Here is a 57310-nt window from a genome sequence, read left to right as displayed (position 1 = left end):
CGGGCCGCCGCCCGGCTCGTACGCTCCACCACCATCGCCGAGGACATGCCCACCGGACGGGTGCTCACCGACGAACAGCTCGGCGGGGTGCGCTGCCCGGTGCTGCTGGTCAACGGGCAGGAGGGGCTGGTGGCGGCCGAGTCCGCCCGGCTGCGGTCGCTGCTGCCGCACTGCCGGGTCGCGGTGGTGCCGGGGCAGAAGCACTCGGTCCTGGTCGAGGCCTCCGACGCGGTCGGGCGGCTCGCCCTGGACTGGGTCCGCGAGCACGCCGGAGCCGCGCCCGAGCCCAGTGGACCGGGGCCGGTCCGGTGAGCCGCTTCCTGTTCGTGGTGCCGCCGCTGACCGGGCACATCAACCCGGCGGCCGCCGTCGCCGCCGAGCTGACCGCGCGCGGCCACGAGGTGGCGTGGGCGGGGCGGCCCGCGATCGTCGAACGGCTGGTGGGGGAGCGGCCCCGGGTGTACGGGTGCGCCGGGCCCGACCACCTCGCGGGACGGCCGCCGCAGCTGCGCGGAGTGGCGGCTCTGAAGTTCCTGTGGGCCGACTTCCTCGGCCCGCTCGCCGAGGCGATGGCGCCCGGGGCGGCGGCGGCGATCACCGACTTCCGGCCGGACGTGGTGGTGGCCGACCAGCAGACCGTGGCGGGCGCCCTGGTCGCGGAGCGGCTCGGCGTGCCCTTCGCGACCTCGTCGACCACCTCGGCCGAGCTCACCGACAGCATGGCCGGAATGCCGGGCGTGCACAGCTGGCTCAACGGGCTGCTCCGGGAGCTGAGACAGCGCATCGGAGACCCGGCCGCCACGCATGACCCGCGCTTCTCCCCGCTGCTCACCCTCGCCTTCACCACCCCCGAGCTGACCGGCCCGTACACCACTCCGGAGACGGACCTGCGCTTCGTCGGACCGGCGCTGGCCGCCCGGCGTTCCGCGTCCGGGGACTTCCCCTGGCAGTGGCTGGACCTGGCGCCGGGGACGGCGGCGGTCCTGATCACGCTGGGCACGGCCAACACCGACGCGGGCGGCCGCTTCCTCGCCGAGAGCGTCGCGGCGGTCCGCGCCCGCACCGGGCGGCTGCGGGCCGTGGTCTGCGACCCCGGCGGGCTGCTCGGGGAGGTGCCGCCCGGGCCCGACGTGCTGGTCAGGGCCGAGCTGCCACAAGTCGCCCTCCTGGAGCGGATGTCGGCGGTCGTCTGCCACGCGGGGCACAACACCGTCACCGAGGCGCTGTGGCACGGGGTGCCGCTGGTGGTCGCCCCGATCCGGGACGACCAGCCGGTCGTGGCGTCCCAAGTGGTCGGCGCCGGGGCCGGGGTGAGGGTGAAGTTCGCGCGGGCGGGGCGCGAGCAGATCGGCGCGGCACTGGACGCGGTGGTGACCGGGCCGGGCTACCGGGAGGCGGCCCGCCGAGTCCGGGACGCCTTCCGCGCCGCCGGCGGCGAGTCGGCCGCCGCCACGCACCTGGAAAAGCTCGCCGCCGCCGTCGCGGGACCACCCCGACAGAGCCCCCACAGCCCAACCGACCGAGCCCCCACAGAGAGGGACGCACATGCCCGACAGTGAACGGATCGCCCAGCTCCGCCTGTCGTACCAGGACGAACTGGCCCGTGGCACGGGCCGCTTCTTCCTGCCGGCACGCACCGACTGCCCCTGGTGCCTGGGCTCGGACCTGCGCCGCGCGTTCCGCACCACGGACCTCATCCAGGGCAAGCCGGGCGAGTTCGTCCTCGACCAGTGCCGGGGCTGCGGCCACATCTTCCAGAACCCGCGGCTGAGCCAGGAGGGCCTGGACTTCTACTACCGGGACTTCTACGACGGCCTCGGCGCGGAGACGACCGCCAAGATGTTCGAGGGCAACGGCAGCAAGAAGCGCTTCCGGCGCAGCGCCCGGGCCCTGCGCCGGGTCGCCCACCCCGGCCGGTGGCTGGACGTCGGCACCTCGCTGGGCCACTTCTGCGCCACGGCCAAGGAGGTGCTGCCGGATACCGCCTTCGACGGCCTCGACATGGGCGAGGGCGTCGAGCTCGCGGCGAAGGAGGGCCGGGTCCAGGAGGCGTACCGGGGGCTGTTCGTGGACCTCGCCGACGAGATGGCGGGCCGCTACGACGCCGTCAGCATGTTCCACTACCTGGAGCACACCCCCGACCCGCACCGCGAACTCGCCGCCGCCCACAAGGCGCTGGCGCCCGGCGGCCATCTGCTGATCGAGGTCCCCGACCCCGAGTCGCTGTCGGGGCGGCTGCTCGGCCGGCTCTGGCTGCCCTGGTTCCAGCCCCAGCACCTGAACATGGTCCCGATGGGCAACCTGTGCCGACGGCTGCGCGAGCTCGGCTTCACCATCGAGGTGGCCGAGCGGCGCGACGCCCACATTCCCGCCGACCTGGTGTGCGCCACCTGGTTCCTGTTCGACCGGCTGCTGCCGCGCGACGACGCGCCCTGGCTGGCGCGCCGCCCGGGCCGCGCCGCACGGGCCCTCCGGTCCGCGCTGGTGTGGACGTTCCTGCCGGTGCTGATCGCGGTGTACGGGCTCGACCAGCTGCTCAACCCGCTGGCGCGGCGGACCCGGTTCTCCAACGCGTACCGGGTGATCGCCCGCCGCGACGGGTGAGGACGCCGGTCACCCGCCCGACAGCACCTGTGCCAGGTCGTAGCGGACCGGTTCCTCCAGCTGGGTGTACGTACAGCTGTCGGGGGACCGGTCCGGGCGCCAGCGGCGGAACTGGGCGGTGTGCCGGAAGCGGTCGCCCTCCATGTGGTCGTAGGCCACCTCGCACACCCGCTCCGGCCGCAGCGCCACCCACGACAGGTCCTTCTTGCCGGTCCAGCGGCTCTGTGCGCCCGGCAGCCGGGCGCTCTCGTGGGCGGCCTCGTCCAGCCAGGCGGCCCAGGGGTGCCCGCCGCCCACCGGGTTCTCCATCAGGAGCGGCGCCAGCTCCTCGACGAGCTCGGCCCGCCGTTTCATCGGGAAGGCCGCGCAGACGCCGACGTGCTGAAGGCCGCCGGAGCCGTCGTACAGGCCGAGCAGCAGCGATCCGACGACCGGGCCGCTCTTGTGGAAGCGGTAGCCCGCCACCACCACGTCGGCCGTGCGCTCGTGCTTGATCTTGTACATCAGCCGGGCGTCCGGGCGGTAGCGCAGGTCGAGCGGCTTGGCCACCACCCCGTCGAGACCGGCGCCCTCGTACCGCTCGAACCACTCCTGAGCCTCTTCGACGTCCGTGGTGGCGGGGGCCAGGTGGACCGGCGCCGTGACCCCCTCCAGGGCTCCGGCCAGGGCCGCGCGGCGTTCGCTCAGCGGGGTCTCCAGCAGCGAGGCGTCGTCGAGCGCCAGCAGATCGAAGACGATGAAGCTGGCCGGGGTCTGCTCGGCCAGCATGTTCACCCGGGAGGCGGCCGGGTGGATGCGCTCGGTGAGCCGGTCGAAGTCGAGGCGGTCCCCGTGGACGATGACGATCTCGCCGTCCACCACGCAGCGCCGTGGCAGCCGCTCCTTGAGGGCCTGAGCGAGCTCGGGGAAGTAGCGGGTCAGCGGCTTGCCGTTGCGGCTGCCGATGACGATCTCGTCGCCGTCGCGGTGCACGATCGCACGGAAGCCGTCCCACTTCGCCTCGTACTGCATTCCGGGCGGAATCCTGGCGACCGACTTGGCGAGCATCGGCTTCATGGGCGGCATCACCGGCAGATCCATGCCATTGATTCTCGTCGGACTGTGCCGATATGCGCCATTTGCGGCTCACGCCTACCGTGGCCGCATGGGCACGAGCAAGGGCGAGGCCGTCGAGCTGGACGTGGCCGGACGGGCCGTCCGGCTCTCCAACCCGAACAAGGTGTACTTCCCGGAGCGCGGCTACACCAAGCTGGACGTGGCCACGTACTACCTGGCCGTCGCCGACGGGATCACCCGCGCCCTGCGCGACCGCCCGACCACTCTGGAGCGCTACCCCGACGGCGTCGACGGCGAGTCCTTCTTCCAGAAGCGGGCCCCCAAGAACCTGCCCGACTGGATCCCGACCGCCCGTATCTCCTTCCCCAGCGGCCGCCACGCCGACGAGATCTGCCCCACCGAGCCCGCCGCCGTCCTGTGGGCCGCCAACCTGGGGTGCCTCACCTTCCACCCCTGGCCGGTCCGGCGGGAGGCCACCGACCACCCCGACGAACTCCGCATCGACCTGGACCCCCAGCCCGGCACCGGCTTCGACGACGCGGTCCCGGTCGCCCACGAACTGCGCGCCCTGCTCGACGAGTCGGGCATCCGGGGCTGGCCCAAGACATCCGGCGGCCGGGGCATCCACGTCTTCGTCCCGATCGAGCCCCGCTGGACCTTCACCGAGGTGCGCCGCTGCGCCATCGCCATCGGGCGCGAGCTGGAGCGGCGCATGGCGGGGAAGGTCACCACCGCGTGGTGGAAGGAGGAGCGCGGCGAGCGGATCTTCGTCGACTACAACCAGACGGCCCGCGACCGCACCATCGCCTCCGCCTACTCGGTCCGCCCCAAGCCGCGCGCCACGGTCTCCGCGCCCCTGCGCTGGGACGAGCTCGACGACGTCCACCCCGAGGACTTCGACCTCAAGACCATGCCCACGCGGTACGCCGAGCTGGGCGACGTCCACGCGGACATGCAGGACCACGCCTTCGGCCTGGAGCCGCTCCTCGAACTGGCCGCCCGCGACGAGCACGACCACGAGCTGGGCGACATGCCGTACCCGCCGGACTACCCCAAGATGCCGGGGGAGCCGAAGCGGGTACAGCCGAGCCGCGCGAAGAAGGAGGCGCCCTAGGGCCTGTCCGACGGGGCGTCACGAAGCGGGCGGGCGGCGTTCGGTCGGGGGCAGCAGCAGTACCTCAAGGGCCTGGGCGCACGCGCGCGCCTGTGCCAGGAACCAGGCGCCGCGCTCGTCCGTCATCACCGCGGGCGCGGCCCGCAGCGAGAGGGCGAAGCGGGCGTGGCCGGTGCGGTCGAGGACCGGCACGGCGAGGGTGCGCGTCCCGTACGCGGCGCCGTACGCGCCCGTGGAGGCCGTCTCGCTGTCCTCGCGCGCGAAGCCTTTGGCCCGTACGTCCGCCAACTCCTCGTCCAGAGCCGTCGGTTCGTCCGGCCGGGGCCAGGCGAGCAGCACCCGGCCCGGCGCGGTCGAGCGCAGCGGCCGGCGCAGCCCCGCCATCGGGGGCACCGGGCCGCCCGCGACGATCACCGCGTACGGGCCGCTGCGCAGCGCGAGATCGGCGGCGGCGCCGGTCCGCGTGGCCAGGTCGGCCAGCTCCGGGGCGGCCAGGTGCAGCCCGCGCTGGTGGTACGAGAGGCGGCCGAGCTCGGTCATGGCGGGGCCGAGCCGGTAGCGCGCGGTCCGTACGTCCTGCTCCAGGAAGCCCGCCCCGACGAGCGTGCGGGCCAGCCGGTGCGCGGTGGAGACGGGTAACCCCAGGCGCCGGGAGAGATCGGACGCGCTGAGGTCGGGGCCGTTGTCGTGGAAGGAGTGCAGCACCTCCAGGGCGCGCTGCACGGCCTGCGCGCCGGTCGGGGTGCGCACCGTGGTGGCCTCGGTCATATCGGCTCCCTACGGGTCGTGATCGACGAAGGGCTCCACACTACGGCCGGGTGTTCTGGTAGCTCAGGGCAACGGCGAAGGCGGCCGGAACCGGTCCCGGCACGGGTCTCCGGTGGCGGATCCCCGCCCCGGACCGGGCTTTTCGGCGCCCCGGCAGCCGTAACCAGCCAAAGACCGCGCCGCGCGAGGAGACCGGTTGACGCAAGCGGCGGGGGGCGTTCAACGATCATTGACCGGACGTTGATCCGGCATGGCCAGCATGGATGTCATGTCGATCAACACCACCACCGCCGGGCAGGAACTCGCCTGGCAGGAGACCGCGTTGTGCGCCCAGGCGGGGCCCGAGTTCTTCTTCCCCGCGCCCGGGAGCTCGACGCGGGAGGCCAAGCAGCTCTGCGGCAGCTGTGAGGGGCGCCAGGCCTGCCTGGAGTACGCGCTCGCGAACGACGAGCGGTTCGGCGTCTGGGGCGGCCTCTCCGAGCAGGAGAGACTCCAGCTCCAGCGCAGCCGCGCGCTCCGACGCGGCCGGGGCTGACCGACCGAACCACGAACCCGGCTGCCTCAGGAACGGCCGGGTTCCGCCGGCGGACGCGCGTGCCCGTTTCGGGGGCGGGCCGCGCGTCCGCACTCCGGCACGTCCGGCCCCGGCGGGCCATGCTGGGCGGGCTGGACGCGGGGCAGGGGGCCCGGTGGGTTCGGAGAGTCCGGCGGGTGGCGGCCCAAGGGCCGTGGACGCGCCGTACGGTGAACGCCGGGCCCGCGGGGCCGTGCGCCCCGGGCCGGGCCCCGGCCGTCAGGCCATGCCCCGACCCGGGCTCCCGACCCGCCCCCGGAGCCGTCAGGCCTTGCCGCGGGCCACCATCCGGGCCTTGCGGGCGGCGAGCTTCTCGTCGAACTTGCTCGCCTCGGAGTCCAGCCCGCCCATGTACAGGCCGAGCTCCTCCTGGGCCTTGAGGCCCTCCGGGCCGAGCCCGTCGATCTCCAGGACCCGGAGGTAGCGCAGCACGGGCTGGAGCACGTCGTCGTGGTGGATGCGCAGGTTGTAGATCTCGCCGATCGCCATCTGCGCGGCGGCCCGCTCGAAGCCGGGCATGCCGTGGCCGGGCATCCGGAAGCCGACGACCACGTCGCGTACCGCCTGCATGGTCAGGTCGGGGGCGAGCTCGAAGGCCGCGCCGAGCAGGTTGCGGTAGAAGACCATGTGCAGGTTCTCGTCGGTCGCGATCCGCGCCAGCATGCGGTCGCAGACCGGGTCGCCCGACTGGTGGCCGGTGTTGCGGTGGGAGATGCGGGTGGCGAGCTCCTGGAAGGCCACGTACGCCACCGAGTGCAGCATCGAGTGGCGGTTGTCGGACTCGAAGCCCTCCGCCATGTGCGCCATACGGAACCGCTCCAGCTGGTCCGGGTCCACGGCGCGCGAGGCGAGCAGGTAGTCGCGCATCACGATGCCGTGACGGCCCTCCTCGGCGGTCCAGCGGTGCACCCAGGTGCCCCAGGCGCCGTCGCGCCCGAAGAGGCTCGCGATCTCGTGGTGGTAGCTCGGCAGGTTGTCCTCGGTGAGGAGGTTCACCACGAGCGCGATCTTGCCTATGTCCGTGACCTTGGACTGCTGCGGCTCCCACGCCTCGCCGTCCTCGAAGAGGCCGGGGAAGTTGCGCGCGTCCGACCACGGCACGTAGTCGTGCGGCATCCAGTCCTTGGCCACCTTCAGGTGGCGGTTGAGCTCCTTCTCGACGACCTCTTCCAACGCGTACAGCAGCCGGGCGTCGGTCCACACGTCCGAACTGCCGAGGTGGGGAGAGGTGATCGTCACGAGGGTGCTCCAGGGGGACGGGGAAGGGGGACGGGTACCTACGCCTACGTAGGTTACGAGACCGTAGGTTAAGCGCGCAGTAAGCCCCGAGCCAAGCCCCGTCCTCCTCCTGATCGACTACCCTCCGTTATTAGTCCAAGTCATAGCGGGTCACGAAGCGACAAGTCAGACATCCTCACCGGCTGTCCTGCCGCACCTCCTCGGCCGTGGTGTCGCGCAGCTCACCGTCGAGCAGCAGCCAGCGGGTGACCCCGATCGACTCCAGGAACGGCACGTCGTGGCTGGCCACGATCAGCGCCCCCTCGAACGCGGCCAGCGCGTCGGTCAGCCGCCGCACGCTCGCCATGTCCAGGTTGTTCGTCGGCTCGTCCAGCATCAGCAGCCGCGGCGCGGGCTCCGCGAGCAGCAGCGCCGCCAGCGAGGCGCGGAAGCGCTCGCCGCCCGAGAGGGTCCCGGCCGGGCGGTCGGCCCGGCTCCCCTTGAACAGGAAGCGGGCGAGCCGCGCCCGGATCGCGTTGCCGGTGGCGCCGGGCGCGTACAGCGCCACGTTCTCCACCACGCTCAGCTCGTCGTCGAGGACGTCGAGGCGCTGCGGCAGGAACCGCAGCGGCACGTGCGCCACCGCCTCGCCCTCCGCCGGTGCGAGCTGCCCGGCCAGCGCCCGCAGCAGGGTCGTCTTGCCGGCCCCATTGCGGCCGACGAGCGCGATCCGCTCCGGCCCGTGGATCTCCAGATTGCCCAACGCCCGCTCCGCGTAGGGGAGTCGGAGGTCACGCAGGGTCAGTACGGTCTGGCCCGGGTGGACCTTGGTGTGCGGGAGCTCGACGCGGATCTCGTCGTCGTCCCGCACCGCGTCGACGGCCTCGTTGAGCCGGTCCCGGGCCTGGGCGAGTCGCTCGGTGTGGAGGATGCGGTGCTTGCCCGCCGACACCTGCGCCTCGCTCCTGCGGCCATTGGCGACGATCTTCGGCACCCGCTTGTTCTCATAGCTCTTCTGGGCGAACCGCTGCCGCCGGGCCAACTTGACGTGAGCGTCGGCGAGTTCACGCTTCTGCCGCTGGACATCGGCCTCGGCGGTCCGCACCATCCGCTCGGCCGCCTCCTGCTCCACGGCCAGCGCTTCCTCGTACGCCGAGAAGTTGCCCCCGTACCAGGAGACCTCGCCGTCGCGCAGATCCGCGATCTGGTCGACCAGGTCGAGGAGTTCACGGTCGTGGCTGACCACGACCATCACGCCGGGCCAGGCCGTGACCGCGTCGTAGAGGCGCCGACGGGCGTGCAGATCCAGGTTGTTGGTCGGCTCGTCGAGCAGCAGGACATCGGGGCGGGCCAGCAGCAGCGCGGCCAGCCGCAGCAGCACCGACTCGCCGCCGGAGAGCTCCCCGATGGTCCGGTCGAGACCGACGGCGTCGAGGCCGAGCTGACCGAGCGCGGCCCGGGCCCGCTCCTCCACGTCCCAGTCGTCGCCGACCGCCGTGAAGTGCTCCTCGCGGGCGTCGCCCGCCTCGATGGCGTGCAGCGCGGCCCGCACCCGGTCGATGCCGAGGGCCTCGTCGACCCGCATGCCGGTGGCCAGGGTCAGGTTCTGCGGCAGATAGCCGATCTCGCCCGCCGTGGCGATCCGGCCGCCGGACGGGGTGAGTTCACCGGCGAGCAGGCGCAACAGCGTTGACTTTCCCGAGCCGTTGAGCCCGATCAGCCCGGTGCGTCCGGGCCCGACGGCCAGGTGGAATCCGTCGAACACCGAGGTGCCGTCGGGCCAGGCGAAGGAGAGGTCGGAGCAGCTGATGTGCGTCGAGGACGCGGAGTAAGTAGACATACGGGTCTCCCGGTTGCGGGGAAGGGCAGGGGCAACGGGAACTGAGACACCGGTGTCAGGGCAGCAGGAGAAAAGAGAAGAGGCCCTGGTCGTGGAGGACGGCTCGGAGGCAGGTCACACCGCGCGCGCGACACGGAAGGGAGTGCGCGAAACGGTGTCTCAGGTGCCTCAGACGAGCAACGTCCTACTCCTATCGACGACAACAGGGCCAGGACGAACCTACGACGCGGCGCCGGCCGCGTGCAAACGATTTACCGGTACGCGGTGACAGGTGCGGGGGCGAGCGCGATCAGCACGCGTCGCGCAGCAGCGCGGTGAGGTCCTCGTCGAGGTCGAGGTAGTGGTGCTCGTGGCCGGGGGGCACCATCAGCTGGGTGCGCTTGAGGAACCGGCGCAGCTCGGAGGTGCGGATGTGCACCATCGCAGTGCCCTCCGGCGCGTGGAACTCCACGACCGTACGGTCGAACCCGTACGGCCGGACCCGCACGTCGCCCATGCCCGCCGACGTGTCCACCCCCGCCTCAAGCAGTTCGCGCGCGAACGCCCAGCAGACCTCCACCCCTTCGAGGGTGGCGGGCGCGGGGAAGACCATCCGTACGGCGAACGGGTCCTCGCGATCGTAGGTCAGCGTCGCGGGGACGGTCTGCACCCGGGGGTCGGACGCGATCAGGCGGGCCTCGACGGCTTGCTCGATGACAGTGGACAACGCCCTGTTCCCCTAACCTCACGACCGGGTACTTCTCTTCCTGCTGCTCACGAAGACGGCAGAAAACACGGTTGCGTGCACAAGAACGCAGGGTGAGCTGTGTCACCTGATCGCTACGTGTGCGTCACTTACCGGTGCGTCACCGCTCGGTCTTACACGGTGCTTAACGGGCTCCGGATTGATGTCGATACGGTCGAATTTCGCCCTCTGGACGCCTCTCCCGGGGTCGGCTAGCTTCCAGCGCCATGAAGCCCATGGGGAAGACGAGACGCATGCTGTCGGTGGGGCTGGGCGGGGTGGCGCTGGCGGCCGCGCTGACCGCACCGGCCCAGGCGCACGGCCACGGCGACGGCGGGCCCGCGCCGAAGTGGCAGCTGACGCAGACTGGTACGGACGCCCGGTTCAGGGGGCTCGCGGCGGTCAGCCGGACCACCGCGTGGGTGGCCGGCACGAAGGGGACGGTGCTGCGGACCACCGACTCCGGGCACACCTGGCGCGATGTCTCGCCTCCGGGCGCGGGCGGGCTGGAGTTCCGGGACGTGGAGGCCTTCGACGGGCGGCGGGCCGTGGTGCTCGCCATCGGGGAGGGCGAGCAGTCCCGGGTCTACCGGACCGAGGACGGCGGAGCCACCTGGAAGGAGTCGTTCCGCAACTCCGACCCCAAGGCGTTCTACGACTGCCTCACCTTCTTCGACCACCGCCACGGCCTGGCGGTGAGCGACCCGGTCGACGGCAGGTACCGCATCCTGTCCACCGCCGACGGCGGCCGCTCCTGGAATGTGCTGCCGAACACCGGGATGCCCGACGCGCAACCCGGAGAGGCCTCCTTCGCGGCGAGCGGGCAGTGCCTGGTGAGCTCCGGGCCGCACGACGTGTGGCTGGCCACCGGCGGCGCCGCCACCGCGCGCGTCCTGCACTCCGCCGACCGCGGCCTGACCTGGACGGCCACCGCGTCGACGATCCCGGCCGGCGACCCGGCGCGCGGCGTCTTCGGGCTCGCCTTCCGCGACCGTACGCACGGGATCGCGGTCGGCGGCGACTACCGGGCCGGGCAGGTCTCGCCCCGGGCGTCCGAGGTCACCGCGAACGGCGGCCGCAGCTGGCTCCCGGCGGCGGCGCCGGTCGCGGCCTACCGCTCCGGCGTCGCCTGGCTGCCGCACAGCCGCACGGCCGCGCTCGCGGTGGGGCCGACCGGCACCGACGCGACTACCGACGGCGGCCGCACCTGGCGGACGGTCGACACCGGCTCGTACGACACCGTGGACTGCGCCCCCGACCTCGGCTGCTGGGCGGCGGGCGAGAAGGGCAGGGTGGCCCGGCTGGCCCGCTAGGGCCTGTCGTCAAATTCCCGTCGTCGCCCGAAGGGCGTCGCAGGACAGACGGGAATTTGACGACAGGCCCTAGGTCGCGGGCAACTCCTGCCGGAAGGGGGCAAGTTCGGGGACGACCTTGGTCGCGAAGAACTCGGTGATCCGGTACGCGCAGACGCCGTTGACGCTGAAGGGGTCGGTCGCCGTGATCTTCTCGATCTCTGCGCGGTCGTCCCCGACGGCCAGGATGACCCCGCCCTCGCGGGGCTCCTTGCGGCCGGAGGCGATGAACACCCCCGCTTCGTAGTGCCCGTTCAGCCAGACGACGTGCTCGGGGAGCAGCTCGTCGACGCGGTCGAGAGGAGCGGTGTAGGTCAGGTCGAGTATGAACATGATCGTCAGGCTACTCCGGCCCCCTCTAGGGTGAGGGCATGGTGACGCTCACAGGGATCCCCGAGGGCTGGCCCGCCGACGAGGCCGGGGCGCTGGCCGTGCAGGACGAACTGCGGGGCCGGGTCGTGCTCGACGAGCCCGGCCCGCCGCCCGGCACCGGCCTGGTCACGGGCGTGGACGTCGCGTACGACGACGAGCGGGACGTCGTGGCGGCGGCCGCCGTGGTCCTGGACGCGGCCACCCTGGAGGTCGTCGAGGAGTCCACCGCCGTCGGCCGGGTCGCCTTCCCGTATGTGCCCGGGCTGCTCGCCTTCCGGGAGATCCCCACGGTCCTGGCGGCTCTCGGCGCGCTGAGCGCGGACCCGGGCCTGGTGGTCTGCGACGGGTACGGGCTCGCCCACCCGCGCCGCTTCGGCCTCGCCTCCCACCTCGGCGTCCTCACCGGGCTCCCGGTGATCGGCGTCGCCAAGAACCCGTTCACCTTCGCGTACGACCAGCCGGGCACCCGGCGCGGCGAGGCCTCGGCGCTGGTGGCCGGGCAGGACGAGGAGGTCGGCCGGGCGTTGCGCACCCAGGACGCCGTCAAGCCGGTGTTCGTCTCTGTGGGCCACCGGGTGAGCCTGGACAACGCCTGCGCCCACGTCCTGCGTCTGACCCCGCGCTACCGCCTCCCGGAGTCGACCCGTAGGGCGGACGCGCTGTGCCGGGAGGCCCTGCGTACGGTGCTGCATCGTGCCCCGTAAGGGGGGCGGGGAAGGGCGCGACCAGCCGCATACGGCCCGCAGGCGGACGATCGCGCCCCCAAGCGCTGCGCTCAGCGCGCGTCCGCCACCCGAAAACGGATGCCCGCCTTCTGGATCCGGTCCAGAAGGGCATCGCCCATCGCCGTGACGGTCGTCAACTGCCCAGCCACCTGAGGCAGTTCGTCGAACGCCAGGCTCAGCGCACCCTCCGCGAGGATCTTGGCCGTCTCGTCATACCCGGGGTCACCGCCGGACACCTCGGTGAACACCCGCCGCCCACCGCCTTCTCCGACGAACCGCAGGGAGAACCAGCTGCGGTCGCGGCGCTCCTGGTCGGGGCCGGTGCCCGGCTCGTAACGGTTGATCAGCCAGCGCCGCGCGGCGGGCACTTGGGCCACGCCGAGCGCCGCCCCCGCCCCCGCCACCGCGCCCAGCGCCAGTGGCAGCCGTCGTGCGGCCGCGAAGTGGCGGTAGCGGAAGTCGGGCCCGTAGCGGGCGATGGCCGAGGCCGAGCGGGCCACCACCAGCGGGTCGAGGACCGGCAGGGGCAGCGCCCAGGCCCCGGTCTCGCGGCTGAAGTGCGGTGTGCCCAGCGGGGCACGGGCCCGGCGCCCGACGAGCCGGGGCTCGTGCAGCCGCCGCTCCCGGGCCGCCCGCAGCTGCTGCGGGCCGCGCCCCATCACGGTGAGCGCCGAGGCCAGGGTGCCGCCGGAGAACATCGCGTTGGAGCGTACGAAGCCGTCCACGCGCAGCGGTACGCCCTCGGGGAGCTGCTGGACCGTGTAGTACACACCCAGGTCGCACGGCACCGAGTCGAACCCGCAGGCGTGCACCAGGCGCGCGCCGGTCTCCCGGGCCCGCGCGTCGTGGCGTACGTACATCGTGTCCACGAACTCCGGCTCGCCGGTCAGATCGAGGTAGTCGGTCCCCGCCTCGGCGCACGCCGCGACCAGACCCTCGCCGTACCAGACGTACGGGCCGACCGTGGTAGCCACCACTCGCGCCGACTCGGCGAGCGCGCGGAGCGACTCGGCGTCGGCCGAGTCCGCGGTGATCAGGGGGAGCGAGGCGCACGCCGGGTCGATCGCGGCCAGCTTCTCGCGCAGCCGCTCCAGTTTGGCGGCCGACCGACCGGCCAGCGCCCAGCGGCACCCCTCGGGCGCGTGCGCGGCCAGATACTCCGCCGTGAGGGTGCCCACGAAGCCCGTCGCCCCGAACAGCACGATGTCGTACGGCCTCGCCGCCCGCTCCGTCCGCTGCTCCGCCGACCGCTCTGCCCGTTGCGACCGTTCCGACCGTTCCAAGGGGATTTCCTCCGCATCTGCCCGCCCCGGCCGCGCTCCCGCGCCGTTGTCGGTGGCCGAGGCTAGCGTGAGAAGTCGCGCCGTGGGCGATCAAGGAGGACGGAAGGGGAGCACCGCCGAAGGCCGCGCCGGCGAAATGGGAGAAGGTGCGGGCGTTTGCCCTGGGCCCTGCCGTGGGCTGAGGCGGCTCGGCCGGGCCGGTGGAACACTGGTCGTACCGCTCGGTAAAAACCAAGCGCTTGCTCGCGCAAGGGGCTTGTGCGAAGTGGAACGTGTTCTTAGCATCACTGATGTTACATCAGTTGTGTCACAGTGCTGGGGGCTCGATGACAGGTTCAGGGAACGGCCCGCTCACCGGGGTGCGCGTGGTCGAGCTGGCGGGGATCGGGCCCGGCCCGTTCGCCGCGATGCTCCTGGCCGACCTCGGCGCCGACGTGGTCAGGATCGACCGTCCCGGCGGCCCGGGCCTGGCCGTCGACCCCGCGTACGACCTGACCAACCGCAACAAGCGCTCCGTACTGATCGACCTGAAGGCGGAGGACGGCCCCCCGCGCGTCCTCGACCTGGTCGAACGGGCCGACATCCTCGTTGAGGGCTACCGGCCCGGCGTCGCCGAGCGCCTCGGCGTCGGGCCCGGGGAGTGTCTGGCCCGCAACCCGAAGCTGGTCTACGGGCGGATGACCGGCTGGGGCCAGGACGGCCCGCTCGCCGCCCGCGCCGGACACGACATCGCGTACATCGCGGTCACCGGAACCCTCGGCATGATCGGCAGGCCGGACGAGGGCCCGACCGTCCCCGCCAACCTCGTGGGCGACTACGCGGGCGGCTCGCTCTACCTCGTCGTCGGTGTCCTCGCCGCCCTCCAGCACGCCCGGACGACGGGGGAGGGGCAGGTGGTGGACGCCGCGATCGTGGACGGCGCCGCCCACCTCACCACCATGATCCACGGCATGCTGGCGGCCGGCGGCTGGCAGGACCGGCGCGGCGCCAACCTGCTCGACGGCGGCTGCCCGTTCTACGGCACCTACCAGACCTCCGACGGTGAGTACATGGCCGTCGGCTCCCTCGAGCAGCGGTTCTACGACGAGTTCATCCGCCTGATGGGACTCGACGCGGTCGCCCCGGCCCGTAAGGACATGGCCCGCTGGGACGAGCTGCGCACCGCCATCACCGAGCGGTTCCGCACCCGTACGCGCGAGGAGTGGACGGCCGTGTTCGAGGGGTCGGACGCGTGCGTGGCGCCCGTGCTGTCGCTGCGCGAGGCACCCGCCCACCCCCATCTGGCCGCCCGCGCCACCTTCGTCGAGCACGGCGGCCTCACCCAGCCGGCGCCCGCGCCCCGCTTCTCGGCCACCCCCGGCTCCGTCCGCCGCCCGCCCGCCCTGCCCGGCGCCGACACGGCCGAGGTCGCCCGCGACTGGGGCGTACCGGAGCTGGCCGCGGCCCAGAACGCCGCAGCTGGGAACACCGCGGCCGGGAACACCGCGGCCGGGAACACCACCGCCGAGAACACCGCAGCCGCGAACGCCGTCGCCGAGCACGCCGAGCCCACAGAGGAGAACCACCGTTGAAGCGGCAGATCTTCACCGCCGAGCACGACGCATTCCGCGAGACCGTGCGCACGTTCCTCGCCAAGGAGGTGCTGCCGCACTACGAGCAGTGGGAGAAGGACGGCATCGTCTCGCGCGAGGCGTGGCTCGCCGCCGGGCGCCAGGGGCTGCTCGGGCTCGCCGTCGACGAGGAGCACGGGGGCGGCGGCAACGCCGACTTCCGCTACAGCGCGGTGCTCGCCGAGGAGTTCACCCGGGCCGGCGCCGCGGGCCTCGCGCTCGGGCTGCACAACGACATCATCGGGCCGTATCTGACCGGGCTCGCCACCGAGGAGCAGAAGCGGCGCTGGCTGCCGGGCTTCTGCGACGGCTCCCTGATCACGGCGATCGCCATGACCGAGCCCGGCGCCGGATCCGACCTCCAGGGCATCGCCACGCACGCCGAGGACAAGGGCGACCACTGGCTGCTCAACGGCTCCAAGACGTTCATCTCCAACGGCATCCTCGCGGACCTGGTGATCGTCGTCGCGAGGACCACGCCCGAGGGCGGCGCCCACGGGCTCTCGCTGCTCGTCGTCGAGCGCGGCATGGACGGCTTCGAGCGCGGCCGCAACCTCGACAAGATCGGCCAGAAGTCCCAGGACACGGCCGAGCTGTTCTTCCACGACGTACGCGTTCCCAAGGAGAATCTGCTCGGTGAGCTCAACGGCGCCTTCATCCATCTGATGACGAACCTGGCGCAGGAGCGGATGGCCATCGCCGTCGCCGGGATCGCCGCCGCCGAACACCTGCTGGAGATCACCACGCAGTACGTGAAGGAGCGCGAGGCGTTCGGGCGGCCGCTGGCCACCAAGCAGCACATCCGCTTCGAGATCGCCGAGCTGGCCACCGAGTGCGCCGTCACCCGCGCGTTCCTCGACCGCTGCATCGTGGATCACTCGAACGGGGAGCTCGACGCCGTACACGCCTCGATGGCCAAGTGGTGGGCCACCGAGCTCCAGAAGCGCGCCGCCGACCGCTGTCTGCAACTGCACGGCGGCTACGGCTATATGAGCGAGTACCGCGTCGCCAGGGCTTTCACGGACGGACGCATCCAGACCATCTACGGCGGGACCACCGAGATCATGAAGGAGATCATCGGTCGTTCCCTGCTCGGCTAACCCTCCTTGAAAGGCTTTTCAGTGAGCACCGAAGCGTATGTGTACGACGCGATCCGCACCCCGCGCGGCCGGGGCAAGGCCAATGGCTCCCTGCACGGCACCAAGCCGATCGACCTCGTCGTCGGACTGATCCACGAGATCCGCGGCCGCTTCCCGGACCTCGACCCGGCGGCGATCGACGACATCGTCCTCGGCGTGGTGGGCCCGGTCGGCGACCAGGGCTCCGACATCGCCCGGATCGCGGCGATCGCCGCCGGGCTGCCGGACACGGTCGCCGGAGTCCAGGAGAACCGCTTCTGTGCCTCGGGCCTGGAAGCCGTCAACCTGGCGGCCGCCAAGGTCCGTTCGGGCTGGGAGGACCTGGTGCTCGCGGGCGGCGTCGAGTCGATGTCGCGGGTGCCGATGGCCTCGGACGGCGGCGCCTGGTTCGCCGACCCGATGACCAACTTCGACACCAACTTCGCCCCGCAGGGCATCGGCGCCGACCTCATCGCCACGGTCGAGGGGTTCTCGCGGCGTGACGTCGACGAGTACGCGGCGCTCTCGCAGGAGCGGGCCGCCGAGGCGTGGAAGGACGGCCGCTTCGCCCGGTCCGTCGTCCCCGTCAAGGACCGCAACGGCCTGGTCGTCCTCGACCACGACGAGCACATGCGCCCGGGCACCACGGCCGACTCGCTCGCGTCCCTGAAGCCGTCCTTCGCGGCCATCGGGGACATGGGCGGCTTCGACGCCGTGGCCCTCCAGAAGTACCACTGGGTGGAGAAGATCGACCACGTCCACCACGCGGGCAACTCCTCCGGCATCGTCGACGGCGCCGCCCTGGTCGCCATCGGCTCGCGCGAGGTCGGCGAGCGCTACGGCCTCACCCCGCGCGCCCGCATCGTCTCGGCGGCCGTCTCCGGCTCCGAGCCGACCATCATGCTCACCGGCCCCGCCCCCGCCACCCGCAAGGCGCTCGCCAAGGCCGGGCTCACCATCGACGACATCGACCTCGTCGAGATCAACGAGGCGTTCGCCGGAGTGGTGCTGCGCTTCGCCCGGGACATGGGCCTCTCGCTCGACAAGATCAACGTCAATGGCGGCGCCATCGCGATGGGCCACCCGCTGGGCGCCACCGGCGCGATGATCCTCGGCACGCTCATCGACGAGCTGGAGCGCCGCGACCAGCGCTACGGCCTGGCCACGCTCTGCGTGGGCGGCGGCATGGGCATCGCCACCGTCGTCGAGCGTCTCTGACCGTCCTCTTCCCGGCCAACCCCGTTATGGAGCACCAGTAATGGCAGTTATTTCGACGAGTACCACCATCCGCTGGGAACAGGACGAGACCGGCGTCGTCACCCTCGTCCTCGACGACCCCAACCAGTCCGCCAACACGATGAACCAGGCCTTCAAGGACTCCATCGCGGCCATCGCCGACCGCGCCGAGGCCGAGAGGGACTCCATCCGGGGCATCGTCTACACCTCCGCCAAGAAGACGTTCTTCGCGGGCGGCGACCTCAAGGAAATGATCCAGGTCGGCCCGGAGAACGCCCAGCAGGCCTTCGACACCGGCACCGCCATCAAGAACTCGCTGCGCCGCATCGAGACCCTGGGCAAGCCGGTCGTCGCCGCCATCAACGGCGCGGCTCTCGGCGGCGGTTACGAGATCGCCCTCGCCAGCCACCACCGCATCGCGCTCGACGCCCCCGGCTCCAAGATCGGCCTGCCCGAGGTCACCCTGGGCCTGCTCCCGGCGGGCGGCGGCGTGACCCGTACCGTACGGCTGATGGGCATCGCCGACGCGCTGCTCAAGGTGCTGCTCCAGGGCACCCAGTACTCCCCGCGGCGGGCCCTGGAGAACGGCCTGGTGCACGAGGTCGCGGCGACGCCCGAGGAGATGCTCGCCAAGGCGCGCGCCTTCATCGACGCGAACCCCGAGTCCCAGCAGCCCTGGGACGTGCCCGGCTACCGGATCCCGGGCGGCACCCCGTCGAACCCCAAGTTCGCCGCCAACCTGCCCGCCTTCCCGGCCAACCTCAAGAAGCAGCTGAACGGCGCCCCCTACCCGGCCCCGCGCAACATCCTCGCGGCCGCCGTCGAGGGCTCCCAGGTCGACTTCGAGACCGCCCTGACCATCGAGGCGCGCTACTTCACCGAGCTGGTCACCGGCCAGACCGCGAAGAACATGATCCAGGCGTTCTTCTTCGACCTCCAGGCCGTCAACTCCGGCGCCAACCGCCCCAAGGGCATCGAGCCGCGCCCGGTCCGCAAGGTCGCCGTCCTCGGCGCCGGGATGATGGGCGCGGGCATCGCGTACTCGTGCGCCCGCGCCGGCATCGACGTCGTCCTCAAGGACGTCTCGCTGGAGGCCGCGCTGAAGGGCAAGGCGTACTCGGAGAAGCTGCTCGCCAAGGCGCTCTCGCGGGGCCGCACCACCGAGGCCGAGCGCGACGAGCTGCTCGCCCGGATCACCCCGACCGCCACCCCGCAGGACCTGGCGGGCTGCGACGCGGTCATCGAGGCCGTCTTCGAGAACACCGAGCTCAAGCACAAGGTGTTCCAGGAGATCCAGGACATCGTCGAGCCGGACGCGCTGCTCTGCTCCAACACCTCGACTCTGCCGATCACGGGCCTGGCCGAGGGCGTGACGCGCCAGGCCGACTTCATCGGGCTGCACTTCTTCTCGCCCGTCGACAAGATGCCGCTCGTCGAGATCATCAAGGGCGAGCGCACCGGCGAGGAGGCGCTGGCCCGCGCCTTCGACCTGGTCCGCCAGATCAGGAAGACCCCGATCGTGGTGAACGACTCGCGCGGCTTCTTCACCTCGCGGGTCATCGGCCAGTTCATCAACGAGGGCGTCGCGATGCTCGGCGAGGGCGTCGAGCCCGCCTCCATCGAGCAGGCGGCGGGCCAGGCGGGCTACCCCGCCAAGGTGCTCTCGCTGATGGACGAGCTGACCCTGACCCTGCCCCGCAAGATCCGCGACGAGACGCGGCGGGCTGTCGAGGAGGCCGGCGGCGTCTGGCCCGGCCACCCGGCGGACGCGGTCATCGACCGCATGGTCGACGAGTTCGGCCGCACCGGCCGCAGCGGCGGCGCGGGCTTCTACGAGTACGACGGCGACGGCAAGCGCGTCCGGCTGTGGCCGGGGCTGCGCGAGCACTTCGGCAAGCCGGGCGCGGACGTTCCCTTCGAGGACATGAAGGAGCGGATGCTCTTCGCGGAGTCGCTCGACACCGTCCGCCTCTTCGAGGAGGGCGTGCTCACCTCGGTCGCCGACGCCAACATCGGCTCCATCATGGGCATCGGCTTCCCGGCGTGGACCGGGGGTGTGATCCAGTACATCAACGGTTACGAGGGCGCCGAGGGGCGCGTGGGCCCGGCCGGGTTCGTGGCCCGCGCCCGCGAGCTGGCCGAGCGCTACGGCGACCGGTTCCTGCCGCCCGCGCTCCTGGTGGAGAAGGCGGAGAAGGGCGAGAAGTTCGCCGACGCGTAAGGGGCACCGACGCGTAAGGGGCACCGACGCATAAGGGGCGCCGACGCGTAACGGGCGCCGACGCGTAAGGGTCGCCGACGCGTAAGGGGCGGGGGCCGGGGATGACATCCCCGGCCCCCGTCACTCCGCCTCCGCGCGGAAGGCCGCCCTCAGCTCCTCCTTGAGCGAGCGCTGGAACGCCGTGACCAGCGCCTGCACCACCATGGGCTGCATATGGGCCGACAGCGACCGCATCGCCGCCACATGGTCGGGGTCCGACTCCCGCTCCCGGTAGGGGTTCCACACCTCGTCCCGGAACAGCCGCGTCAGCTCGTGCGCGGCCGAGCGGGTGTGTTCCAGCAGCACCGTCCGCGCCGCCAGGATCGTCTCGTGCGCGATCGGCACGTCCAGGAGCTGCACCCCGAGCGCGAGCAGGCCCGGATCGACCAGGAACGCGTCCGCCTTCCCCTCGGTCCGCTCAAGGACGCTCATGGCGGCCAGCCGGTCGAGGTCGGTGTCGGACAGGGCCCGCCCGGCCCGCCGCTCCAGCTCCGCCCGGGTCGCCTCCTCGGCCGCGTCCGGGGCCCAGGAGGCGACCACGGCGCGGTGGATGGCCAGGTCGTGGGCGCTGAGGTCGGCGGGGAGCTGCTCCAGATACCGCTCGATCGCGGCCAGCGTCATCCCGTGGTGCTGCAACTCCTCGATCAGCGCGAGCCGGGACAGGTGCGCCGGGCCGTAGTGGCCGACGCGGCGCGGCCCGATCGCGGGGGGCGGCAGCAGGCCGCGCGTGCTGTAGAAACGGATGGTGCGCACGGTGACCCCGGCCCGCGCGGCCAGTTCGTCGACCGTCAGGGTCGGCCCCTCGGTCTCCGTCTCCTGGGTTTGCGTCTCCTCGGTCTCCGTCGCCATGGCGGTGCCTCGTTTCCCCGGGTGCGCGGACTGCGATGCAACAGTATTGCTGTCTCACCACTGTTGTCACCCACTCCTGCCGCCGCCCACCCGGGGAACGGGCCCGCCCCGCAGGCTCAGCCGCCCGCGACCAGCGGGTAGTGGTCGGAGAGGTTGGTGTACGTGTAGCTCTTGCCCCAGCTGCTCACCGTCCAGGGCACGGACTGCTCCTTGACCACGTTGTTGTTCCAGCCGGACGGGCGCGCGTGCCCCTGGTAGTGCAGCACGTAGTCGAGGTCCTCGCGCGGCTCGCCGGGGTAGCGGTAGGCGGCGATCGAGTTGTCGACGGTGTCGAACGAGTACGTGTGGCCGGTGCGCGAGTCCGCCGCGGCCAGGCCGCCGTCCGTGAGCATCGAGGCGTACTCGGAGCTGTGCGAGTCGACGTTGAGATCACCGGCGAGCATGACCTCCTCGTTCGCCGGGATGTTCTTGGCGTCGAGGAACGACTTGATCTGCTTGAGCTGGAGCGACCGGTCCTTGGCGGCCTCGCCCGCCCCGCACCCGGAGTCGGTGGACTGCAGGTGTGTGCCGACGACGTGGACCTTGGCGCCGTTGACGTTCAGCACGACGTACGCGATGCCCTTGTTGGACCACCAGTCGGCGCCGCACGCGTCCTTGAAGATCACCTGCTCCTTGCGCAGGATCGGCCACTTGCTGAGCACGGTGACGCCGCCGTCCTCGGGCGTGGTCGAGGAGTACGAGCCGCCCGTCGCGTCCCAGCCGTCCTTGCTCCGCCCGACGACCGGCGTCTGGTACGGGTACTGGGCGGCGGCGTTCCGCTTCAGGGCGTCCGACGTGGAGTTGTCGAACGACTCCTGGAGGACGACGACGTCGTTGCCCTGGAAGAAGGACGCGGCGGGTATCGCCTGCGCCCGGTGCTCCTGGCCCCAGTTCGGGTAGAGGCTGGTGCTCATCATGAACGTGTTGTACGTGAGCACCTTCAGCCGGGGCGCGTCCGCGGCGGTGGCGGCCGAGGCCGAGGCCGAGGGGGTGGCGGCGGCCAGCGTGGCGGCGGCGAGCGCGGCGGCGAGGGCCGCGCCGGGGACACGGCGAAGCGCGAAGTGCGGCACTGGAACTCCCGTGGGTGGAGTGGGGGGTTGGACTGGCGCGCACATCAAATCAGCCGCGGTTACTTCGGGGTAACCGCTCGGTGGCGGATTTCTTGCCGGGGTCGTAACGAGGGGGCGATCTTGGTGGTGAGGTGGCAGATGCCAGATGACAGATGACAGATGACAGATGACAGACGTCAGATGACAGAGGTCGGGTAGCAGAGGTCAGGTAGCAAACTTCAGGTAACAAACTTCAGGTAACAGAGGGGAGAATGTGTCATCTGTTATCTGATATCCCTGGATACATGATCGAAAGTCGTACGCCGTCCGCCCCCACCCCGCCCCCGCCCGGCGGTGTCCTGTGGAGCCTCACCGGCGACGTGCGGACGCTGCTCACCCTGCCCGCCGCCCTCACCCTCCAGGTCGCCCACCCGGCCGTCGGCGCCGGGGTCGACGAGCACTCCGTATTCCGGACCGACCCCTGGGGGCGCGGCGAGCGCTCCCTGCGCTCCCTGCAGCTGTGGGTGTACGGCGGTGAGGCGGCCGTCGAGGAGGGGCGGCGGCTGCGCCGGCTGCACCGGACCATCCAGGGCACCGACACCCGGGGTCGTCCCTACCATGCGCTGACCCCGGCCAACTACGCCTGGGTGCACGCCACCGGCTACCCCGTCTTCGCCCACTCCCAGAAGTATCTGAACCGCCCCCTCACCGAGGCCCAGGAGCGGCAGATGTACGCGGAGTGGCTCCAGGTGGGACGCATACTGGGCATCCACGACCGGGACATGCCGCAGACCATCGAGGAGTTCTGGCCGTACTACCGCAAAATGCTGGGCGACGAGATCACCTCGAACGTGGTCGTCGAGGAGCTGATCTCCGTCGACGCGAAGGTCCCCGCCCCCGACCGGGGCCCCCTTCCCGTCCGGCTGCTGCTCCGGCTCTTCTGGCCGGTGCTCCTGCCTCCGATCGCCCGCTTCCGGCGGTTCGTGACCGTCGGGTTCCTGCCGCCGGACGCGCGCGAGGCGCTGGGCCTGGAGTGGACCGACGCGCAGGAGCGGAAGCTGCGCCGGTTCGGCCGCGTGGTGCGGGCCGTCGTGCCCGTACTGCCGGAGCGGCTGCGCTACCTCCCGCTCGCCCGGGAGGCGCGAGCCCGGTTCAGGCGCTGACCGCAGCGGTTCCCCCCGCCCTCTTCGAGGCCCGGCGGGCGGGCGCGGGCTCCACGGCCGCGCCCGCCCGCCTGCCGACCGCGTCAGCGGTGCCCGTGGATCTCGTTCGTCGCCGCGATCTTCTTCCAGGACTTCGGCTGTGCCACCGCCGAACCGGCCGAACCCGCCACCAGCTTCGCCTTCTTCGCGGCCGGGGCGGCCGGCTTCGAGGGCTGGTACAGCCAGGTGTCGAAGAGCCCGGCGAGCGGCTTGCCGGAGATCTTCTCGGCGTACTGCAGGAAGTCGCCCACCTTGGCGTTGCCGTACTGGTGAGCCGTCGGCCAGCCCTTCAGGATCGCGAAGAAGCTGGTGTCGCCGACCGCGTTGCGCAGCGCCTGGATGGCGAGCGCGCCCCGGTCGTAGACGGCCAGGTCGAACTGGTTGTCCGGGCCCGGGTCACCCGGCTTCACCTGCCAGAACGGGTCGTCGGCCGGGTGCTGCGCGTACACGTAGTCCGCGAGCTCCTGGGTGGTGCCCTCGCCCTCCTTCTCCGACCAGAGCCACTGGGCGTAGCGGGCGAAGCCCTCGTTGTTCCAGATGTCCTTCCAGCCGTTCACCGAGACGCTGTCGCCGTACCACTGGTGGGCCAGCTCGTGGACGACCACCGAGGCGTTGGCGCCGTTCGCGAACTGCTTGGGGCTGTAGTACGGCCGTGTCTGGGTCTCCAGGGCGAAGCCGGTCGTCACGTTCGGCACATAGCCGCCGACCGAGTTGAACGGGTACGGACCGAAGACGTCGCTCAGCCACTCGGCGACCTCCTTGGTGCGCTCGACGCTGGCGCGCGCGGCGCCGTCGTTGTCGCCGAGGTCCTTGCTGTACGCGTTGACGACCGGCAGCCCGCCGGCCGTCGTGTCGGTGGTGATGTCGAACTTGCCGATCGCCAGCGTCGTCAGATAGGTGGCCTGCGGCTTGTTGGAGCGCCAGTTGTACCGCGTCCACCCGCGCGTCGAACTCTGCGACTGGAGCGTGCCGTTGCTGATCGCCTGGGTGCCGTCCGGCACCAGCACCGACACGTCGTACGTGGCCTTGTCCAGCGGGTGGTCGTTGGACGGGAACCACCACACGGCCGAGTCGGGCTCCTGCGCCGCCACACCGCCGTCCGGGGTGCGGTGCCAGGCCGTGTACCCGTCGACGCTCAGCTCGGACGGCTTGCCCGCGTACTTCACCACCACCGAGACCGACTTGCCCTTGGCCAGCGGCGCGGCGGGGGTGATCTCCAGCTCCTGGGTGCCGGACTTGACGTACTGCGCCTTGGTGCCGTTGACCCTGATCTCGCTCACCGCGAGCCCGAAGTCGAGGTTGAAGCGGGAGAGGTTCTGCGTGGTGGTGGCGAGGATCGTCGCCGTGCCCTCCAGGAGGTCGGTGGCGGGCTGGTACTTCAGTCTCAGGTCGTAGTGGGAAACGTCGTAACCGCCGTTGCCGCTGCTCGGGTAGTAGGGGTCGCCGATACCCGGGGTGCCCGGTGTGAAGTCCGTCGCGGATGCCGGGATCGCCAGCAGCAGGGACGCGGCGAGCACGCTCGGGGCGAGGATTTTGCGGTGCACGAGTGCTCCAAGTCGTCGGGGTGAACGATCTCTTCGGACCCTATTCAGCGCCTGCCCGGCAGGTCATGTCCATGGCCCCTGCTGTCACACGATCGCCATTGCGCCGACATGTTGACCTGCTCACCCCAGACCGCTTTCGGACCGTGCCTGCCCTCTTTTGCACGGGAGTTGACGGGAGTACCGTCCGCCCATGCCGATTCCCGCACGGTCCAGCCGCACGAGGTTCAGATCGCTCCGGTCGCCCGGGTGGGCGCGCCTGCTCGTGGTGGCGGCCGCAGCCGCCCTGACGGCCCTGTTCCTCTCCCCGACGGGCGCCCAGGCGGCCCGCGCCAGGGAGAGCACGCCCGTCTACTCGTACGAGAACGCGATACGCGAATCGGTCTGGGTCGACACCCGGCTCGACGCGGACGGCGACGGCCGGAGCGACCGGGTCGCCGTCGACATAGTCCGCCCCCGCGAGCCCGCGAGCCAGGGCCGCAAGGTTCCGGTCATCATGGACGCCTCGCCGTACTACGCCTGCTGTGGGCGCGGCAACGAGAGCCAGCTCAAGACATACGACGCGCAGGGCCACGTCGTCCAGATGCCGCTCTTCTACGACAACTACTTCGTGCCGCGCGGCTACGCCTTCGTCGGCGTCGACCTGGCCGGAACCAATCGTTCGGACGGCTGTGTCGACGTCGGCGGTCCCTCCGACATCCAGTCCGCCAAGGCGGTGGTCGACTGGCTCAACGGCCGGGCCCGCGCCTACACCACACGGACCGGGAACCAGCGGGCGGGCGCGGGCTGGACCAACGGCCGCACCGGCATGATCGGCAAGAGCTGGGACGGCACGATAGCCAACGGCGTGGCCGCCACCGGCGTCGACGGCCTCAAGACGATCGTCCCGATCAGCTCCATATCCTCCTGGTACGACTACTACTTCGCCAAGGGCGCCCCGCTCTACGACTCCGGGCCCGACTGGCTCTCCGGCTACGTGGAAAGCCCCGAGGCGCGGGCCCACTGCGGCGCCGTCCAGCAGAAGCTGGTCGACGGCGCGCCGCGCACCGGCGACTGGACGCCGCTGTGGAGCGCGCGCGACTACGTGGCCGACGCGGGCAACGTGAAGGCGAGCGTCTTCGTGGTGCACGGCATGCAGGACCTGAACGTACGCACCAAGAACTTCGGCCAGTGGTGGGACGCGCTGGCGGCGAACGGCGTCGAGCGCAAGATCTGGCTCTCCCAGACCGGGCACGTCGACCCCTTCGACTACCGCCGCGCCGACTGGGTCCCCACCCTCCACAAGTGGTTCGACCACTACCTCCTCGGCTACGACAACGGCATCGAGCGCGAGCCGATGGCCGACGTCGAGCGCCACCCCGACCAGTGGTCCACCGACCGCACCTGGCCCCCGGCCGGCACCCGTGACGCCGTGCTGCGCCCGGTCCCCGGCTCCGCGCCCGGCGTCGGCGGCCTCTCCCTGACCCCGGCGCCGGCCGGCGCGACCGAGACGTTCACCGACGACCCCCAGCTGGACGAGGCGGGCTGGTCAGCCGCCGTGGACCGGTCCACCCCGGAGAAGGCCGGGTTCGTGACCCAGCCGCTCGGCTCCGACCTGCGGCTGTCCGGCTCCTCCAGGGTGACCGTCACCGCGACCCCGACCACCACCAGCGCGCACCTCTCGGCGGTCCTGGTCGACCTGGGTCCCGACACGATCCGCAACTACGGCGGCGACGGCGAGGGCATCCTCACCGGCACGGACCGCACCTGCTGGGGCGCGAGCACGGCCGGGGACAGCGCCTGCTTCAAGGTGACGAGCGCCGACAAGAAGGCCGTCGACTACACCGTGTTCAGCCGTGGCTGGGCCGACCTCGGCAACTACGCGGGCGGCACCGGGCAGCCCCTCACTCCGGGCAAGCCGTACACGATCACCCTCGACCTGCACGCCACCGACCACGTCGTCCCGGCCGGACACCGCCTCGCGCTGATCGTCGCGGGCACCGACAAGGACCTCATCGACCCGCCCGCGAGCCGCCCCACGCTCACCCTCGACCTCGCCCGCACCTCGGCGAAGCTGCCGCTCCTCGGCGGTACGGGGGCGTTCCGGCGGGCCACGTCCGGCGCCCCGCACACCGTCGCGCCCCGGGTCCCGCACCCGGCGGGCGTCCAGGCCCCGCACCTGCTCCGCCCGGTCCCGGAGGCGCGGTGAGGGGCCGCACGCTCCTCCTCGGCGTCACGGGGGCCGCGCTGGCCGTGCCCCTGGTGACGGTCCCGGCGCGGGCGACCGCGAGCCCACCCCGTACCGGCTTCGAGGTGAGCGCCGGGGCGCGCTGGACCGGTGAGAGCGAGGAGCAGGACTTCCTCGCGGCCCTCGCCCAGGGCAGCACCCGAGCCTCCGTCCTGCGCATCGGCACCACCACCCGGGGCCGCCCGCTCCAGCTGGTCCGCGTCGGCAGCGGGCACACCGCGAACCGGGTCCTGCTGGTGTGCAGCCAGCACGGCGACGAGCCGGCGGGCCGCGAGGCCTGTCTGGTCACCGTCCGCGACCTGGCCTTCGCCAAGGACCGGGCGACCCGGCAGCTCCTGGCGCACACCACCTTCTATGTGGTGCCGACCGCCAACCCGGACGGCCGGGCCGCCGACACTCGCGTCAACGCCGACGGCGTCGACATCAACCGCGACCACATCGCCCTCAAGACACCGGAGGCGCGGGCCGTCGCCGCCGTCCTGCGCGACGAACAGCCCGATGTCGTCTACGACCTGCACGAGTACGGCGCCACGCCCCAGTACTACGACAAGGACCTGTTCGACCTGTGGCCGCGCAACCTCAACACCGCCCCGGCGGTGCACGAGGAAGCCCGGACGCTGTCGCGCGCGTACGTACGGGAGGCCGCCCGCGAAGACGGCTTCTCCACCGGCACCTACGGCATCTGGACCGACCCGGTCACCGGCGACCCGGTCAAACAGGTCGCGGGCGACGGGCAGGAGCGGATCCTGCGCAACACGGCGGGCCTCAAACACGCCGTGGGCCTGCTCATCGAGAGCCGCGTCGATGCGGCGAGCGACGCGGAGAAGGCCGACCCGGCGCTCAACAACCGCCGCCGGGTGCTCTCCCAGCTGAGCGGGCTGCGCGGGCTGCTGAGCTTCACGGCGGAGCGCAGGGCCGGCATCGAGGCGGCGACCACGGCCGCCCGGCAGGCCGGCTACCGCGACCGGGGGCCGGTCTACGTCGGGGGCGCGGACAACGAGCCCGCGACCCCCGCGCAGACCCTGACCGACCTCCCCTGCGGCTACCGCCTCACGCCCGCCCAGTACGCCGAGTTCAAGGACCGCCTCGCCCTGCACGGCATCCGGGCGAGGCGGTCCGGCGACGGCGCGTTCGTCCCGCTGCGCCAGCCGCTGCGGGCCCTCGTGCCCCTGCTGCTCGACGCCCGTGCGCAGTACGGACTGACGGCGGCCGAACCCGTACGGCGCTGCTGAGGCGGGTTCTCAAAGGAGGGGAGTGCGGGAGGCGGTCAGCGCGGCCGCCTCCCGCGCGCACCCCCAGGCGACGGTGACCCCTGCGCCGCCGTGCCCGTAGTTGTGCACCAACAGGCCGCCGGACGCGGTGGTTTCGGCCTCGATCCGCACCCCCGCGTCCCGCACCGGCCGCAGCCCCACCCGGTGGCCGAGCACCCGCGCCCCGGCGATCTCGGGACGCACCCGGGCGCACCGCGCCACGATCTCCTCGGCCACGCGCGGGTCCGGGGCGAGGTCCCAGTCGTCGTCCTGCGCGGTACCGCCGAGCAACAGCCCGTAGGGCTGGGGAAAGAAGTAGGTCGTGGCGCTGGAGGAGTGGTCGACGGAGGTGTACCACTCGGTCACCCCGGGGTTCTCGACGACCACCAGCTGGCCGCGCACGGGCCGCACCCCGGGGTCCGGGACGAGCGTGCGGGCGCCCAGCCCCGTGCAGTTGACCACCACCGGCGCGTCCGGGATCGCGTCGAGCGCGCGCCTCTCCACCGTCCCGCCCGCCGCCTCCAGGCGCCGGCGCAGCCAGTCCAGGTGCACCGGCATGTCGATCAGCGGTATTCGGGCGTGCACCCCCCGCGCCGACTGGCGCAGCCCGTCCACCTCGGCCGCCCACGGCCCGAGTTCGGCCAGCCGCACGCCCTCCTGGAGCCCCTCGACGAGCCGGACCCCGGTGGTGTGCGGCTCGGCGGCCAGCTCCTCGTACACCCTCAGGGAGGACAGCGCCCAGTCGCCGACGCGCCCGGCGGGCTCGATGCGGTACGGCCACCACAGCGCCCCGGCCACCGCCGACGTCGTCTCCCCTGCCGGATCCCTGCTCCACACCCGTACGCGCTGCCCCGACTCCGCCAGGACAACCGCCGTCGTCAGTCCGATGACTCCGCCACCCAGTACGATCATCTGCTCGCTCATGGCGGGACGGTAGCGGAATGGGTGACGGCGTGCTCGGTTCCGCCGCAGATGGGAATACTCAGGACATGTCCGCCGCGTACGCGACCTTCGGACTCGCCCCCGCGATGCGGGCGGGCGATGTCACGGGGGCCGGTTCTCCCCAGCTGCACCGCGACTTCATGGACTTCGTCGTCGACGGCCGGCCGCTGCTGCTCCAACTCGCCGACCTGGATGCCGTCTCCCCGCTCGCGGCGGACGTGCCGCCCGCCATCCTCGGAGCCCAGGTGCGCAGCCTGCTCCTGGAGACCGAACCGCCGCTGTCCGACGGGCGGTACGTCGTCTACGCCTGCCCGGAGTGCGAGGACCTCGCGTGCGGCGCGGTCACTGCCGTCATCGAGCGCTGCGGCGACGACATCATCTGGCGCGACTTCGCCTGGCAGACCGGGCCCGTGCCCGACCTGCCGCTCAACGGCTACCACGGGATAGGGCCGTTCCGCTTCCGCGCCGAGGAGTACAGAGCCGCCCTGGAGCGGCTGCTCAGCGACGAGCCGGCCCGCCGCCGGGTCCTGCTGATCGGGGCCCGCGCCGCCGTCCTCGGCAAGCTCGCGGCGGCCCTGCGCTCGATCGGCATCGGCGCGGACATCGCGCATGACGTGAGCGACGCGATCCCGGAGGAGCTCGTCACGTATGGGGCGGTCGCCTTCGGCCGGGCGGTCCCGGAGGCCGAACGGGCGGCGGTGCGGGCCGCGTTCGCGCGCGCCCACGCGCACCCCGTGTACGTGACGGGCCTGGCCCCCGTCACCCCGCTCCTGGTGGCCCAGCTGGAACAGGCCCTGGACCGCACACCGCCGGGCCAGCGCCGGCTCACCTACCTCTCCGCGTCGCCGGACGAGGCGCGGCTCGCGGTCGGCGCGACCTGCCGGGTCCGGCTGACTGCGTACCGCCTGGACCGGCTGCGCCGCGTCCACACCCAGGAAGTCCTGGACGCGGTCCTCGACCCCGGCCCGCACCGCATCCCGCTGGACGAGCGCGCCCTGCGCGGAGAAGCCTTCCTGGTGGCCCGCACCACGGGCGGAGTGATCACGGCGGCGGTCGTGCGCTGAAACGGTCCGCTGGACAGGACAGGACAGGGCAGGGCAGGGCAGGGCAGGGCAGGGCAGGGCAGGACGTGCCCGGGGCCGGGCCGAAGATCGTCGGACGGCCGTCGGCCGCTGTCGGCGCACCCCAGTAGGATTCATGTCCTCATGACTGCCACTCTCGTCGCCAAGGACCTCGCCGCCGGCCACGGCGACCGCACGCTCTTCGCCGGGCTCGACCTCGTCGTCGCCCCCGGCGACGTCATCGGCCTCGTCGGGGCGAACGGGGCGGGGAAGTCCTCCCTGCTCCGGCTGCTCGCCGGACTCGACACGCCGGAGGACGGCGAGCTGCGGCTCTCCCCGCCGGGCGCCACCGTCGGGCACCTGCCGCAGGAGCCCGACCGGCGCCCCGGCGAGACCGTGCGCGCCTTCCTCGCCCGCCGCACCGGCGTGGCCGCCGCCCAGGAGGCCATGGACGCGGCCACCCAGGCCCTGGTCGACGGAGCCCCCGGCAGCGACGACGCGTACGCGGAGAGTCTGGAGCGCTGGCTCGACCTCGGCGGCGCCGACCTGGACGAGCGCGCCGAGGAGGTCGCGGCCACCCTCGGCCTCACCGTCGGCCTCGACCAGCCGATGACGGCCCTCTCCGGCGGCCAGGCCGCCCGCGCGGGACTGGCCTCGCTGCTGCTGTCGCGGTACGACGTGTTCCTGCTCGACGAGCCCACCAACGACCTCGACCTCGACGGTCTGGAGCGCCTGGAGTCCTTCGTCAAGGGCCTGCGCGCGGGCACGGTCGTGGTCAGCCACGACCGTGAGTTCCTCACCCGCACGGTCACCAAGGTGCTCGAACTCGACCTCGCCCAGCAGCAGATCACGCTCTACGGCGGCGGCTACGAGGCGTACCTGGAGGAGCGCGACACCGCCCGCAGGCACGCCCGCGAGGACTACGAGGAGTACGCGGACAAGCGCTCGGCCCTGGAGGGCCGGGCCCAGATGCAGCGCGGCTGGATGGACAAGGGCGTCAAGAACGCCCGCCGCAAGGCCGGCGACAACGACAAGATCGGCCGGAAGTTCCGCAGCGACGCCAGCGAGAAGCAGGCCTCCAAGGCCCGCCAGACCCAGCGCATGATCGAGCGCCTGGACGTCGTCGACGAGCCCCGCAAGGAGTGGGAGCTGCGCATGGAGATCGCGGCCGCGCCGCGCTCGGGCGCGGTCGTCGCGACCCTCAGCCAGGCCGAGATCCGGCGCGGCGACTTCACCTTCGGCCCCGCGTCCCTCCAGATCGACTGGGCCGACCGCGTGGCGATCACCGGCGCCAACGGCGCGGGCAAGTCCACCCTGCTCGCCGCCCTGCTCGGCCGCCTCCCGCTCGACGCGGGGCGGGCCACGCTCGGCTCCGGCGTCGTCGTCGGCGAGGTCGACCAGGCCCGGGGGCTGTTCGTGGGCGAGGAGGCCCTGCTCGACGCGTTCTGCGCGGCCGTCCCGGACACCGAGCCGGCCGAGGTGCGCACGCTGCTCGCCAAGTTCGGCCTGCGGGCCGATCACGTACTGCGCCCCGCCGCCTCGCTCTCGCCCGGCGAACGCACCCGGGCAGCGCTGGCCCTGCTCCAGGGCCGGGGCGTCAACCTGCTCGTCCTCGACGAGCCGACCAACCACCTCGACCTGCCCGCCATCGAGCAGCTGGAGTCCGCCCTGGACTCGTACACCGGCACCCTGCTCCTGGTCACCCACGACCGCCGGATGCTGGACGCGGTGCACACCACCCGCCGCATCGAGGTCGCCGACGGCAAGGTGACCGAGCAGTAGAGCGCGCCGCGGCGCCATGACCGAGGCGGCCGCGGCGGCGCCCCGTCCCCGGGTCGCCGCCCCGCCCCGTCACCCCCGTCAGCGCCCCCCGCGCCCCTTCGGGTCCAGCAGGCCCGCCTTGCGCAGCGCGTCCGCCATCGCCCCGTTCGCGGGCGGCGGCGGTGCCTGGCGGCCACGGTCGCGGTCGCCGCCCCGGCGCTCGCCCCCACCGCCACCACGGCGTGGCTGCTGGCCCTGGCGCTGCTGGGGCGGCCGCCCCTCCCGCTTCGGCCCGCCGCCCGGGGTGCCCGCTTCGTCGTCGAGCCGCAGCGTCAGCGAGATCCGCTTGCGCGGCACGTCGACGTCCATGACCTTCACCTTGACGATGTCGCCCGGCTTGACCACCTCGCGCGGGTCCTTCACGAACGTCTTGGACAGCGCCGACACATGGGCGAGCCCGTCCTGGTGCACGCCGATGTCGATGAATGCGCCGAACGCCGCCACGTTCGTCACCACGCCCTCCAGCACCATCCCCGGCGCCAGGTCGCCGATCTTCTCGACGCCCTCCTTGAAGGTCGCCGTCTTGAAGGCGGGCCGCGGGTCGCGCCCGGGCTTCTCCAGCTCGCGCAGGATGTCCGTGACGGTCGGCAGGCCGAACGTCTCGTCCACGAACGTGTCCGGCCGCAGCGACCGCAGCACCGCCGTGTTGCCGATGAGCGCCGCCACCTCGCTCCCCGTCGAGTTCACCATCCGGCGCACCACCGGATACGCCTCGGGGTGCACGCTGGACGAGTCCAGCGGGTCGTCGCCGCCGCGAATGCGCAGGAAGCCCGCACACTGCTCGTACGCCTTCGGGCCCAGGCGCGCCACGTCCTTGAGCGCCTTGCGCGAGCGGAACGGGCCGTTGGCGTCGCGGTGCGCCACGATGTTCTCGGCGAGCCCGGCCCCGATGCCCGAGACGCGCGAGAGCAGCGGCGCGGACGCGGTGTTGACGTCCACACCCACGCCGTTCACACAGTCCTCCACGACCGCGTCGAGCGAGCGCGAGAGCTTCACCTCGGAGAGGTCGTGCTGGTACTGGCCGACGCCGATCGACTTGGGGTCGATCTTCACCAGCTCGGCCAGCGGGTCCTGGAGGCGGCGGGCGATGGAGACCGCGCCGCGCAGCGACACGTCCATGTCCGGCAGCTCCTGGGAGGCGAACGCCGAGGCCGAGTACACCGAGGCGCCCGCCTCCGACACCATCACCTTGGTGAGCTTCAACTCGGGGTGCTTGGTGATCAGTTCACCGGCGAGCTTGTCGGTCTCGCGGGAGGCTGTGCCGTTGCCGATGGCGATCAGCTCGACCGCGTGCTCCTTGGCGAGCCCCGCCAGCTTGGCGAGCGCCTGGTCCCACTTGTTCGCGGGGACATGCGGGTAGATCACGTCCGTCGCCACGACCTTGCCCGTGGCGTCCACGACAGCCACCTTCACGCCCGTACGGAACCCGGGGTCGAGCCCCAGCGTCGCGCGCGTGCCGGCCGGGGCGGCGAGCAGCAGGTCGCGCAGGTTCGACGCGAAGACCCGCACCGCCTCGTCCTCGGCGGCCGTGCGCAGCCGCAGCCGCAGGTCGATGCCGAGGTGGACCAGGATCCGGGTGCGCCACGCCCAACGGACGGTGTCCGCCAGCCACTTGTCGCCGGGCCGGCCCCGGTCCGCGATGCCGAAGCGGCGCGCCACCATGTTCTCGTACGCCGAAGGGCCGGGCGCGGCCGCTTCCTCCGCGGAGGCCTCGGGCTCCAGGACGAGGTCCAGGACCTCCTCCTTCTCGCCGCGCAGCATCGCGAGGACGCGGTGCGAGGGCAGCGCCGTGAACGGCTCCGCGAAGTCGAAGTAGTCGGCGAACTTGGCGCCCGCCTCCTCCTTGCCCTCGCGCACCTTCGCCGCGAGGCGGCCCTTGCTCCACATCCGCTCGCGGACCTCGCCGATCAGGTCGGCGTCCTCGGAGAACCGCTCGGTGAGGATGGCGCGGGCGCCCTCCAGGGCCGCCGCCGGGTCCGCGACGCCCTTGTCGGCGTCGACGAACGCGGCCGCGGCGGCGAGCGGCTCCACCGACGGGTCGGTCAGCAGCCCCTCCGCCAGCGGCTCCAGGCCCGCCTCGCGCGCGATCTGCGCCTTGGTGCGCCGCTTGGGCTTGAAGGGCAGATAGATGTCCTCGAGGCGCGCCTTGGTGTCGGCGGCGCGGATCTGCCGCTCCAGCTCCTCGGTGAGCTTGCCCTGCTCGCGTACGGAGTCGAGGACCGCCGTGCGGCGGTCCTCCAGCTCGCGCAGATACCGCAGCCGCTCCTCCAGGGTGCGCAGCTGGGCGTCGTCGAGCATCTCGGTCGCTTCCTTGCGGTAGCGCGCGATGAACGGCACGGTCGACCCGCCGTCGAGCAGCTCGACGGCGGCCTTCACCTGCCGCTCCCGTACGCCGAGTTCCTCGGCGATCCTGCCTTCGATGGACGTCGTCACGATCCCGTACCGCCTTCTCGCAGAGCTTGAGGCGCCATTGTGGCAGGCGGCACCGACAATCGTCGGTCAGCCCTTGCCGGTGAGGTCGGCCGGGAACGCGCCCGCCGCCACCGCCGTCATCAGGAAGCCGCGGGCCAGCTCGGTGAGACGGGCCACGCCGTCCGCGCCGAGCAGCTCGTACGGGGCGAGGTCGAGGCGGTCGGTGCGGTCCTCCAGCTCGGCGCGGAGCGCGGTGCCCGCCTCGGTCAGCTCGCCCTCGGCGTCCAGGATCCCGCGCCCGCGCAGCCGGTCGGCCGCCGCCTCCCAGTCGGCGCGCCGCCAGCCGCGCGAGGAGATCACCCAGCGCGGCGCCATGCCCTTGCCGGTGGCGGTGTGGCTGACCAGCGCCTCCAGCGGGTCGAGCCCCGCGTCGAGCAGGGCCATGAGGTGGCCGTCGCCCCGGTGCTCGCGCAGCAGCGTCGCCGCGTGCCAGTACGCCAGGTGCGGCTCCTCGGGCACCGGCAGGTCGGCGTGGGCGGCGTACAGCGGCCGGGCGTGCCGGGTGCAGCCCTCGGCGGCCCGCAGCGCCAGGCGCGCGGCCTCGGCCATCTCCGGGGAGGCCACCACCTCTTCGCCGAGGAGGCGGCGCAGGGTGGTGTCGGCGGCCCGCAGTCGGGCGGCGAGGACCGCTTCGGGGGAGGCGATGTCCCAGACGGCGGGCACGTGCAGGGCGACCAGCTCGTGGTTGAAGTTGTAGAAGGTGGCGGTGACCGTGCCAGGACCGACCGCGCCCATCGCGGCGGCGCGTCCGGCGAAGTAGGACGCGCGCTCGTCCTCGATGCCGATCTCCGCGAGCTCCTTGGAGAAGTCGGGGGAGAAGTACACGGTCGAGTGCAGCGGGTTGACGGAGTTGTGACAGCGGCGGCCTGCGCGCGGCGGAAGAGACGTCATACCGGCAGGTTACCGACTGGTCGGTACGGCGTGAAGCCCTGGGGCGGATCGGGCGCGCCGTGGCAGGAAAGGTGGGGTACTCGTCATTGCGGCCACCGTGGGGCGCCCCGAAGAATCAGGGGCATGGCACAACGAACGGTCCTCATCGTCCTCTTCGAGGACGTCCAGAGCCTGGACGTCACCGGTCCCATGGAGGTCTTCACGGGCGCGGGCCACTTCGCCGAGGCCGTCGGCGACGAGTACCTCGTCCGGACCGCCTCGCTGGACGGCGGCCCGGTCCGCAGCTCCAGCGGGCTCGTCCTCGTCCCGGACTCCGCCCTCGACGCGGCGCCCGGGCCGCACACCCTGCTGGTGCCGGGCGGCCGGGGCACCCGCGACCCGGACCCGGCCCTGATCGGCTGGCTGCGCGAGCACGGCCCCCGGGCCGAGCGGTTGGTCTCCGTCTGCACCGGGGCCGCGCTCCTCGCGGAGGCGGGGCTGCTCGACGGACGCCGCGCTACCACGCACTGGGCGTACTGCGAGTCCCTCGCGCGCCGCCACCCGAAGGTCACCGTCGAGCCCGACCCCATCTACGTACGCGACGGGAACGTGGCCACCTCGGCGGGCGTGACGGCCGGCATCGACCTCTCCCTCGCGCTTGTCGAGGAGGACCTGGGGCGCGAGGCCGCGCTCGCCGTGGCCCGGCACCTGGTGGTGTTCCTGCGCCGCCCCGGCAACCAGGCCCAGTTCAGCGCCCAGCTCTCGGCCCAGACCGCCCGGCGCGAACCGCTGCGCGAGGTGCAGCACTGGATCACCGAGCACCCCGGCGCGGACCTCTCGGTGGAGGCGCTGGCCGCCCGTGCCCGGCTCTCGCCGCGCCACTTCGCCCGCGCCTTCCAGGCGGAGACCGGGACGACGCCCGGCCGCTATGTCGAGCGCGTCCGCGTCGAACACGCCCGGCGGCTGCTCGAAGACACCGCCGACGGGGTCGAGGAGATCTCCCGCACGTGCGGCTACGGCACCCCGGAGGCGATGCGCCGCGCCTTCGTCAGGGCCCTGGGAACCGCGCCCGCCGAGTACCGACGCCGCTTCCACCCGGCCAACTGACACCCCGTCAGAATCGTCCACTGTCAGATCCACACGCCGTCAGGACCATGCACCGTCACGAGAGGAACCCCATGCAGATCGCCATCCTGCTCTACGACCGCTTCACCTCGCTGGACGCCGTCGGCCCGTACGAGATGCTCTGCCGCATGCCCGACACCGAGACGGTCTTCGTCGCCGAGCAGGCCGGGCCCGTGACCAACGACAAGGGCAGCCTGCGCATCCTCGCCGAGAAGACTCTCGACGAGGTGCGCACCCCCGACGTCGTGGTCGTCCCGGGCGGCCCCGGCACCCGGGAGGCCCTCCGCGACGAGGCCCTGATCGGCTGGCTGCGCGCCGTCGACGCCGCCACCACCTGGACGACGTCGGTGTGCAGCGGCTCGTTGCTGCTCGCGGCGGCCGGGCTGCTGAAGGGCCGGCGCGCCACCACGCATTGGCTCGGCTACGACACCCTGGCCGCGTTCGGCGCCGAGCCGACCGGCGAGCGGGTGGTCACCGACGGCAAGTACCTCACCGCCGCCGGGGTCTCCTCCGGCATCGACATGGGGCTCACCCTGGTCGGCCGCCTCGCGGGCGACGAGTACGCGCAGGCGGTACAGCTGCTGACCGAGTACGACCCGCAGCCGCCCTACGACGCGGGCTCGCCCGCCAAGGCCCCGGCCGAGCTGGTGGCGAGGCTGCGGTCGGGCGACCACGCGGTCGTGGCGTAACCCGGCCGCGCGGGCCGCCTCAGCCCGAAGCGGTCCAGCCGAAGCGCGGGGCCCTGCGCTCCAGGAACGCGGCGACGCCCTCGGCGGTGTCGCCGCTGCCGCGCGCCTGCTCCCTCCAGTACGCGTCCCGGTCGGTGCGGCCGTTCGCGAACTCCTTGGCCGAGGCCTGCGTCAGCTGCGAGCGGGCGGTGAGGACGCGGGTGAACTCGCCCACCCGCTTGTCCAGTTCACCGGCCGGCAGCACCTCGTCCACCAGGCCGGTCCGCAGCGCCCGCGCCGTGTCGATCAACTCGGCGGAGAACAGCAGGTACTTGGCGGCCGAAGGCCCCACCAGGGCGGCCAGGCGCCGGGTCGAGGAGGAGGCGTAGACGATGCCGAGCTTGGCGGGCGTGATCCCGAACGAGGCGCCCTCCTCGGCGAAGCGCAGGTCACAGGCGGCCGCGAGCTGACAGCCGCCGCCCACGCAGTAGCCGCGCACGGCGGCCAGCGTCGGCTTGGGGAAGGCCGCGAGCGCCTCCTCGGCCGCCACCGCGAGCGACTGGGGGTCCCCGTCCGGCCCCGGCGCGCGCAGCGAGGAGATGTCCGCGCCCGCGCAGAACGTCGGTCCGGCGCCGGTCAGCACCAGGGCCCGTACGTCCGGGTCGGCGGCCAGCCCGTCGAGCAGCGGCGGCAGCGCCCGCCACATCCCGGCCGTCATCGCGTTGCGCTTGGCGGGGTTGCTGATGACGACGGTGGCCACCCCGTCCGCCACGGTGTGCTCCAGCTGCGGCTCCATGCGCCGGATGCTATCCGGGCGGGCCGCTCCTGTGATCAAGAGGGGGCGGACCGACACCGGCCTCCGGGAGCCCGAAGCCGTACCGCAGACACCCCCGCAAGCCGTGGCAAAGCCGTCAGGCTGCGATCAGGGACGCTTTGAGAAGTGACATCGGCGGGCGATGGCGATCAGAAGGCGTCGATACGCGCTGACTTCTGTTCAGCTGGGCGGTGTCGACCATCCCACTCCCAACACTCGTTACCAAGAGCCTGACAGCCGAGTGCGAGGGTGGGTGCCGGAACATGGAGATCCGCGGGAGCGTGCCACCCGACGCCGCACCGGCCAGGCCGTTCCCGTACGAGGGAGTCTGGCGCTTCACGGCCCCCGCGGTCGACGCCTCGGTCCCGCAGGCCCGGCACGCCGTGCGCGACCTGCTGCACCGCCAGGGCGTGCCCGTCCACGACGACCTCGTCCAGGGACTGCTCCTGATCGTCTCCGAGCTGGTCACCAACGCGGTCAGACACGCGGCCTTGCTCTCCCCCCAGGTGGCCGTGGAGGTCGCCATCGGCGCCGAGTGGATCCGGGTCTCGGTGGAGGACAACCACCCCTACCGCCCCAAGGCCCTGGAGACCGACTACGGGCAGACGGGCGGGCGCGGACTGCTGCTGGTGCGCGAGATCACCTGTGAGGCGGGCGGGGCCTGTGACGTCGAGCAGACCGCGAGCGGCGGCAAGATCATCTGGGTGGCCCTGCCGCTGGCGCCGGTCCCCGGTGCGGTCACCAGCCCGCGGCAGGCCCCGTGAGCTCCCGGACCGCGGGCCGGGCCGCGTCCAGGACCGTCATGAACCACGCGGAGAACGGGGCCCGCTCGTGCAGCGCGGCCAGCTCCTGCGGCGAGACGAAAGCGGTCTCGTAGACCTCCTCCGGGTCCGGCCGCACCGGCGCCTGCACCAGGCCGACGAAGAGGTGGTTGTACTCCTGCTCCACCAGGCCCGAGTCCGGGTCCGGGTGGTTGTAGCGGACCGTGCCGCCCTCGGCGAGCAGCGAGGGCGAGACACCCAGCTCCTCGTGGGTGCGCCGGGCGGCGGCCGCGAAGGGGGACTCGCCGGGGTAGGGGTGCCCGCAGGCGGTGTTCGACCAGACGCCGGGGGAGTGGTACTTGCCGAGCGCGCGGCGCTGGAGCAGCAGCTTGCCCGTGGGGTCGAAGAGGAAGACGGAGAACGCCCGGTGCAGCTTGCCGGGGGCCTGGTGGGCGGAGAGCTTCTCCGCGGTGCCGATGGTATTGCCGCTCTCGTCGACCAGTTCGAGCAAGATCTCTTCGGCGGTCCCGTTCGACGAGCTGCTCGCCGTAGTGGCTGGTGTGGTCGGCATAACCATCCTTCGCTTCGGTCCTCGGCTGCCAAGTCTGCCGTACAAAAGCGGCGTGTCCGCACTTCGACGGGCGGCGCATGTCCGTAATGCGTCGGGTGCGCGACACCACTGAAGAAGGGATCGTGCCCAGCCGCGCCGGAGCGGAATCATCGAACATGCGAGCGAGTTGGGGGCTTCGGTGCCGTGCCGGTCAGTGGCAGAGCCGGGCCTCGTGGGCCGCGTGGCCGCTCGGCTCCAGCTGGAAGGTGCAGTGCTCCACGTCGAAGTGATCACCCAGGCAGCCCTGCAGATCGTGCAGCAGCTTCTCGTGGCCCACCGAGTCCAGGACCTCCTGGCTGACCACCACATGGGCCGAGAGCACCGGCATCCCGGAGGTGATCGTCCAGGCGTGCAGGTCGTGGACGTCCTCGACGCCCGGCAGGGCCACGATGTGCGCCCGCACCTCGCTCATGTCGACGCCCTTGGGTGCGGCCTCCAGGAGCACGTTCAGCGTCTCCCGCAGCAGCTTCACCGTACGCGGGACGATCATGAGGCCGATCACCAGCGAGGCGATCGGGTCGGCGGCCTGCCAGCCCGTCGTCATGATGACCGCCGCCGAGAGCAGTACGGCCACCGAGCCGAGCGCGTCCGCGAGCACCTCCAGGAAGGCGCCGCGCACATTGAGGCTCTCCTGCTGGCCCTTGATCAGGAGCGAGAGCGAGACCATGTTGGCGACCAGACCGATCAGGCCGAAAACGATCGTCGTGGGGCCCGAGGTGTCAGCTGGCTCCATGAACCGCTGGACCGCCTCATACAGCACGTATCCACCGACACCGAGCAGCAGCAGACAGTTGGCGAGCGCGGCCAGGATCTCGGCGCGGGCGTAGCCGAACGTCCGGTTGTGGCCGGCCGGGCGGTTGGCGAAGTGGATGGCCAGCAGCGCCATCGCCAGCCCGAGCGCGTCCGTCGCCATGTGCGCCGCGTCCGCGACCAGCGCCAGCGAGTCCGCGAGCAGCCCCCCGACGATCTCCACCACCATCACGCCCAGCGTGATGCCCAGGGTCACCCGCAGCCGCACCTTGTACGCCGCCGCGGCCGTCCCGGTGGGCGGCGGCCCGCCGTGGGTGTGCCCGTGGTCGTGCCCAGCGCCCATGGAAGGCCACCTCTCAGACGGTCGGCAAGGATGTGCGATCTGCGTACGAGGGGTCAGTGAACTACGGGCGGGGGGTATGGGGCAACACGGCACTGAACACCGTTGTCATATGCCCTGACCTGCGGAAACGCCATCCGCGCCGAGTTCGTACGTCATTCGCACAGGCGTCGCAGGTCAGAGCGGTGCACGGCCGTCCGCCGCGGCGCGGAGCCCCGGGAGCGGCGGACGGGGGGCGGTTTGTGGGGCGCGGCCTTGATCGACGATGATGATCCACGCGGCAACCCCCTGCCGCAGGGCCCGATCGGGGCGTAAACAGGCGATGAACTCCCGGTTCCACGCATCCGATAGCCTCCCGATAGCCTCTGCCGACGTGCCGCCCCGCCGCTTGTTTCCGGGCCGGGCCGCGCCGTCGGACATCAGCCATGCCAGCTCCAAGGAGTGAGTTCGTCTGTCGACCGCCATCCTGACCGGCCTGCCGGTCCCCGGGTCGCAGCTCGGGCCCGAGCTGCGCTCGCTGGGCTTCGACGTACGGTCCGCCCAGCGGCCCGAGGACCTGCCCGGCCTGCTCGCCGAGGTTCCGTCCGGTGAGCGGGTCGCCCTGGTCGACCCGTCCTTCGTGGGCCACACGCACGCCCTGCGCCTCGCCCTGACCGACCCCCGGTTCCCGGCGGCGGCGGTCACCGGTGCCCTGGCGGTCCAGGCGGAGGCCCGCCCCGCGCTCACGCGCGCGCTCGCGGACCTCACCGGGCCCGCCGCTCCGGCCGCCGCGGGCGCCTCGGTCGCCGTGAACGCCCCGGCCACCGGCGCCGGCGTCCTCACCGACCGCGTCGCCTCCGCCCTGGAGGACGGCGGCGTAGCCGTGCACCGCCCAGAACTCGGCTCGCTGGTGGCCACCGTGCCCGCCGGGCCCGAGGCCGGCTTCGCCGCCCGCAAGGCCGTGGACGCCGTGGACGACGAGGCCGTCCGGCTGCGGACGGCGGTGAAGTCCCGCGACGGGTTCTTCACCACCTTCTGCATCAGCCCGTACTCGCGCTACCTCGCCCGCTGGTGCGCCCGCCGGGGCCTCACCCCCAACCAGGTCACCACCGCCTCGCTGCTCACCGCGCTCATCGCGGCCGGCTGCGCGGCGACCGGGACCCGGGGCGGCTTCGTCGCGGCCGGCGTGCTGCTCCTCTTCTCCTTCGTCCTGGACTGCACCGACGGGCAGCTCGCCCGCTACTCGCTCCAGTACTCCACGCTCGGCGCCTGGCTGGACGCGACCTTCGACCGGGCCAAGGAGTACGCGTACTACGCGGGCCTGGCGCTGGGAGCGGCCCGCGGCGGCGACGACGTGTGGGCGCTGGCGCTCGGCGCGATGGTGCTCCAGACCTGCCGCCACGTCGTGGACTTCTCGTTCAACGAGGCCAACCACGACGCCACGGCCAACACCAGCCCCACCGCCGCCCTCTCCGGCAAGCTCGACTCGGTCGGCTGGACGGTCTGGGTGCGCCGGATGATCGTGCTGCCGATCGGCGAGCGCTGGGCGATGATCGCGGTCCTCACCGCCGTCACCACCCCCCGCACCGTCTTCTACGTGCTGCTCATCGGCTGCGCGTTCGCGGCGACCTACACCACGGCCGGGCGCGTGCTGCGCTCGCTGACGCGCCGGGCGACCCGGACGGACCGCGCCGCTCGGGCGCTGGCGGACCTCGCGGACAGCGGACCGCTCGCGGAGCTCCTCGCGAAGGCGGCACGGGTGCGGGGCGCCTGGACCGCGCCCGTCCTCGCCCTGCTCGGCGCGGCCGCCGTGGTGGCCGCCGCCCTCACCCAGGACCTCGACGGCCCGTACGTGATCGTCGGCGCGGCGGTGTACGCGCTGTTCGCCTCGGCCGCCGTCTCCGCCCCCCTCAAGGGCGCCCTCGACTGGCTGGTGCCGCCCTTCTTCCGGGCCGCCGAATACGGCACGGTCCTGGCGCTGGCCGCCCGCTCCGAGGTGGACGGGGCCCTGCCCGCGGCCTTCGGACTGGTCGCGGCGGTCGCCTACCATCACTACGACACGGTCTACCGCATCAAGGGCGGCTCCGGCGCGCCGCCGCGCTGGCTGGTGCGGCTGGCCGGCGGCCACGAGGGGCGGACGCTGGTGGTCGCGGTGCTCGCGGCGGCCCTCGCCGACCGCGGCACGGACTTCACCCTGGCGCTCACCGCCCTCGCGGTAGCCATCGCGCTCCTGGTGGTCGTGGAGTCCATCCGCTTCTGGGTGTCCTCCGGAGCACCCGCAGTACATGACGAAGGAGAACCCGCATGATCGGCCTCGTACTCGCAGCCGGTGCCGGACGGCGTCTGCGCCCCTACACCGACACGCTCCCGAAGGCCCTCGTGCCCGTCGACGGCGACACCACGATCCTCGACCTGACCCTCGGCAACTTCGCCGAGATCGGTCTCACCGAGGTCGCGATCATCGTCGGCTACAAGAAGGAGGCCGTCTACGAGCGCAAGGCCGCGCTGGAGGCGAAGTACGGCCTCACGCTGACGCTGATCGACAACGACAAGGCCGAGGAGTGGAACAACGCCTACTCCCTGTGGTGCGGCCGTGACTCGATCAAGCACGACGTGATCCTCGCCAACGGCGACACCGTGCACCCGGTCTCCGTCGAGAGGACGCTGCTCGCCGCCCGCGGCGACGGCAAGAAGATCATCCTCGCCCTCGACACGGTGAAGAACCTCGCCGACGAGGAGATGAAGGTCATCGTCGACGACGAGAAGGGCGTCCAGAAGATCACCAAGCTGATGGACCCGGCGAGCGCCACCGGTGAGTACATCGGCGTCACCCTCATCGAGGGCTCCGCGGCCGACGAGCTCGCCGACGCGCTGAAGACCACCTTCGAGCGCGACCCCGACCTCTACTACGAGGACGGCTACCAGGAGCTCGTCAACCGCGGCTTCACCATCGACGTCGCGCCGATCGGCGACGTCAAGTGGGTCGAGATCGACAACCACGACGACCTCGCGAAGGGCCGTGAGATCGCGTGCCAGTACTGACCCGGCTCATCCCGTCGCCGGTCGTCGTCGACATCAGCAGGGGCGCCCTGGACGGCCTGGCGGGCCTCCTCGCCGACCAGCGGATCTCGGCCTCCGGCAAGCTGGCGATCGCCGTCAGCGGCGGCTCGGGCCAGGCGCTGAGCGAGAAGCTGGCGCCGGTGCTCCCGGGCGCCGACTGGTACCCGGTCGCGGACGGCACCATCGACTCGGCCGTGCAGCTCGCCGACGACATCAAGGGCAAGCGGTACGACGCGGTCGTCGGCCTGGGCGGCGGCAAGATCATCGACGTGGCGAAGTACGCCGCGGCGCGGGTCGGGCTGCCCATGGTCGCGGTCGCCACCAACCTCTCGCACGACGGCATCTGCTCGCCGGTCTCGACCCTGGACAACGACAACGGCCGCGGCTCCTACGGCGTGCCCACGCCCATCGCCATGGTCATCGACCTCGACGTCATCCGCGAGGCCCCGGTCCGGTTCGTCCGCTCGGGCATCGGCGACGCGATCTCCAACATCTCCGCGATCGCGGACTGGGAGCTCTCGCACCAGGTCAACGGCGAGCCGGTGGACGGCCTGGCCGCCGCCATGGCCCGTACCGCGGGCGAGTCGGTGCTGCGCCACCCCGGCGGCGTCGGCGACGACGAGTTCCTCACGGTGCTGTCCGAGGCCCTGCTGCTGTCCGGCATCGCCATGTCGATCAGCGGCGACACCCGCCCATCGTCCGGCGCCTGCCACGAGATCAGCCACGCCTTCGACCTGCTCTACCCCAAGCGCTCCGCGCTCCACGGCGAGCAGGTCGGCCTCGGCGCCGCCTTCGCGATGCACCTGCGCGGCGCCGCCGAACAGGCCGGTCTCTTCACGGAGGTACTGCGGCGGCACGGCCTGCCGGTGCTGCCGGAGGAAATCGGCTTCTCCGCCGACGAGTTCGTCCGGGCGGTGGCCTACGCGCCGCAGACCCGGCCGGGCCGTTTCACGATCCTGGAACACCTCAACCTGTCCGCAGCCCAGATCAAGGACGCTTACGCCGACTATGCAAAAGCCATCGGTAGCTGAACTCCGCCCGGTCGTGCACCCTCCGGGCGTCAAGGACCGGCGGAGCGGCGAGCACTGGGGGGGCCGGCTCTACATGCGCGAGGTCTCCCTGCGCGTCGACCGGCATCTGGTGACCACGCGGGTCACGCCCAACCAGCTGACCTACGTGATGACCGTAGCCGCCGCCCTCGCCGCACCGGCCCTGCTGGTGCCGGGGATCTGGGGCGCCGTGCTCGGCGTGGTGATGGCGCAGGTCTATCTGCTCCTGGACTGCGTCGACGGCGAGGTCGCCCGCTGGAAGAAGCAGTACTCGATGGTCGGCGTCTACGTGGACCGGGTCGCCGCCTATGTCCTCGACGCCGCGGTGCTCGTCGGCTTCGGCCTGCGCGCCGCCGACGTCTGGGGCTCCGGGCGGATCGACTGGCTGTGGGCCTTCCTCGGCACCCTCGCCGCCCTCGGCGCCGTCCTGATCAAGTCCGAGACCGACCTCGTCGGCGTCGCCCGTCACCAGCAGGGCATGCCGCCGGTCAAGGAGGCGGCGTCCGAGCCGCGCTCGTCCGGCGTGGCGCTGGCCCGCAGGGCCGCCGGTGCGCTCAAGTTCCACCGGCTGATCCTCGGCATCGAGGCGTCCCTGCTGATCCTGGTCCTGGCGATCGTGGACCACGTACGCGACGACCTGTTCTTCTCCCGGCTCGGCGTCGCCGTCCTCGCGGGCATCGCGCTCCTGCAGAGCGTGCTGCACCTGGTGTCCATCCTCGCCTCCAGCAGGCTCAAGTGAGCGCCCCGGTGAAGGTCGGCGCGGTCGTCATCACCATGGGCAACCGCCCCGAGGAGCTGCGCGCGCTGCTCGACTCGGTCGCCAAGCAGGACGGCGACCCGGTCGAGGTCGTGGTGGTCGGCAACGGCGCCCCGGTCCCGGACGTCCCGGCGGGCGTGCGGACCGTGGAGCTGCCCGAGAACCTGGGCATCCCGGGCGGGCGCAACGTCGGCATCGAGGCGTTCGGCCCGTCCGGCGCCGAGGTCGACATCCTGCTCTTCCTCGACGACGACGGGCTGCTGCCGAACACCGACACGGCCGAGCTGTGCCGTCAGGCGTTCGCCGACGACCCGGAGCTCGGCATCGTCAGCTTCCGCATCGCGGATCCGGAGACCGGGGTCACCCAGCGCCGCCACGTCCCTCGGCTGCGCGCCTCCGACCCGATGCGCTCCTCGCGCGTGACGACCTTCCTGGGCGGCGCCAACGCCGTACGCACCAAGGTCATCGCCGAGGTCGGCGGGCTGCCCGACGAGTTCTTCTACGCCCACGAGGAGACCGATCTGGCCTGGCGGGCGCTGGACGCCGGCTGGATGATCGACTACCGCGCGGACATGGTCCTGTTCCACCCCACGACGGCGCCGTCCCGGCACGCGGTCTACCACCGGATGGTGGCCCGCAACCGGGTCTGGCTGGCCCGGCGCAATCTGCCGGCCCCGCTGGTCCCCGTCTATCTGGGGGTCTGGATGCTGCTCACGCTCGCCAGGAAGCCCTCCGGGCCCGCCCTCAAGGCGTGGTTCGGCGGCTTCAAGGAGGGCTGGACCACTCCCTGTGGTCCGCGCCGCCCCATGAGGTGGCGTACGGTCTGGCGGCTGACCCGGCTGGGCCGTCCGCCCGTCATCTGACACTCTCGGGTCTGAGCACTTCGGGTGTGGGCCATCCGGCCCTGGGCACTTCGGATCATCGGGCGTACTTCTTTGAAAGCGAAAGTTTCCACTTGTGAGTGACACAACTCTGTCCCCGGCGGACCTCGCCGCCAAGCACGGCCTGGCGGTGAGCGGCGCCCGGCCGGGGCTGCTCGAGTACTGCCGCCAGCTCTGGGGGCGGCGCCACTTCATCCTGTCGTTCTCGCAGGCGAAGCTGACCGCCCAGTACAGCCAGGCGAAGCTCGGCCAGATCTGGCAGGTGGCCACCCCGCTGCTCAACGCGCTGGTCTACTACTTCATCTTCGGCGTGCTGATGAACGCCAAGCGGGGCATCCCCTCGGACGTGTACATCCCGTTCCTGGTGACGGGCGTGTTCGTGTTCACCTTCACCCAGAACTCGGTGATGGCGGGCGTCCGGGCGATCTCCGGCAACCTCGGCCTGGTGCGCGCGCTGCACTTCCCGCGCGCCTCGTTGCCCATCTCCTTCGCGCTGCAGCAGCTCCAGCAGCTGCTGTTCTCGATGATCGTCCTGGTCCTCGTGGTGATCGCGTCGGGCACCATGCCGATGGCCTCGTGGCTGCTGATGGTGCCGGTCCTGGCGCTCCAGTTCGTCTTCAACACGGGCCTCGCGATGATCATGGCGCGGCTCGGCAGCAAGACCCCGGACCTGGCCCAGCTGATGCCGTTCGTCCTGCGCACCTGGATGTACGCGTCGGGCGTGATGTTCAGCATCAAGGTGGTCCTCCAGGGCAAGCCGCACTGGCTCGCCCAGGTGCTCCAGGTGAACCCCGCCGCGGTCTACATGGACCTGGCCCGGTTCGCCATGATCGACGGGTACGGCGCCCACAACCTGCCGCCGCACGTGTGGCTGGTGGCGGTCGGCTGGGCCCTCGTGGTGGGCGCCGCGGGCTTCGTGTACTTCTGGAAGGCAGAGGAGCAGTACGGCCGTGGCTGAGGACAACAACCGGCTCGCCGACGCGAGCGGCGAGCGCATCCCGACCGTCATCGCCGACGACGTGCACATCGTGTACACGGTCAACGGCGCGGGCGGCGGCCGGGGCAGCGCCACCGCCGCGCTGAGCCGGATAGTGAAGGGGGACAAGGGCGAGTCCCGCGGCATGCGCAAGGTGCACGCCGTACGGGGCGTCTCCTTCACCGCGTACCGCGGCGAGGCGATCGGCCTGATCGGCACCAACGGCTCGGGCAAGTCGACCCTGCTGCGGGCGATCGCCGGGCTGCTGCCGCCCGCCAAGGGCAAGGTGTACACCAACGGCCAGCCGTCGCTGCTCGGCGTCAACGCCGCGCTGATGAACGAGCTGACCGGCGAGCGCAATGTGATCCTGGGCGGCCTGGCCATGGGCATGTCGCGCGAGGAGATCAAGGAGCGGTACGAGGAGATCGTCGACTTCTCCGGCATCAACGAGAAGGGCGACTTCATCACCCTGCCGATGCGGACGTACTCCTCGGGCATGGCGGCCCGGCTGCGGTTCTCCATCGCCGCCGCCAAGGACCACGACGTCCTGATGATCGACGAGGCGCTGGCCACCGGTGACCGCAAGTTCCAGATCCGCTCCGAGGAGCGCATCCGCGAGCTGCGCAAGCACGCGGGCACGGTCTTCCTGGTCAGCCACAGCATCGGCTCCATCAGGGACACCTGCAACCGGGTGCTCTGGCTGGAGCGGGGCGAGCTCCTGATGGACGGCCCCACCGACGAGGTCGTCAAGGCGTACCAGAAGGAGACGGGGCGCTGACACGCGGTCACCGTTCGAACGACGCCGAAGGCCCCCGCCGATCAACCCCGGCGGGGGCCTTCGCGTCCTTGGGGGCGGCCCGCAGGACGGCCCGGAATGTCAAGGCTGCGTCAAGTCGCCTGCGCCGGGGGAAGGTTGGCGCGGATTGAAGTGTTCTTGTAATGCGCGCAGCACCCCGACGTGTTGTCAGGCGTTGTACAACGTAAGCTGTACCGGTGTTGATCGTGACGGACGGGCGGTACCGCCCCGGGCAGCCCGCGCGGGAGCCGTCCTCCACTCGGGAGGCTCGGCGGCGTGTCCGAAATGGGATGTTTTGGGTCGGCGGTGTAGAACGGGAGATGTGACGGCAATGGCTACGGGAAATCTCCAGCTACGAGAGACTTCCGCCGTTCCCGTACCGGGCGGCCCCTGGTGACAGGTGTCCGGGACGTGCGCACCGACTCCCCCTCGCGCACCACGCTCGACAAGGCCACGGAGGAGAACTTCCCGGTGGCCCCCTTCTTTCTGCCGCGCGCCTGGCGCGACGACCTGATGGCCGTGTACGGCTACGCCCGCCTGGTCGACGACATCGGCGACGGCGACCTGGCTCCCGGCGGCGCCGACGCCCGGTACCTGGGCGTGGCGCCCACCGACGCGGACGACCGGCTCGTAATGCTCGACGCCTTCGAGGCGGATCTGGGCCGCGTCTTCGACTCCACCCCGCACCACCCGCTGCTGCGCGCCCTGCAGCCCACGGTCCGCCGCCGCTCGCTCACCCCCGGCCCGTTCCTCGGCCTGATCGCGGCGAACCGGCAGGACCAGCAGGTCAGGCGGTATGAGACCTACGACGACCTGGTCGCGTACTGCGAACTGTCAGCCAATCCCGTGGGGCGCCTGGTGCTGGCGATCACCGGCACCGAGAGCCCCGAGCGCGTCCGCCGCTCGGACGCCGTCTGCACCGCGCTCCAGATCGTCGAACACCTCCAGGACGTCGCCGAGGACCTCGGGCGGGACCGCGTCTACCTGCCCGCCGAGGACATGCGGCGGTTCCACGTCACGGAGGCCGATCTGGCCGCGCCGCACGGGGGCGCGTCGGTACGTGCCCTGGTCGCGTTCGAAGCGGAACGCGCCGCACAGCTGCTGAATGAAGGCACCTCCCTGGTGGGTAGCGTCCACGGCAGACTCAGACTGCTGCTGGCCGGATTCGTGGCCGGAGGACGCGCCGCGCTCGACGCGGTCGCTGCCGCCGGCCACGACGTACTCCCTGGACCGCCCAAGCCCACCAAGTCCAGTCTGCTGCGCGAAGTGGGAGCCGTGTTGCGTAGAGCGCGTAGAGAGGGGTGAGCCGGACCGTGGATCCACACGCACACGTGTCCGCGCCGGTACAGGCCGCGTACAGCTACTGCGAGGCGGTGACCGGACAGCAGGCGCGCAACTTCGCGTACGGCATCCGGCTGCTGCCGACCGACAAGCGCCAGGCGATGTCCGCGCTCTACGCGTTCTCGCGGCGCGTCGACGACATCGGCGACGGCGCCCTGCCCCCCGAGGCCAAGAAGCAGCGCCTGGAGGACACCCGCGCGCTGCTCGGCCGGATCGCCGAGGGCGCGGTCGAGGAGGACGACACCGACCCGGTGGCCGTGGCGCTCGCGGACGCGGCACGCCGCTTCCCGATCCCGCTGGACGGGCTCGACGAGCTCATCGACGGCGTCCTGATGGACGTGCACGGCGAGGCCTATGAGACCTGGGACGACCTGAAGGTCTACTGCCGGTGTGTCGCGGGCGCCATCGGCCGGCTCTCCCTGGGCGTGTTCGGTACACAACCGGGCGCACTGGGCACCGAGCGCGCCGCAGAGTACGCGGACACGCTGGGCCTGGCCCTCCAACTCACCAACATCCTCCGGGACGTTCGCGAGGACGCGGGCAACGGGCGCACCTATCTGCCCGCCGACGACCTGGCGAAATTCGGGTGCGCCGCCGGCTTCCACACCGCCGCCCCGCCCGCCGGCTCCGACTTCGCGGGGCTGGTCCACTTCGAGGTGCGCCGCGCCCGGGCGCTGTTCGCCGAGGGCTACCGGCTGCTGCCCATGCTCGACCGGCGCAGCGGCGCCTGTGTCGCCGCGATGGCCGGAATCTACCGCCGCCTGCTCGACCGCATCGAGCGCGACCCGGAGGCCGTGCTGCGCGGCCGGGTCTCGCTGCCCGGCCGGGAGAAGGCGTACGTGGCGGTACGCGGACTGTCCGGGCTCGACACCCGTACCGTCTCCCGGCAGACCGCCAGGAGGCGCGCCTGATGGCCCATGGGCACCTGGACGTGCGGCCGAGGAGCATTACGTGCGGAGGGCGTGCAACCCTCGCTCCGGCCAGGGCGTCCCTGACTGCGACGGCCGGGCGTGCGCACGACACCGGCACGGCCGGAGGGGAGGACGCATGACAACCCCGCAGCCCGAACGCGCGGTGGTCGTCGGCGGAGGACTGGCCGGAATCACCGCCGCGCTCGAACTGGCCGGCGCCGGCCTCGGCGTGACCCTGATCGAAGGCCGCCCGCGCCTGGGCGGCCTCGCCTTCTCCTTCCGGCGCGGCGAACTCACCGTCGACAACGGCCAGCACGTCTACCTGCGCTGCTGCACGGCCTACCGCTGGTTCCTCGACCGGGTCGGCGGCGCCCACCTCGCGCCCCTCCAGGACCGCCTGGACGTGCCCGTCCTGGACGTCGCCCACCCGCGCGGCCCCCGGCTCGGCCGACTGCGCCGCAGCGCCCTGCCCGTACCGCTGCACCTGGCCAGGAGCCTCGCCACCTATCCGCACCTCTCGCTCGCCGAGCGGGCCTCCGTCGGGCGCGCCGCACTCGCGCTCAAGGGCCTCGACCCGGCCGACCCCGCGCTCGACGGGGTGGACTTCGCGACCTGGCTCGGCCGCCACGGCCAGTCCGCCCGCACCGTCGAGGCCCTGTGGGACCTGGTGGGCGTGGCGACCCTGAACGCGACCGCGCCGCACGCCTCCCTCGGGCTCGCCGCGATGGTCTTCAAGACCGGGCTCCTCTCCGAGCCGGGCGCCGCCGACATCGGCTGGGCGCACGTGCCGCTGGGCGAGCTCCACGACACGCTGGCCCGCAAGGCGCTGGCCTCGGCCGGGGTCCGCGTCGAGACCCGTACCAAGGCCGACTCCGTCTCCCGTACCGAGAGCGGCGCCTGGCGGGTCGAGGTGGGCGGCGAGACGCTGGACGCCGAGGTGGTCGTCCTGGCCGTCCCGCAGCGCGAGGCGCACGACCTGCTTCCGCACGGCGCGCTCGACGACCCGGGCAAGCTGCTCGACATCGGCACCGCGCCCATCCTCAACCTGCACGTCGTCTACGACCGCAAGGTGCTGCGGCAGCCGTTCTTCGCGGCCCTCGGCTCGCCCGTGCAGTGGGTCTTCGACCGCACCGAGTCCTCGGGGCTGACGGGGTCTCCCGGCGGGCGGGGATGCCAGTACCTGGCGGTGTCCCAGTCGGCTGCCGAGGGCGAGATCGACGCGCCGGTGGCCGCGCTGCGCGCGCGCTACCTGCCCGAGCTCGAACGGCTGCTGCCCGCCGCGCGCGGCGCGGGCGTACGGGACTTCTTCGTGACCCGGGAGCGTACGGCGACGTTCGCCCCCACCCCCGGCGTCGGACGGCTGCGCCCGGGCGCGCGCACCAACGCTCCCGGCCTCTACCTGGCCGGCGCGTGGACCGCCACCGGCTGGCCCGCGACGATGGAGGGCGCCGTACGCAGCGGATTCAGCGCCGCGGGCGCGGCTCTGGCCGTACTCGGCCGCTCCCACGCCCACCCGCTTCAGGAGGCGGCATGACTGTCAGCAGCACTGGAACAAGAGGAGAGACCGTGCCGACTGTGCCTTCGGCGAACTCGGCTGTCGACACCGTGGACGTCGCCGCGCTTCTGGAGCGCGGGCGGACGCTGTCCACGCCGGTGCTGCGCACGGCCGTGGACCGGCTCGCCGCTCCCATGGACACCGTCGCCGCCTACCACTTCGGGTGGATCGACGCCCAGGGCAACCCGGCGGACGGCGACGGCGGCAAGGCCGTGCGGCCCGCGCTCGCGCTCCTCTCCGCCGAGGCGGCCGGGGCCCGGCCCGAGGTCGGCGTGCCCGGCGCGGTCGCCGTCGAGCTCGTCCACAACTTCTCGCTGCTCCACGACGACCTGATGGACGGCGACGAGCAGCGCCGCCACCGGGACACGGTGTGGAAGGTGCACGGCCCGGCGCAGGCGATCCTCGTCGGCGACGCGCTCTTCGCGCTGGCCAACGAGGTCCTCCTGGAGCTCGGCACGGTCGAGGCCGGGCGCGCCACCCGCCGGCTGACCACCGCGACCCGCAAGCTCATCGACGGCCAGGCCCAGGACATCTCCTACGAGCACCGCGAGCGGGTCACCGTCGAGGAGTGCCTGGAGATGGAGGGCAACAAGACCGGCGCGCTGCTCGCCTGCGCCTGCTCCATCGGCGCGGTGCTCGGTGGCGCGGACGACCGCATGGCCGACACGCTGGAGGCGTACGGCTACCACCTCGGCCTCGCCTTCCAGGCCGTCGACGACCTGCTCGGCATCTGGGGCGACCCGGAGGCCACCGGCAAGCAGACCTGGAGCGACCTGCGCCAGCGCAAGAAGTCCCTGCCGGTGGTGGCCGCGCTCGCGGCCGGCGGCCCGGCCTCGGAGCGCCTGGGCGAGCTGCTCGCCGCCGACGCCAAGAGCAACGACTTCGACACCTTCTCCGAAGAGGAGTTCGCCACCCGGGCGGCGCTCATCGAGGAGGCGGGCGGCCGGGAGTGGACCTCGCAGGAGGCGCGCAGGCAGCACACCATCGCGATCGACGCGCTGGGCGCCGTCGACATGCCCGAGCGGGTGCGGGCGCAGCTGACCGCGCTGGCCGACTTCGTGGTCGTACGGAAGAGATGATCACCATTCGCATATGACGCGACGTCGCCGGAGCGGGCCCGCCAGGGGGCCGCGTCCGACGGAGACCCCAGCACAGCAGAAGTTCCACTGCACTTGCATTAAGGGGAAGCCATGACAGCGACGACCGACGGAAGCGCCGGGGCCCCGCGGCCCCCGGCCGCCGCGGCCAGCGAACCGACCGCACCACCCCCCGGCGAAGACGAGGTGCTCGACGCCGCCCGGCGGGCGGCGGACCGCGCGGTCGAGCACCTGCTCGGCAGGCAGGACGCCCTCGGCTGGTGGAAGGGCGACCTGGAGACCAACGTCACCATGGACGCCGAGGACCTGCTGCTCCGTCAGTTCCTCGGGATCCAGGACGAGAAGACGCTCCGGGCGGCCGCGCTCTTCATCCGGGGCGAGCAGCGCGAGGACGGCACCTGGGCCACGTTCTACGGCGGCCCGCCCGAGCTCTCCGCCACCGTCGAGGCGTACGTGGCGCTGCGGCTCGCCGGGGACCGGCCGGACGACCCGCACATGGCGCGGGCCTCGGCGTGGGTCAGGAGCCAGGGAGGCATCGCCGCCTGCCGGGTCTTCACCCGGATCTGGCTGGCCCTGTTCGGCTGGTGGAAGTGGGACGACCTGCCGGAGCTGCCGCCGGAGCTGATCTTCCTGCCCAAGTGGTTCCCGCTCAACATCTACGACTTCGGCTGCTGGGCCCGGCAGACCATCGTGCCGCTCACCGTGGTCTCCGCCAAGCGGCCGGTGCGGCCCGCGCCCTTCGCGCTCGACGAGCTGCACACCGACGCGCGCGACCCCAACCCCGCCCAGAAGCTCGCCCCCGCCGCGAGCTGGGACGGCGTCTTCCAGCGGCTCGACAAGGCGCTGCACGTCTACCACCGCCTCGCCCCGCGCAAGCTGCGCCGCGCCGCGATGAACACCGCAGCCCGCTGGATCGTCGAGCGCCAGGAGAACGACGGCTGCTGGGGCGGGATCCAGCCGCCCGCCGTCTACTCCGTGATCGCCCTGCACCTGCTCGGCTACGACCTCCAGCACCCGGTGATGCGGGCCGGTCTTGAATCCCTCGACCGGTTCGCGGTGTGGCGCGAGGACGGTGCCCGGATGATCGAGGCCTGCCAGTCCCCGGTGTGGGACACCTGCCTCGCCACCATCGCGCTCGCCGACGCGGGGCTGCCCGCCGACCACCCGGCCCTGGTCAAGGCCGTGGACTGGATGCTCGGCGAGGAGATCGTCCGGCCGGGCGACTGGGCGGTGAAGAAGCCCCAACTGCCGCCGGGCGGCTGGGCGTTCGAGTTCCACAACGACAACTACCCGGACATCGACGACACCGCCGAGGTGATCCTCGCGCTGCGCCGGGTGCGCCACCCCGACCCCGAGCGGGTCGAGGGGGCGATCCGCCGGGCCGCGCGGTGGACGCTCGGCATGCAGTCGAGGAACGGGGCGTGGGCCGCCTTCGACGCCGACAACACCAGCCCGTTCCCCAACCGGCTGCCGTTCTGCGACTTCGGCGAGGTCATCGACCCGCCGTCGGCCGATGTCACCGCGCACGTCGTGGAGATGCTGGCGGTCGAGGGCCGGGCCCACGAGCCGCGCGCCCGGCGCGGCATCGAGTGGCTGCTGGCCGAACAGGAGGCGAGCGGCGCCTGGTTCGGGCGCTGGGGCGTCAACTACGTCTACGGGACGGGCTCGGTGGTCCCGGCGCTGACGGCCGCCGGGCTGCCCGCCTCGCACCCGGCGATCCGCCGGGCCGTCGCCTGGCTGGAGTCGGTGCAGAACGAGGACGGCGGCTGGGGCGAGGACCTGCGCTCCTACCGCGAGGAGGAGTGGATCGGGCACGGCGCCTCGACCGCCTCCCAGACCGCCTGGGCGCTGCTCGCGCTCCTCGCGGCGGGGGAGCGGGACGGCAAGGCGGTCGAGCGGGGCGTCGCCTGGCTCGCCGGGACCCAGCTGGCGGACGGCTCCTGGGACGAGCCGTACTTCACCGGCACCGGTTTCCCCTGGGACTTCTCGATCAACTACCACCTCTACCGCCAGGTGTTCCCGCTCACCGCGCTCGGCCGCTATGTCCATGGAGAACCGTTCTCCCTCGCCGCTCCCAAGGGGAAGTGATGGACGTACGTCCCTTGGTCCCCCCGGAACCCGTACCGCTGCTCGTCGCCTGTGCGCTCACCATCGAGGAGCTGGCGCTGCGCAGCGGCGGCCGGGGCCGGGCCCCCGGGCAGGTGGTGACCGTGCTGCGCAGCGGTATGGGCCCGAAGGCCGCCGAACGGGCCGTGCTGCGGGGCCTGGGCACGGCGGAGAACCGCGAGGCGGCCGTGATCGCCTCCGGATTCTGTGCGGGCCTGGCCCCCGGGATGCACCCCGGGGACCTGGTCGTCGCCGAAGAGACCCGCGACCCGCGCGGCACCACCGCCTGCGTGGGTACGGAGGTGCTGGCCAAGGCGCTGCAAGCCGCGCTGCCTGGCCGCACCGTGCACACCGGTCCGCTCCTCGGCTCCGACCACGTGGTGCGTGGTCACGAACGGGCCGAGCTGCGCGCGACCGGGGCGATCGCCGTGGACATGGAGTCCGCGGCGACGCTGTGGAGCGCCGTCGGGGCCGGAGAGCGTCCGGTTGCGGCCGTACGGGTGGTCGTGGACGCTCCAGAACATGAACTCGTCCGGATCGGCACGGTACGCGGTGGAATATCAGCTTTCCGCGTTCTTCGTGCCGTCCTTCCCGCTTTCTTTGAATGGCACCGTTCTTTGCCGCTCCCCAGGAGGTGAGCCAGATGGCCATGCCGCTTCGCCAGTCCATCAGGGTCGGGACCTATCTTGTTGAACAGAAGCTCCGCAAGCGTGAGAAGTTCCCGCTGATCGTCGAGCTGGAGCCGCTCTTCGCCTGCAATCTGAAGTGCGAGGGCTGCGGGAAGATCCAGCATCCGGCCGGGATCCTGAAGCAGCGCATGCCGGTGGCGCAGGCCGTGGGCGCCGTCCTGGAGTCGGGCGCCCCCATGGTCTCCATCGCGGGCGGCGAGCCCCTGATGCATCCTCAGATCGATGAGATCGTGCGCCAGTTGGTGGCCAAGAGGAAGTACGTCTTCCTCTGCACCAACGCCCTGTTGCTGCGCAAGAAGCTGGAGAAGTTCACCCCGTCCCCGTACTTCGCGTTCGCCGTGCACATCGACGGCCTGCGCGAGCGGCACGACGAGTCGGTGGCGAAGGAGGGCGTCTTCGACGAGGCGGTGGCGGCGATCAAGGAGGCCAAGCGCCAGGGCTTCCGGGTCACCACCAACTCCACCTTCTTCAACACCGACACCCCGCAGACGATCATCGAGGTGCTCAACTTCCTCAACGACGACCTCCAGGTCGACGAGATGATGATCTCGCCCGCGTACGCCTACGAGAAGGCGCCCGACCAGGAGCACTTCCTGGGCGTCGAGCAGACCCGCGAGCTCTTCAAGAAGGCGTTCGCCGGGGGCAACCGGCGCCGCTGGCGGCTCAACCACTCCCCGCTCTTCCTGGACTTCCTGGAGGGCAAGGCGGACTTCCCGTGCACGGCCTGGGCGATCCCCAACTACTCGCTCTTCGGCTGGCAGCGGCCCTGCTACCTGATGAGCGACGGGTACGTACCGACGTACCGGCAGCTGGTCGAGGAGACGGACTGGGACAAGTACGGCCGGGGCAAGGACGACCGGTGCGCCAACTGCATGGCGCACTGCGGCTACGAGCCCACCGCCGTCCTCGCGACCATGGGGTCGCTCAAGGAGTCGCTGCGCGCGGTCCGCGAGACCGTGCAGGGAAACCGCGGGTGACGTGATGAGGACCGGAGAGCCCGTCTCCCTGGGCCTCCCCGCGCTGCCGACCCGGCCGCCGGCGATGCGCCGCCCCTCGCGGCGCATCCAGGTCGGGTCGGTGGCCATTGGCGGGGATGCTCCGGTCTCGGTGCAGTCGATGACGACGACGCGTACGTCGGACATCGGCGCGACGTTGCAGCAGATCGCGGAGCTGACGGCGTCGGGCTGCCAGATCGTGCGGGTGGCCTGCCCCACGCAGGACGACGCGGATGCGTTGGCGACGATCGCGAAGAAGTCGCAGATCCCGGTGATCGCGGATATTCATTTTCAGCCGAAGTACGTGTTCGCGGCGATTGACGCGGGGTGTGCGGCGGTGCGGGTGAATCCGGGCAACATCAAGCAGTTCGACGACAAGGTCAAGGAGATCGCGCGGGCGGCGAAGGACGCGGGGACGCCGATCCGGATCGGTGTGAACGCGGGGTCGCTGGATGCGCGGCTGCTGAAGAAGTACGGGAAGGCGACTCCTGAGGCGCTGGTGGAGTCGGCGCTGTGGGAGGCGTCGCTTTTCGAGGAGCATGATTTCCGGGACATCAAGATCTCGGTGAAGCACAACGATCCGGTGGTGATGGTCGAGGCGTACCGGCAGCTGGCGGCTCGGTGTGACTATCCGCTGCATCTGGGTGTGACGGAGGCGGGGCCGGCGTTCCAGGGGACGATCAAGTCGGCGGTGGCTTTCGGTGCGCTGCTGAGTCAGGGCATTGGTGACACGATCCGGGTTTCTCTGTCGGCGCCGCCGGCGGAGGAGATCAAGGTGGGGATCCAGATTCTGGAGTCGTTGAATCTGCGTCAGCGTCGTCTGGAGATTGTGTCGTGTCCGTCGTGTGGGCGGGCGCAGGTGGATGTGTACAA

50 protein-coding genes (1 of these 50 cut by a window edge) are annotated in these 57310 nt (G+C 72.1%); 34 read left to right on the top strand and 16 right to left on the bottom strand.

Features of this window, described 5'->3' with window-relative positions:
• The 3 genes in view from AB0G17_RS24740 to AB0G17_RS24730 are tightly spaced (each overlapping or abutting the next) and all read left to right on the top strand, a layout consistent with a single transcriptional unit that may run on beyond the window.
• Positions 1 to 312, top strand: partial view of an alpha/beta hydrolase gene (locus tag AB0G17_RS24740; protein ID WP_361386756.1) — the 3' portion only. The gene continues 546 nt to the left of window position 1, outside the view; the window shows 312 of its 858 coding nt (coding positions 547-858); the start codon falls outside the window, past its left edge; the stop codon is at positions 310 to 312.
• Complete coding sequence (locus AB0G17_RS24735; protein WP_361386753.1) at positions 309 to 1559, top strand: glycosyltransferase; 1251 nt, start codon at positions 309 to 311, stop codon at positions 1557 to 1559. Before AB0G17_RS24740 ends, AB0G17_RS24735 begins: the two co-directional genes overlap by 4 nt.
• A complete protein-coding gene (locus tag AB0G17_RS24730) occupies positions 1546 to 2604 on the top strand; it encodes a class I SAM-dependent methyltransferase (protein ID WP_361386750.1) in 1059 nt (352 codons plus the stop codon). The genes AB0G17_RS24735 and AB0G17_RS24730 overlap by 14 nt, the downstream gene beginning before the upstream one ends.
• 9 nt (positions 2605 to 2613) lie before the next feature.
• Here the strand turns inward: AB0G17_RS24730 and AB0G17_RS24725 are convergent, their stop codons facing one another.
• Positions 2614 to 3684: an ATP-dependent DNA ligase gene (locus AB0G17_RS24725; protein ID WP_361386747.1), complete on the bottom strand. Its 1071-nt coding sequence runs from the start codon at positions 3682 to 3684 to the stop codon at positions 2614 to 2616.
• Between the two features lie 64 nt (positions 3685 to 3748).
• Between AB0G17_RS24725 and ligD the strand changes: the two genes are divergently transcribed.
• Entirely contained in the window at positions 3749 to 4774 is a 1026-nt protein-coding gene (gene ligD / locus AB0G17_RS24720) for a non-homologous end-joining DNA ligase (RefSeq protein WP_361386744.1), read from the top strand.
• An 18-nt stretch (positions 4775 to 4792) separates the two neighbouring features.
• Here ligD and AB0G17_RS24715 read toward each other — a convergent pair whose 3' ends face one another.
• Entirely contained in the window at positions 4793 to 5542 is a 750-nt protein-coding gene (locus AB0G17_RS24715; RefSeq protein ID WP_361386741.1) for an IclR family transcriptional regulator, read from the bottom strand.
• Between the two features lie 268 nt (positions 5543 to 5810).
• On the opposite strand from AB0G17_RS24715, the gene AB0G17_RS24710 reads away from it, so the two are divergent.
• Complete coding sequence (locus tag AB0G17_RS24710) at positions 5811 to 6077, top strand: WhiB family transcriptional regulator (RefSeq protein ID WP_361386911.1); 267 nt, start codon at positions 5811 to 5813, stop codon at positions 6075 to 6077.
• A gap of 303 nt (positions 6078 to 6380) precedes the next feature.
• Here the strand turns inward: AB0G17_RS24710 and AB0G17_RS24705 are convergent, their stop codons facing one another.
• The 3 genes from AB0G17_RS24705 to AB0G17_RS24695 all read right to left on the bottom strand — a co-directional run bounded on the left by AB0G17_RS24705 (position 6381) and on the right by AB0G17_RS24695 (position 9880).
• Complete coding sequence (locus AB0G17_RS24705; protein WP_361386738.1) at positions 6381 to 7355, bottom strand: acyl-ACP desaturase; 975 nt, start codon at positions 7353 to 7355, stop codon at positions 6381 to 6383.
• A gap of 175 nt (positions 7356 to 7530) precedes the next feature.
• Entirely contained in the window at positions 7531 to 9174 is a 1644-nt protein-coding gene (locus AB0G17_RS24700) for an ABC-F family ATP-binding cassette domain-containing protein (RefSeq protein WP_361386735.1), read from the bottom strand.
• A 289-nt stretch (positions 9175 to 9463) separates the two neighbouring features.
• Positions 9464 to 9880, bottom strand: coding sequence for an SsgA family sporulation/cell division regulator (locus tag AB0G17_RS24695; protein ID WP_361386732.1), 417 nt, complete (start codon positions 9878 to 9880; stop codon positions 9464 to 9466).
• A 245-nt stretch (positions 9881 to 10125) separates the two neighbouring features.
• On the opposite strand from AB0G17_RS24695, the gene AB0G17_RS24690 reads away from it, so the two are divergent.
• The gene (locus AB0G17_RS24690) at positions 10126 to 11211 is read left to right on the top strand and encodes an oxidoreductase (RefSeq protein ID WP_361386729.1); all 1086 of its coding nucleotides are present in this window, start codon (positions 10126 to 10128) and stop codon (positions 11209 to 11211) included.
• A gap of 69 nt (positions 11212 to 11280) precedes the next feature.
• Here the strand turns inward: AB0G17_RS24690 and AB0G17_RS24685 are convergent, their stop codons facing one another.
• Complete coding sequence (locus tag AB0G17_RS24685; protein WP_361386726.1) at positions 11281 to 11583, bottom strand: YciI family protein; 303 nt, start codon at positions 11581 to 11583, stop codon at positions 11281 to 11283.
• 38 nt (positions 11584 to 11621) lie between these two features.
• On the opposite strand from AB0G17_RS24685, the gene AB0G17_RS24680 reads away from it, so the two are divergent.
• The gene (locus tag AB0G17_RS24680; RefSeq protein ID WP_361386723.1) at positions 11622 to 12326 is read left to right on the top strand and encodes an endonuclease V; all 705 of its coding nucleotides are present in this window, start codon (positions 11622 to 11624) and stop codon (positions 12324 to 12326) included.
• Positions 12327 to 12397: 71 nt separating this feature from the next.
• On the opposite strand, the gene AB0G17_RS24675 is transcribed toward AB0G17_RS24680, so the two are convergent.
• Positions 12398 to 13552, bottom strand: a complete 1155-nt coding sequence (locus tag AB0G17_RS24675) for a saccharopine dehydrogenase NADP-binding domain-containing protein (RefSeq protein ID WP_361386908.1) — start codon at positions 13550 to 13552, stop codon at positions 12398 to 12400.
• Between the two features lie 404 nt (positions 13553 to 13956).
• On the opposite strand from AB0G17_RS24675, the gene AB0G17_RS24670 reads away from it, so the two are divergent.
• Genes AB0G17_RS24670 through AB0G17_RS24655 form a run of 4 tightly spaced genes read left to right on the top strand, consistent with a single transcriptional unit; the run spans position 13957 to position 19815 of the window.
• The gene (locus AB0G17_RS24670) at positions 13957 to 15201 is read left to right on the top strand and encodes a CaiB/BaiF CoA-transferase family protein (RefSeq protein ID WP_361386720.1); all 1245 of its coding nucleotides are present in this window, start codon (positions 13957 to 13959) and stop codon (positions 15199 to 15201) included.
• Positions 15198 to 16340 carry an acyl-CoA dehydrogenase family protein gene (locus AB0G17_RS24665; protein ID WP_361386717.1) on the top strand — a complete coding sequence of 381 codons (1143 nt, stop codon included), beginning with the start codon at positions 15198 to 15200 and terminating at the stop codon, positions 16338 to 16340. The genes AB0G17_RS24670 and AB0G17_RS24665 overlap by 4 nt, the downstream gene beginning before the upstream one ends.
• 21 nt (positions 16341 to 16361) lie before the next feature.
• Positions 16362 to 17576: an acetyl-CoA C-acetyltransferase gene (locus AB0G17_RS24660; protein ID WP_361386714.1), complete on the top strand. Its 1215-nt coding sequence runs from the start codon at positions 16362 to 16364 to the stop codon at positions 17574 to 17576.
• Between the two features lie 49 nt (positions 17577 to 17625).
• A complete protein-coding gene (locus tag AB0G17_RS24655) occupies positions 17626 to 19815 on the top strand; it encodes a 3-hydroxyacyl-CoA dehydrogenase NAD-binding domain-containing protein (RefSeq protein ID WP_361386905.1) in 2190 nt (729 codons plus the stop codon).
• A gap of 120 nt (positions 19816 to 19935) precedes the next feature.
• Here AB0G17_RS24655 and AB0G17_RS24650 read toward each other — a convergent pair whose 3' ends face one another.
• Complete coding sequence (locus AB0G17_RS24650) at positions 19936 to 20703, bottom strand: MerR family transcriptional regulator (RefSeq protein ID WP_361386711.1); 768 nt, start codon at positions 20701 to 20703, stop codon at positions 19936 to 19938.
• A 116-nt stretch (positions 20704 to 20819) separates the two neighbouring features.
• A complete protein-coding gene (gene sph / locus AB0G17_RS24645) occupies positions 20820 to 21812 on the bottom strand; it encodes a sphingomyelin phosphodiesterase (RefSeq protein WP_361386708.1) in 993 nt (330 codons plus the stop codon).
• A gap of 284 nt (positions 21813 to 22096) precedes the next feature.
• On the opposite strand from sph, the gene AB0G17_RS24640 reads away from it, so the two are divergent.
• Entirely contained in the window at positions 22097 to 22954 is an 858-nt protein-coding gene (locus tag AB0G17_RS24640; protein WP_361386705.1) for an oxygenase MpaB family protein, read from the top strand.
• 83 nt (positions 22955 to 23037) lie between these two features.
• On the opposite strand, the gene AB0G17_RS24635 is transcribed toward AB0G17_RS24640, so the two are convergent.
• Positions 23038 to 24537, bottom strand: coding sequence for a M1 family metallopeptidase (locus tag AB0G17_RS24635; RefSeq protein ID WP_361386702.1), 1500 nt, complete (start codon positions 24535 to 24537; stop codon positions 23038 to 23040).
• Between the two features lie 190 nt (positions 24538 to 24727).
• Between AB0G17_RS24635 and AB0G17_RS24630 the strand changes: the two genes are divergently transcribed.
• Both AB0G17_RS24630 and AB0G17_RS24625 read left to right on the top strand, forming a co-directional pair.
• Positions 24728 to 26722, top strand: coding sequence for a Xaa-Pro dipeptidyl-peptidase (locus AB0G17_RS24630; protein WP_361386699.1), 1995 nt, complete (start codon positions 24728 to 24730; stop codon positions 26720 to 26722).
• The gene (locus tag AB0G17_RS24625) at positions 26719 to 27993 is read left to right on the top strand and encodes a M14 family metallocarboxypeptidase (RefSeq protein WP_361386696.1); all 1275 of its coding nucleotides are present in this window, start codon (positions 26719 to 26721) and stop codon (positions 27991 to 27993) included. Before AB0G17_RS24630 ends, AB0G17_RS24625 begins: the two co-directional genes overlap by 4 nt.
• Before the next feature lie 9 nt (positions 27994 to 28002).
• On the opposite strand, the gene AB0G17_RS24620 is transcribed toward AB0G17_RS24625, so the two are convergent.
• Complete coding sequence (locus AB0G17_RS24620; RefSeq protein WP_361386693.1) at positions 28003 to 28935, bottom strand: FAD-dependent oxidoreductase; 933 nt, start codon at positions 28933 to 28935, stop codon at positions 28003 to 28005.
• A gap of 65 nt (positions 28936 to 29000) precedes the next feature.
• Here AB0G17_RS24620 and AB0G17_RS24615 point away from each other — a divergent pair, with 65 nt between their 5' ends.
• Both AB0G17_RS24615 and AB0G17_RS24610 read left to right on the top strand, forming a co-directional pair.
• Positions 29001 to 30017, top strand: coding sequence for an oxidoreductase (locus AB0G17_RS24615; RefSeq protein WP_361386690.1), 1017 nt, complete (start codon positions 29001 to 29003; stop codon positions 30015 to 30017).
• A 141-nt stretch (positions 30018 to 30158) separates the two neighbouring features.
• A complete protein-coding gene (locus tag AB0G17_RS24610) occupies positions 30159 to 31796 on the top strand; it encodes an ABC-F family ATP-binding cassette domain-containing protein (protein ID WP_361386687.1) in 1638 nt (545 codons plus the stop codon).
• Positions 31797 to 31874: 78 nt separating this feature from the next.
• On the opposite strand, the gene AB0G17_RS24605 is transcribed toward AB0G17_RS24610, so the two are convergent.
• Complete coding sequence (locus tag AB0G17_RS24605) at positions 31875 to 34268, bottom strand: Tex family protein (RefSeq protein WP_361386684.1); 2394 nt, start codon at positions 34266 to 34268, stop codon at positions 31875 to 31877.
• Positions 34269 to 34334: 66 nt separating this feature from the next.
• On the bottom strand, positions 34335 to 35198 hold the full coding sequence (locus tag AB0G17_RS24600) for a hypothetical protein (RefSeq protein ID WP_361386681.1): 864 nt from the start codon (positions 35196 to 35198) through the stop codon (positions 34335 to 34337).
• Between the two features lie 123 nt (positions 35199 to 35321).
• Here AB0G17_RS24600 and AB0G17_RS24595 point away from each other — a divergent pair, with 123 nt between their 5' ends.
• Positions 35322 to 36284, top strand: a complete 963-nt coding sequence (locus AB0G17_RS24595) for a GlxA family transcriptional regulator (protein WP_361386678.1) — start codon at positions 35322 to 35324, stop codon at positions 36282 to 36284.
• Positions 36285 to 36355: 71 nt separating this feature from the next.
• Complete coding sequence (locus tag AB0G17_RS24590) at positions 36356 to 36991, top strand: DJ-1/PfpI family protein (RefSeq protein ID WP_361386675.1); 636 nt, start codon at positions 36356 to 36358, stop codon at positions 36989 to 36991.
• A gap of 19 nt (positions 36992 to 37010) precedes the next feature.
• On the opposite strand, the gene AB0G17_RS24585 is transcribed toward AB0G17_RS24590, so the two are convergent.
• Positions 37011 to 37766: an enoyl-CoA hydratase/isomerase family protein gene (locus AB0G17_RS24585; protein WP_361386672.1), complete on the bottom strand. Its 756-nt coding sequence runs from the start codon at positions 37764 to 37766 to the stop codon at positions 37011 to 37013.
• Between the two features lie 281 nt (positions 37767 to 38047).
• On the opposite strand from AB0G17_RS24585, the gene AB0G17_RS24580 reads away from it, so the two are divergent.
• Positions 38048 to 38548 carry an ATP-binding protein gene (locus AB0G17_RS24580; protein ID WP_361386669.1) on the top strand — a complete coding sequence of 167 codons (501 nt, stop codon included), beginning with the start codon at positions 38048 to 38050 and terminating at the stop codon, positions 38546 to 38548.
• Here the strand turns inward: AB0G17_RS24580 and idi are convergent.
• Both idi and AB0G17_RS24570 read right to left on the bottom strand, forming a co-directional pair.
• Entirely contained in the window at positions 38523 to 39116 is a 594-nt protein-coding gene (gene idi, locus AB0G17_RS24575) for an isopentenyl-diphosphate Delta-isomerase (protein ID WP_361386666.1), read from the bottom strand. The two genes, AB0G17_RS24580 and idi, sit on opposite strands and share 26 nt — an antisense overlap.
• Before the next feature lie 190 nt (positions 39117 to 39306).
• Positions 39307 to 40248, bottom strand: a complete 942-nt coding sequence (locus tag AB0G17_RS24570) for a cation diffusion facilitator family transporter (RefSeq protein WP_361386663.1) — start codon at positions 40246 to 40248, stop codon at positions 39307 to 39309.
• A gap of 448 nt (positions 40249 to 40696) precedes the next feature.
• Here AB0G17_RS24570 and AB0G17_RS24565 point away from each other — a divergent pair, with 448 nt between their 5' ends.
• The 15 genes from AB0G17_RS24565 to ispG form a co-directional block, all read left to right on the top strand.
• Positions 40697 to 42532 carry a DUF5941 domain-containing protein gene (locus AB0G17_RS24565; protein ID WP_361386902.1) on the top strand — a complete coding sequence of 612 codons (1836 nt, stop codon included), beginning with the start codon at positions 40697 to 40699 and terminating at the stop codon, positions 42530 to 42532.
• Positions 42529 to 43266 carry a phosphocholine cytidylyltransferase family protein gene (locus AB0G17_RS24560; protein WP_361386660.1) on the top strand — a complete coding sequence of 246 codons (738 nt, stop codon included), beginning with the start codon at positions 42529 to 42531 and terminating at the stop codon, positions 43264 to 43266. The genes AB0G17_RS24565 and AB0G17_RS24560 overlap by 4 nt, the downstream gene beginning before the upstream one ends.
• Entirely contained in the window at positions 43254 to 44315 is a 1062-nt protein-coding gene (locus tag AB0G17_RS24555) for an iron-containing alcohol dehydrogenase family protein (RefSeq protein ID WP_361386657.1), read from the top strand. The genes AB0G17_RS24560 and AB0G17_RS24555 overlap by 13 nt, the downstream gene beginning before the upstream one ends.
• The gene (locus AB0G17_RS24550; RefSeq protein ID WP_361386654.1) at positions 44293 to 45072 is read left to right on the top strand and encodes a CDP-alcohol phosphatidyltransferase family protein; all 780 of its coding nucleotides are present in this window, start codon (positions 44293 to 44295) and stop codon (positions 45070 to 45072) included. The genes AB0G17_RS24555 and AB0G17_RS24550 overlap by 23 nt, the downstream gene beginning before the upstream one ends.
• The gene (locus AB0G17_RS24545) at positions 45069 to 45953 is read left to right on the top strand and encodes a glycosyltransferase (RefSeq protein ID WP_361386651.1); all 885 of its coding nucleotides are present in this window, start codon (positions 45069 to 45071) and stop codon (positions 45951 to 45953) included. Before AB0G17_RS24550 ends, AB0G17_RS24545 begins: the two co-directional genes overlap by 4 nt.
• A 94-nt stretch (positions 45954 to 46047) precedes the next feature.
• Positions 46048 to 46929, top strand: a complete 882-nt coding sequence (locus AB0G17_RS24540) for an ABC transporter permease (RefSeq protein WP_361386648.1) — start codon at positions 46048 to 46050, stop codon at positions 46927 to 46929.
• Positions 46922 to 47725, top strand: coding sequence for an ABC transporter ATP-binding protein (locus tag AB0G17_RS24535; RefSeq protein WP_361386645.1), 804 nt, complete (start codon positions 46922 to 46924; stop codon positions 47723 to 47725). The genes AB0G17_RS24540 and AB0G17_RS24535 overlap by 8 nt, the downstream gene beginning before the upstream one ends.
• Positions 47726 to 48154: 429 nt before the next feature.
• Positions 48155 to 49048, top strand: coding sequence for a squalene synthase HpnC (gene hpnC / locus AB0G17_RS24530; RefSeq protein ID WP_361386642.1), 894 nt, complete (start codon positions 48155 to 48157; stop codon positions 49046 to 49048).
• On the top strand, positions 49045 to 49995 hold the full coding sequence (hpnD, locus tag AB0G17_RS24525; protein ID WP_361386639.1) for a presqualene diphosphate synthase HpnD: 951 nt from the start codon (positions 49045 to 49047) through the stop codon (positions 49993 to 49995). Before hpnC ends, hpnD begins: the two co-directional genes overlap by 4 nt.
• A 136-nt stretch (positions 49996 to 50131) precedes the next feature.
• A complete protein-coding gene (gene hpnE / locus AB0G17_RS24520; protein WP_361386636.1) occupies positions 50132 to 51529 on the top strand; it encodes a hydroxysqualene dehydroxylase HpnE in 1398 nt (465 codons plus the stop codon).
• Complete coding sequence (locus AB0G17_RS24515; protein ID WP_361386633.1) at positions 51526 to 52629, top strand: polyprenyl synthetase family protein; 1104 nt, start codon at positions 51526 to 51528, stop codon at positions 52627 to 52629. Before hpnE ends, AB0G17_RS24515 begins: the two co-directional genes overlap by 4 nt.
• Positions 52630 to 52740: 111 nt before the next feature.
• A complete protein-coding gene (gene shc / locus AB0G17_RS24510; protein WP_361386630.1) occupies positions 52741 to 54735 on the top strand; it encodes a squalene--hopene cyclase in 1995 nt (664 codons plus the stop codon).
• Positions 54735 to 55391: a 1-hydroxy-2-methyl-2-butenyl 4-diphosphate reductase gene (locus AB0G17_RS24505; RefSeq protein WP_361386627.1), complete on the top strand. Its 657-nt coding sequence runs from the start codon at positions 54735 to 54737 to the stop codon at positions 55389 to 55391. Before shc ends, AB0G17_RS24505 begins: the two co-directional genes overlap by 1 nt.
• A 5-nt stretch (positions 55392 to 55396) precedes the next feature.
• On the top strand, positions 55397 to 56419 hold the full coding sequence (hpnH, locus tag AB0G17_RS24500) for an adenosyl-hopene transferase HpnH (RefSeq protein ID WP_361386624.1): 1023 nt from the start codon (positions 55397 to 55399) through the stop codon (positions 56417 to 56419).
• A gap of 4 nt (positions 56420 to 56423) precedes the next feature.
• A partial coding sequence (gene ispG, locus AB0G17_RS24495) for a flavodoxin-dependent (E)-4-hydroxy-3-methylbut-2-enyl-diphosphate synthase (RefSeq protein ID WP_361386621.1) occupies positions 56424 to 57310 on the top strand: 887 nt, incomplete at its 3' end.

Source organism: Streptomyces sp. NPDC023838 (assembly GCF_040639555.1).
Taxonomy (GTDB): domain Bacteria; phylum Actinomycetota; class Actinomycetes; order Streptomycetales; family Streptomycetaceae; genus Streptomyces.
Note: the sequence above shows the minus strand (reverse complement) of the source record. Positions and strands in the feature narration are given on the sequence as shown.

What these genes read in the sequence shown, in the direction of transcription:
- AB0G17_RS24730 (WP_361386750.1), top strand. Translation starts at nt 1,546, where the DNA reads ATGCCCGACAGTGAACGGATCGCCCAGCTCCGCCTGTCGTACCAGGAC.
- AB0G17_RS24725 (WP_361386747.1), bottom strand. Translation starts at nt 3,684, where the DNA reads ATGGATCTGCCGGTGATGCCGCCCATGAAGCCGATGCTCGCCAAGTCG.
- ligD (WP_361386744.1), top strand. Translation starts at nt 3,749, where the DNA reads ATGGGCACGAGCAAGGGCGAGGCCGTCGAGCTGGACGTGGCCGGACGG.
- AB0G17_RS24715 (WP_361386741.1), bottom strand. Translation starts at nt 5,542, where the DNA reads ATGACCGAGGCCACCACGGTGCGCACCCCGACCGGCGCGCAGGCCGTG.
- AB0G17_RS24710 (WP_361386911.1), top strand. Translation starts at nt 5,811, where the DNA reads ATGTCGATCAACACCACCACCGCCGGGCAGGAACTCGCCTGGCAGGAG.
- AB0G17_RS24700 (WP_361386735.1), bottom strand. Translation starts at nt 9,174, where the DNA reads ATGTCTACTTACTCCGCGTCCTCGACGCACATCAGCTGCTCCGACCTC.
- AB0G17_RS24690 (WP_361386729.1), top strand. Translation starts at nt 10,126, where the DNA reads ATGAAGCCCATGGGGAAGACGAGACGCATGCTGTCGGTGGGGCTGGGC.
- AB0G17_RS24685 (WP_361386726.1), bottom strand. Translation starts at nt 11,583, where the DNA reads ATGTTCATACTCGACCTGACCTACACCGCTCCTCTCGACCGCGTCGAC.
- AB0G17_RS24680 (WP_361386723.1), top strand. Translation starts at nt 11,622, where the DNA reads ATGGTGACGCTCACAGGGATCCCCGAGGGCTGGCCCGCCGACGAGGCC.
- AB0G17_RS24670 (WP_361386720.1), top strand. Translation starts at nt 13,957, where the DNA reads ATGACAGGTTCAGGGAACGGCCCGCTCACCGGGGTGCGCGTGGTCGAG.
- AB0G17_RS24650 (WP_361386711.1), bottom strand. Translation starts at nt 20,703, where the DNA reads ATGGCGACGGAGACCGAGGAGACGCAAACCCAGGAGACGGAGACCGAG.
- AB0G17_RS24640 (WP_361386705.1), top strand. Translation starts at nt 22,097, where the DNA reads ATGATCGAAAGTCGTACGCCGTCCGCCCCCACCCCGCCCCCGCCCGGC.
- AB0G17_RS24630 (WP_361386699.1), top strand. Translation starts at nt 24,728, where the DNA reads ATGCCGATTCCCGCACGGTCCAGCCGCACGAGGTTCAGATCGCTCCGG.
- AB0G17_RS24620 (WP_361386693.1), bottom strand. Translation starts at nt 28,935, where the DNA reads ATGAGCGAGCAGATGATCGTACTGGGTGGCGGAGTCATCGGACTGACG.
- AB0G17_RS24615 (WP_361386690.1), top strand. Translation starts at nt 29,001, where the DNA reads ATGTCCGCCGCGTACGCGACCTTCGGACTCGCCCCCGCGATGCGGGCG.
- AB0G17_RS24610 (WP_361386687.1), top strand. Translation starts at nt 30,159, where the DNA reads ATGACTGCCACTCTCGTCGCCAAGGACCTCGCCGCCGGCCACGGCGAC.
- AB0G17_RS24600 (WP_361386681.1), bottom strand. Translation starts at nt 35,198, where the DNA reads ATGACGTCTCTTCCGCCGCGCGCAGGCCGCCGCTGTCACAACTCCGTC.
- AB0G17_RS24595 (WP_361386678.1), top strand. Translation starts at nt 35,322, where the DNA reads ATGGCACAACGAACGGTCCTCATCGTCCTCTTCGAGGACGTCCAGAGC.
- AB0G17_RS24590 (WP_361386675.1), top strand. Translation starts at nt 36,356, where the DNA reads ATGCAGATCGCCATCCTGCTCTACGACCGCTTCACCTCGCTGGACGCC.
- AB0G17_RS24585 (WP_361386672.1), bottom strand. Translation starts at nt 37,766, where the DNA reads ATGGAGCCGCAGCTGGAGCACACCGTGGCGGACGGGGTGGCCACCGTC.
- AB0G17_RS24580 (WP_361386669.1), top strand. Translation starts at nt 38,048, where the DNA reads ATGGAGATCCGCGGGAGCGTGCCACCCGACGCCGCACCGGCCAGGCCG.
- idi (WP_361386666.1), bottom strand. Translation starts at nt 39,116, where the DNA reads ATGCCGACCACACCAGCCACTACGGCGAGCAGCTCGTCGAACGGGACC.
- AB0G17_RS24570 (WP_361386663.1), bottom strand. Translation starts at nt 40,248, where the DNA reads ATGGGCGCTGGGCACGACCACGGGCACACCCACGGCGGGCCGCCGCCC.
- AB0G17_RS24560 (WP_361386660.1), top strand. Translation starts at nt 42,529, where the DNA reads ATGATCGGCCTCGTACTCGCAGCCGGTGCCGGACGGCGTCTGCGCCCC.
- AB0G17_RS24550 (WP_361386654.1), top strand. Translation starts at nt 44,293, where the DNA reads ATGCAAAAGCCATCGGTAGCTGAACTCCGCCCGGTCGTGCACCCTCCG.
- hpnE (WP_361386636.1), top strand. Translation starts at nt 50,132, where the DNA reads ATGACAACCCCGCAGCCCGAACGCGCGGTGGTCGTCGGCGGAGGACTG.
- AB0G17_RS24515 (WP_361386633.1), top strand. Translation starts at nt 51,526, where the DNA reads ATGACTGTCAGCAGCACTGGAACAAGAGGAGAGACCGTGCCGACTGTG.
- shc (WP_361386630.1), top strand. Translation starts at nt 52,741, where the DNA reads ATGACAGCGACGACCGACGGAAGCGCCGGGGCCCCGCGGCCCCCGGCC.
- AB0G17_RS24505 (WP_361386627.1), top strand. Translation starts at nt 54,735, where the DNA reads ATGGACGTACGTCCCTTGGTCCCCCCGGAACCCGTACCGCTGCTCGTC.
- hpnH (WP_361386624.1), top strand. Translation starts at nt 55,397, where the DNA reads ATGGCCATGCCGCTTCGCCAGTCCATCAGGGTCGGGACCTATCTTGTT.